Genomic DNA, 49,374 nt, shown 5'->3' with positions numbered 1-49,374 from the left:
TTTGTCAACACTTAAATTTAAACTTTCTAAAAAGATTCAATCTAAGTTTTACTTAACACCCTGAGTTGTTCGTGCCTCGCTATGCGTTGCTGTTTCCCGTCTCAGTGGGGTCGCATTATAGGGAGCGGCGGATTTTACGCAAGCGTTATTTGCATAAAACAGTAATTAAAATTAAGCCCCAAGCAAGCGCACACGATAGACACAAGTTACCCACAAAACCCTGTTGATAACTCTGTTTTTGAACTTTAAAACTAAACACTTTTATCCTGATGTGATAAGTTGCGGTCACTTTTTTTAACTCATGTATTTAGGCAGTATCCATGACAGACATAATAAATAGTATAAGTGCCCTTCTATGGGGGCAAGTTCTCGTCTACTTATTAATAGCAGCGGGCCTCTTCTTTACTTTTCGACTAGGCTTTATTCAATTTGTGCAATTCCCACATATGTTCAAAGTTATGTTTGGTTCTCGTAAATGTGCCGATAACGAAATTTCATCCTTTCAGGCTTTTTGTACTTCATTAGCAGCTCGTGTCGGTACTGGCAATATGGCAGGTGTTGCCGTCGCCTTATACCTAGGTGGCCCAGGTGCTATTTTCTGGATGTGGCTTATTGCATTAATAGGTATGGCTACAAGTTTTGCCGAGAGTACTCTAGCTCAGGCTTATAAAACAAAAGATGCAGATGGTAATTTTAGAGGTGGCCCTGCTTATTATATGCAAAACGGTCTAGGCAAACGTTGGATGGGAACTTTATTCTCGTTATGTTTAATTTTAGCCTTTGGTTTAGTATTTAACGCAGTACAGTCAAACTCTATTGCTGCAGCATTTGAAGTAGCGTTTGATGTACCTAAGTATATAGTAGGCATTTGCTTGGTTATTGGTTCTGGCATCATTATTTTTGGTGGCCTAAAAACAATTTCTCGCTTTGCTGAAATGGTTGTGCCATTTATGGCATTAGCTTACCTGCTGGTTGCACTTTATGTATGCGCCATTAACTTTACTGCACTACCAGATGTGCTAGTACTTATTATAAAAAGTGCTTTTGGTATTGAACAAGCTGGTGCTGGTGCTATTGGATACGGTGTCACACAAGCGATGATCCAAGGTATAAAGCGTGGTTTATTCTCAAACGAAGCTGGTATGGGTAGTGCAGCTAATGCCGCGGCTACTGCGACGCCTTACCCTCCTCACCCAGCATCACAAGGTTATGTGCAAATGTTAGGCGTATTTATTGATACTATTGTTATTTGTACAGCGACTGCTTCTCTTATTTTACTATCGCAGCAATTAGTACCTGAATCTGGTGTTATGGGGATTGAACTTACACAAGCAGCATTACAAGAACATGTCGGCAACTGGGGTACTTACTTTATTGCTATTGCTATATTGTTTTTTGCCTTTACTTCTATTGTGGCCAATTACTCTTACGCTGAAACAAATTTAATGTTTTTAGAACACAACTCTAATAAAGGTATGTTTATCTTTAGACTTGTTGTTTTAGGTATGGTGATGTTTGGTGCTGTTGGTGAGCTTGGTTTAATTTGGACGCTGGCAGATATATCAATGGGTTTAATGGCCATTGTAAACGTTATAGCGCTATTTATGCTTTCAGGTGTTGTTGTATGGCTTTCAAAAGACTATAACGAACAACGCAAAAAGGGCTTAATACCCACCTTTGACAAAAGTAAGCATCCTAAACTTGCTAAAGAGGTTGACCCAGAGGCCTGGGAATAGAAAATAATCAGCGAGCTACGGCTCGCTTTTTTAGTTCTAAAAATAACAAATACTACGCTTAATCATCTCATTGCTTATAAATAAAAAGTTATATTAATTTTAAAACTATTTTATATTTAATTACGTAGGACATATGAATTAAGTTATCTATAAAAAGGAGAGCCGATGGATGACATGACAAAAAAATACAGTATAGACACTACTGATTACCAAGTTGGGCAAGATAATGTACAAAAGTGGGGATTTGATATCCATAATCCAGTATTTGGTATAAGCGCCTTCTTAGTTGTTTTATTTGTAATACTTACCCTAGTTTTTGACCCTACCGTTACCCGTGATGCACTAACCTCGACTAAAGACCTAATAATTAATCAATTTGATAGTTACTTTATGTTACTAGCCAATGCCTTTGTGATCTTTTGCGTTATTTTAGCATTTTCTCCTTTAGGTAAAATTCGGTTGGGTGGCGTAAAAGCTCGTCCTGAACATGGTTACATGTCATGGCTTTCAATGCTCTTTGCAGCAGGAATGGGGATTGGCTTACTGTTTTGGGGAGTTGCTGAGCCAACTGCATATTATACTGGTTGGTATCATATGCCTATGGGCGTTGAGCCAAACTCACCGCAAGCACACTCTTTAGCTTTGGGTGCAACCATGTACCACTGGGGTTTACATGGATGGGCGATTTACGCTGTTGTTGGATTAAGCTTGGCTTTTTTTGCATTTAATAAAGGCCTTCCATTATCTATACGTTCGGTTTTTTATCCATTATTTGGTGATCGCGCCTGGGGATGGCTCGGTCATATCATAGATATACTCGCTGTACTGTCTACTTTATTTGGTTTAGCTACATCGCTAGGCCTTGGCGCTCAACAAGCTACCAGCGGGATAAATTATCTGTTAGGCACTGATTACGGGACTGCTTTTCAAATATCTGTTATTGGTTTAGTAACGTGCATTGCAATTTTCTCAGTTATTAGAGGTATTGAGGGGGGTGTTAAAGTACTGAGCAATGTTAATTTAATTTGTGCATTTATTTTATTATTAGCCGTTATTGCCCTTACTTTCTCTGATGCAATTACTGCTATTTGGTTTACCCTTGGGGCGTACGTAGAGCACTTTGTACCTTTAAGTAATCCTTTTAATAGACCCGATGAAGATTGGATGCACTCTTGGACTGTGTTTTATTGGGCATGGTGGATATCATGGTCGCCGTTTGTTGGGATGTTTATTGCCCGAGTTTCAAAGGGGCGCACTGTACGCGAGTTTTTACTCGTCGTCATTGGCCTACCAACGCTTCTTAGTTTGGTTTGGATGGGCGTATTCGGAAATATGGCAATTACACAAGTTATAGATAAAGTTGGCCCACTTGGACAAAATGGTTTAACTGATATCTCAGTGACTTTATTTCAAGTATACGAGCAGTTACCTCTTTCTAGTTTTATTTCTATTATTTCTATAGCACTCGTTTTGGTGTTTTTTATAACGTCGTCTGATTCAGGATCGCTTGTAATAGATGGTATAACTGCGGGCGGTAAAATAGATGCACCAGTGCCACAACGTATATTTTGGGCTACAGTCGAAGGCGTGATTGCAGCAGTATTGCTCTGGGTTGGTGGCTCGCAAGCATTGCAAGCGCTTCAGTCGGGCGTAGTTACTACAGCTTTGCCGTTTTCAATAGTACTTATTTTAATGTGTGTTGCGCTTATTCAAGGCTTGTTGAGCGAGTATCCAATTTACAAAGCTCAGAGTAAACTGCAATAACAATTTATCCTTTATAAGCGATCCTCAAGGGTCGCTTATAAAATCTTCGCAATTCGTATAACTAAGTGCTTAACGCATTCCCTATACTCCCACCTTAAATTTATTTTAGACACCGCACTTCTATTACATTCATTAATGCCACCCCTCGTTAAAACTTAGGTGCAGGAGTAATTGCCAAGAAAATTAAATAACCAGCGTTCTGATTTTTTGCTCTGTTATAAACAGGTGCTCTTATACCAATTCGCTTAATTAAGTGATCTATTTTGAGGATGGTGAAACTCTAAGATATTAAAAGGAAATAGATTTTAAAGGTAAGTAGGTATTAAAAATAAGATTAGAGAATTTAAGTAAGAATAATTTTTGAATTTTTTAAAATTAGAAGCAATTTAGAATTTAAGTGAATTTTATCTGAGGATTTTAGTAAAGATGGTGCCCGAGGCCGGACTTGAACCGGCACGACTTGTTAGTCGAGGGATTTTAAATCCCTTGTGTCTACCAATTCCACCACTCGGGCATCGAGTTTGCTAATTAAAGCGTGTGGAGTAAATTATATGGAGGCGGAACCCGGAGTCGAACCGGGGTAAACGGATTTGCAATCCGGTGCATGGCCACTCTGCCATTCCGCCTAAATGTTTCCAAATAATTTGGAGCGGTACACGAGGCTCGAACTCGTGACCTCGACCTTGGCAAGGTCGCGCTCTACCAACTGAGCTAGTACCGCAAAATACTATTTTATCAACTTCAAATTATCTTGGTTAAACAATTTAAAGTGGTGCCCGAGGCCGGACTTGAACCGGCACGACTTGTTAGTCGAGGGATTTTAAATCCCTTGTGTCTACCAATTCCACCACTCGGGCATCGAGTTTGCTATTTAAAGCAAGTGGATAAAACTAATATGGAGCGGTACACGAGGCTCGAACTCGTGACCTCGACCTTGGCAAGGTCGCGCTCTACCAACTGAGCTAGTACCGCATCATATTAATTCTAAATTAACCATTTTATAAATTACACTTGGTAATGCAATTAAACCACAAAGTGGTGCCCGAGGCCGGACTTGAACCGGCACGACTTGTTAGTCGAGGGATTTTAAATCCCTTGTGTCTACCAATTCCACCACTCGGGCATCGAGTTTGCTAACTAAAGCGTGTGGAGTGTTGAAATGGAGGCGGAACCCGGAGTCGAACCGAGGTAGACGGATTTGCAATCCGGTGCATGGCCACTCTGCCATTCCGCCCCAGTACGGGGTATTAACCTTAAGATAAACTTGGAGCGGTACACGAGGCTCGAACTCGTGACCTCGACCTTGGCAAGGTCGCGCTCTACCAACTGAGCTAGTACCGCATTTTATTTATCAGTTATTTGAATTAGCACATGATGATTTATGTGAACATTCAGGCAACTGATTAATTACCGTTTCGTTTATCTCGGGGGCTATGCCCTCTCAACACGGACGCATTCTACAGAGATTATTAAACGCGTCAATACAAAAAATGCTAGTTTTGAACTGTTTGCTTGTTTTTTATCTAAAACGGTGCGTTATTATACATTTAGAGTTAATTTTTAGTCAATTCACCCCATGCTGCACGTAAATATTGCATCATAGAACTCAAGGTTAAAAAGGTCGCAATGTACAGTAGTCCAAAACTTAAATAGTTCATCCATGTATCATATTGCCAAATCAAACCGATAATGGCTAACATTTGTGCAGCCGTCTTGATTTTACCCATGTTTGATACAGCGACATTACCACGCTTACCCTGCTCTGCCATCCATTCACGAAGTGCAGATATGATAATTTCACGGCTTATTATAATAAGAGCAGGTATGGTCATGTACATTGACTGGTACTGATCAGATAACGCTACAAGTGAGGCACATACCATTACTTTATCAGCAACAGGATCTAAAAAAGCACCAAAAGGGGTTGATTGCTCAAGCTTTCTTGCTAAATAACCGTCTAGTATATCGGTGATTGATGCAAGCCAAAAAATAAAGGCGGCAGCAAAAAAAGCCCAGCTATAAGGCAAATAAAATATCACCAAAAAAACGGGGATAAGAAAAAGTCTAAATGTTGTGAGTGTGTTTGGAATATTCCACATAACTACTTGGATATGTCTTTTTTGCTATATTCGCATGTAGGGCTAGCCCTTGTCATGCAAATGGTTAAATATCTTCTCAGCCATGTCAGGGCTGATCCCAGGAACTTTCTTTAACTGTTCTATATTAGCAGCTTTTACTCCCTGCATGCCCCCTAAATATTTTAATAATGTTTGCCGACGCTTGGAGCCGACTCCATTTATTTCTTCTAGTAGTGATTGCGTACGTTGTTTTTGGCGTTTATTACGATGCCCTGCAATTGCAAAACGATGAGATTCATCACGTATATGCTGTATTAAATGTAGCGCAGGTGCATCTGAATCCATAGGAATGGTTTTTCGACCACCGTCAATTAATAGTGTTTCAAGGCCAGGCTTACGGCTAGTACCTTTAGCGACACCTACTAATAAAGGCATTTTTGTATGTGGCCAGTTAGAAAAGTACTGCTCCGCGCGCCCAAGTTGCCCCTTACCACCATCAATAAAGATAACGTCTGGAATTTTGTCTTCATCTACTAATTTGTTGTAACGCTTATTAAGTGCAAACTCCATTGCAGCATAATCATCACCACCGGTTATACCCGTTACATTATAGCGCCTATACTCTTTCGTATTTGGGCCTTGTGAGTCAAATACAACACAACTTGCAACAGTGTTCTCACCCATGGTGTGGCTTATATCAAAACACTCCATTCGGGTAATATCATCAAGTCGCAGTGTTGCTTTTAATTGTGCATAACGTTTATTAATAGAGTCTTGGGTACTTTGCTTAACTGCAATACTGTTTAATGCATTTTTATTGGCCAGTTGTAAGTATTGAGCACGCTCACCACGGGTAACTACTTTAAGTGTTACTTTGCGCTCACTTATTTGTGTGAGTGCTTCACCGAGTGCCCCGCTCTCTTCTATTTCAAAAGGTAATATGATTTCTTTTGCAATACGCCCTGTTGCTCCTGGCGCTAAATAGTACTGTCCTAAAAATGAAGTCAATATTTCTTGCTCACTTGAATCTTTAGGTACTTTTGGAAAATACGTTTTACTACCCAATACTTTGTGATCGCGGATCATTAATAAATGAATACCATTTAAACCATTTAAATGAGCAAAACCAACTACGTCCATTTCAGCAAAATTACCTGATATAGACTGTTGCTCCTGCATTTTACGAAGTAGCATTATTTGGTCGCGAACTTTTGCCGCCAGTTCAAAGTTTAATTGTAGGCTGGCTGCTTCCATTTTCTTTATTAAATCAGCAATAACTTCGTGAGATTTACCCGTTAAAAACTTACGGACATAGTCAACTTGCTCGCTGTAATCATCATCCGTAACTTTATTCACACACGGAGCTGAACAACGCTTAAGCTGATATTGCAGACACGGGCGACTTCTTGCGCGGTAATAAGCATCTTCACATTGACGAACAGGAAATATTTTTTGCATTAAGCGCAAGCTTTCAGATACCGCTCCCGCGCTCGGAAAAGGCCCAAAGTACTCACCTTTAATTTTACGGCTGCCACGATGAAACGCTAAACGAGGGTGTTTATGGCTAGTTAATAAAATATAGGGATACGACTTATCGTCGCGTAATAATATGTTGTAGCGAGGCTGGTATTTTTTTATTAGATTATTTTCAAGCAGCAGCGCTTCTGTTTCAGTATTAGTGAGTGTGACTTCGATGTCACAAATATTACTCACTAAAACGCGTGTTTTGCTATCGGTAATGTTACTTCTAAAGTAACTGCTCACACGCTTTTTTAAATGCTTAGCTTTACCAACATAAATAACTTGGTTGTCACTATCAAGCATGCGGTATACACCCGGCTCACTTGATAGCGTTTTGAGAAAATGTACGTGATCAAATTCAGACATAAATTATAGTTAGTACGAAACGTCTATATCAATCATTTTATGACGAATTGCTAAATGGGTAAGCTCAACATCACCACCTACATTTAGCTTTTCAAACATACGATAGCGATAGCTATTTACTGTTTTTGAACTTAGGTTTAAACGCTCAGCTATATTTTGTGCTTTTTCACCTTTAGTGATCATAAGCATAATTTGCAGTTCGCGTTCAGATAAGCTCTGAAAAGGATTTTCGTCTGTGCGACCTGTCACTTGCGCAAGTGCTATTTGCTGTGCAATTTCAGGAGCAATATAACGCTGACCGGCATGAACACAACGAATGGCACGCACCATTTCGTCAGAGCCAGCACCTTTAGTTAAAAAGCCATGTGCACCAATTTGCATTACTTTACTCGGAAACGGGTCTTCACAGTTAACGGTAAGCACAATAATTTTTACATCAGGGCAGTAACGACAAATCTTTTTAGTCGCTTCTAATCCGCCCATGCCTGGCATATTCATATCCATTAATACTATGTTTGGCGCATGCTGACGACAAAACTGTACAGCCTCTTCGCCAGTTTTAGCTTCACCAATTACTTTAAACCCTCGTACATCATCAAGAATACGCTTTATTCCTGTTCGTACAAGTTCATGGTCATCAACTAAAAGTACATTAATCAATGGAACATCCTCACTTACCTAACAACATGCAATTTAATTAAATTAATTTGCCACAGTAACATACATAAAGCGAAACAATAACTAATATTATTGCCTCGCCCTGATAGTTTAAGATGACGATTTTTCGCTAAATCTGTCAACCCATAACGCAATGATACCATCACCCGTTACATTACACGCAGTACCAAAGCTATCTTGTGCCAAATAAAGTGCAATCATTAATGCAACCGCGCCTTCATTAAACCCAAGCATGCTTGTTAATAAACCAAGCGCCGACATAACTGCGCCACCTGGAGCACCTGGTGCTGCAATCATTACTACACCTAACATCATAATAAACGGTAGCATACCCATTAATGAAGGGACTTCCATGCTTGGCGATAAAAACATAACAGCCATTGCACAGGTTACTATAGTGATAGTTGAGCCAGATAAGTGAATAGTCGCGCAAAGTGGTACGGTAAAGTTTGCTACATCTTCTTTAACGTTATTTGCTTTACTTGATTGAAGCGATACTGGAATCGTTGCTGCACTTGACATAGTACCTAACGCTGTAAAGTAAGCTGGTAGCATATTTTTAACTAATTCGATTGGATTACGTTTTAATAGTACACCTGTCGCTATATATAAAACGCTTAACCATAACCAGTGCATAACAAGCGCTGCAATTAGTACTACGCCAAATGTTCGCAGTGTATCTACCACAGTACCCGCTACCGTCATTTCGGCAAATACACCTGCAATGTAAAATGGTAAAGCAGGGATAATTACTTTTGATAATAATCCGTCAATCACATCTCGGCCCTGATCAGACACCTTTTTAAGCGTATCAAGCTCTAATTGGCTCATGCCTATACCAAATACAAAAGCAGTTACTAATGCGGTCATTACCCCCATCAAAGGTGGAATTTCTAAATCAATAAAGCTGCCAATTTCTGTAGCAACTTCTGCCTCGAATGTAATACCACCGCTTAAAAAAGGGATAACAGCACTTACTAATAAAAATGCAAGCGTACCTGCAATAATTGTAGAGCTATAAGCAAACCCGACTGTTTTACCAAGTAAGTGACCAGACCCTTTTGGTAGGCCTGCAATGCCTGATGCAATAAAAAATAATATAATAAGTGGAATGGTAAAAGAGATAATTTGACCAATCAGCTCTTTTACTGTGAATAAAAGTTCAACACCAGTTATAGGTACATATAGTCCAACTAGGATACCGGCCACAATACCGGCAATTAATTTTAAGATTAATTTCATTGTGATTGCTTAATTGAATTTAGATACGTGTTTTTATCATGTTTTAGACGCATTGTGTGATAAAACTATTCAAGTTACATTCATATGCACAAATATTAAACAAACACAGCTTAATTCAATACTCTTTTGAACATTTTTTGACTAAACGAAGTTTTATTCTTTAAATTTTAAATTAAGCCCGCACCTATAATAACTAAAGCACCGCTAATAATTGATTTTTATTTCGACTGGTTATAAGCCCAATAGATATATGTTATAGCCAAACTTTACTTTAGTTTTTTTAAACTCACAGTAAAGTGTGTTTATATAGTTAGTAGCAAAGGCTATTAACACGTTGATCAGATTGCATCCAAAGGAACATTATGTCTACTATTTTTGAAGATAACTCACTAAGCATCGGTAATACACCGCTGGTAAAACTTAACCGTGTTACAGGTGGGAATGTATACGCTAAAGTTGAATCTCGTAATCCAAGCTTTAGTATCAAATGCCGCATTGGTGCATCGATGATTTGGGAAGCTGAAAAGTCAGGTCAGCTTGTTGAAGGTAAAGAACTTATTGAACCAACATCGGGGAACACCGGTATTGCACTTGCATTTGTTGCAGCAGCACGTGGTTACAAGTTAACGCTTACTATGCCAAACACCATGAGCCTAGAACGTCGCAAGCTATTAAAAGCATTAGGTGCAAATCTAGTACTTACCGACGGTGCAAAAGGTATGAATGGCGCAATTGAAAAAGCAAAAGAAATTCAAGCAACAGCACCTGATAAGTATATTTTATTACAACAATTCGAAAACCCTGCAAACCCAAAAATTCACTTTGAAACAACAGGCCCTGAAATTTATGATGCGCTTGATGGCAAAGTAGACTTTTTTGTAGCCGGTGTAGGTACTGGTGGTACTATTACAGGTGTTAGCCGTTACCTTAAAACAGAAAAAGGTCTAAACGTTAAGTCTATTGCTGTTGAGCCAACTAACTCTCCAGTTATTAGCCAAACGCTTGCCGGTGAAGAAATTAAACCAGGTCCTCATAAAATCCAAGGTATTGGTGCTGGCTTCATTCCTGGCAACTTAGATATGGACTTAATTGATGGCGCAGAGCTTGTATCTAACGAAGACGCAATTGCAATGGCGCATCAGTTAATGAAAAAAGAAGGTATTTTAGTAGGTATTTCGTCAGGTGCAGCGGTTGTTGCAGCTAAGCGAATTGCTGAAAAGCCTGAAAACGCAGATAAAAATATTGTTGTTATCCTACCTAGTGCAACTGAGCGCTACTTATCAAGCCCAATGTTTGATGAAGAGTTTAGTGAACAAGAACTAGTACAATAAGTAATTTTAAGATTTTTAGAAGGATGCTTTAGGCATCCTTTTTTATTATTTATTATCCAATTTTCTATTTATTGCCTGCCATACCTTTACATCTGCATAGATAAACCACACACTTTAAAAAAACTAATTAATAATAATTAATATGAAAAAAATCACGAGTTTATTAAGTTTGGTCATCTGTTTATTTTTATCAGCCTGTGGTGACGATACCAAAACACTTGGCGACACTCCTGGCGATACAGCAACCGCTTATTTTCATGCGCTTTATAACCAGCAAGACCTTCAAAAAGCCAGCACCATGGCAACCCCCAACCTTACACGTATAATGAAATCCTACGGCACCGCTAAACAGTTTTCCCGTAACTTAGTAAATATGCAATACGATGAAGTCACCATTGAAGTTGATATGACCAATATGAGCGTCCGTGAACAATACGGCGATAACGCTAAAATAAACCTTATTTTTACCGGCTATTTAAATGGTGATAAAATTGACGAAATGCGCAGTGTAAAAATGCTTCGTAAAAAGGGAAAATGGTACATAGATAAAATTGTTGCCGACCCTTACGCTCGTTAAAAATAAATGAATTAAACATAAAAAGGCCTTACATTCGTAAGGCCTTTTTATGTTTAGCAGGGCGTGTTGATCTTTGTGGATTGAAATTTGTTCAATCTAGGGGCGATTTAATCGCGGCGCGAGGTTTGTAACCTAGTGGGCTAAGTAAAAACCGAGCAACAAAGAGTTAATCGTCCCTAGAAAGAACCCAAAGGGCAGCGCATGTTTGGCATTTATGCTGCGTTATCGCCTATTTATGGGGAATAACCACACTACATAGGCTCTGCCTTGCCTAAAAACCAAACAGTCTGCTGCAAATTCAACCACGAAAGGTCAACACGCCCTAGTATTCAAAGTACTGCGCTACAGCTCACCAGGTTGAAAGTTATCAACTGCAATGGCTTTCTTACGTAGCTTATTAGCATGATGCATTGCATCAGCATCCGTTTGCTCTAACAACTTATTTTCAAGCGCATAATTTATAGCACCTTCAATATCAAGCGTTGCAGGCACACTGCCCTTACGCTGCCATTGTTTTAAGTCTTTAAACTGCGCTTGCATATCATGCATAGCTAAAAATGCGCTTTCCATGACCCCTGTACCTGCATTTTCATCTACATAACATAAATGCGTTAAGCGGTTTCTAAATACACCAGGTTGAGTCATACGCTCGCAAATACTTTGTGCTATTTCATCACTTGGTCTGTGGTAATGGTTTCCAAGCGGGAACACTATACGTTTAAGGATAAAATTCACAACCGGATTTGAAAAGTTTTTAAAGAAGCCATTAAACGCTTGGCCAATTTCAAATAATGAGTTCTCAATTGCATATTTTACAAATGGTAAATCAGCTTGTTGGCGCCCTTCATCTTCATAACGTTTTAAAACAGTTGATGCTAAGTACAAATGACTTAATACATCACCCAAACGCGCTGATATCATTTCTTTACGTTTAAGTTCACCGCCAAGCATTAACATTGCAACGTCTGTACAAATAGCTAAGCCTCGGCTCATTCTACTCAGTTGTTTATAATAAATAGCCGTTTCACCACCTACAGGCGCTTTAGCAAAATAACTACGTGTTAAGCCATGCACAAATGCCATACCTGCATTACTTGCTGCAAATATTATATGGTTCATTAATAAACCATCAAATTGTTCAAGTGCTGCGTCGTCATCTTCCATTGCAGCGGCTTCCATTTCTTTTAAAACAAATGGATGACAGCGTGTTGCACCTTGGCCAAATATCATTAAGTTACGCGTTAAAATATTCGCGCCTTCAACCGTAATTGATACTGGAATCCCCATATAGCCATGCGCTAAATAGTTATTAGGCCCTACTTGAATTCCTTTACCTGAATGAATATCCATTGCATCATTCATTACCGTACGACCCATTTCAGTCATATGGTATTTAGCAATCGCTGTTACAACCGACGGGCTTAATTTTAAATCAATCGCACCTGCGGTCATTAATCTGCACGACTCAAGTGTGTAAGTTAAACCACCAATACGTGCAAGTGCCTCTTGGACACCTTCAAACTGCCCTATAGATACACCAAACTGCTGGCGTACCATGGCGTATGCCGATGTCATTTTTGAAGCTAAATGTCCAGTTGCTGCACTTAATGCCGGTAGTGATATACCACGCCCTGCACTTAAACACTCAACAAGCATTCTCCAGCCACGCCCTGCACACTCTTGACCGCCAATGATCCAGTCCAGTGGTATAAATACATCTTTACCGTAAGTGGTACCATTCATAAAGGCCATATTAAGCGGATAATGACGCTCACCCGTTTCAACACCCGGATGATCGGTTGGTATTAGAGCACATGTAATGCCTAGCTCTTTCTTATCACCTAATAAAGTATCAGGGTCATACATTTTAAATGCTAAGCCGAGTACAGTAGCCACTGGTGCAAGTGTAATGTAACGCTTTGACCAATTTAAACGCAGGCCCATTACTTGCTCGCCATTGTGCTCACCCATACACACCACGCCCGAATCAGGAATGCTGCCAGCATCAGAGCCCGCCTCTGGTCCCGTTAATGCAAAACAAGGAACATCTGTACCATTAGCTAAACTTGGCAGCCAACGATCTTGCTGCTCTTTAGTGCCATAGTGAAGAAGTAACTCGCCCGGACCTAAGCTATTAGGCACCATAACAGTGACTGCGGCTGTTAAGCTTTTAGTCGAAATTTTTGACACTATCGTCGAATTAGCAATTGCTGAGAACTCACGACCGCCAAATTTTTCAGGAATGATCAGTGCAAAAAAACCTTCTGTTTTTAGGTAATCCCACACTTCTTTTGGTAAGTCTTTGTCTTTTTGTACAATTTGATAATCATCAAGCATCGCCAATAAGGTTTCTACTTGGTTAGCCATAAATGCGTTTTCTTTATCGCTAAGCTCTGGTTTTGGAAAGTGGTGCAGTTTTTGCCAGTCTGGGTTACCACTAAATAACTCACCATCCCACCAAACATCACCTGCTTCCATTGCCTCTCGCTCTGTTTGCGATAATGGCGGAAGCACCTTTTTGAACATTTTAAACGTAGGACGACTAATCAAGTTTAGGCGAATATCTTTAACCGCAAAAATAACCACCACCACGACCAGCAATATTATAAATATTAACATGCGCACATTCCTTACACATTGAATGAAAATAGTAACTTAATTATGACCCATCTTAATTTAAATACAATCATTGCACGACGAGTCGTGAGCCTTAACGCATTCATTTTATTGTTTTAAACATCACTGCTATTATCAACGTTTTAATAACAATAAATTAAAGGAATAGCATGACCCCTTTTCGATTTAAACTAAGTATGAGCGCCTTAATGGTAGCAAGTACTCTTGCTTTAACGGCCTGCGATGCGCAAGTATCTATCGACACTACCGATTCACCACACACTAAAAAAGCTGTAACAGCTAAAGATGCAAATACATTTATAACAAACACAGAAAAAGAACTAAGTGCACTTTATTTAGAATCGAGCCGTGCAGAGTGGATTTACGCAAACTTTATTACTCACGATACATCTGCTCTATCGGCTGAAGTTAACCGTAAAATGACCGAAACAGTCGTGCGTTTAGCAAATGAAGCTGCAAAATACGACGAACTAGAGCTTGATTACGATGCTCGCCGTAAGCTTGATAAACTAAAACTAGCACTTACACTTCCAGCCCCACAAGACGCTGATAAAACAGCGAAGCTTTCACAAATTGTTGCAGAGCTTGGCGGGCTATATGGTAAAGGTAAATACTGTAAAGAAGATGGCAGCTGTTTGAGCCTTGGCGACATGACCTCAAAAATGGCCACCAGCCGAGATTACAACGAACTACTTGATTTATGGCAAGGCTGGCGTGAAATATCAAAACCCATGCGCCCACTTTACGAGCAACAAGTAGCACTTACCAACGAAGGTGCGAAGGAGCTTGGTTATGCCGATACGGGCGCTATGTGGCGCAGTAAATACGATATGCCTGCTGATGACTTTACCACTGAGCTTGACCGTATTTGGGGCCAAGTTAAACCACTTTATAACTCGCTACATTGCCATGTTCGCGCAAAGTTAGGTGAAAAGTACGGCACCGACAAAGTACCTCAAGATCAGCCAATACCAGCACACTTACTCGGTAATATGTGGGCGCAAGCATGGGGTAATATTTACGATGTAGTTGCACCAGAAAACGCCGATCCGGGTTACGACGTAACCGAGTTATTAGCTCAAAATAATTACGACGAACTTAAAATGGTCAAAGGGGCTGAAAACTTTTTTACCTCAATGGGTTTTGATGCGCTACCAGAGACATTTTACGAGCGTTCATTGTTTGTAAAACCAAAAGACAGAGATGTGCAGTGTCATGCATCAGCATGGAATATCGATAGCAAAGACGATTTACGCATTAAAATGTGTATTCAGCGCACAGGCGAAGAGTTTTCAGTTATTCATCATGAATTAGGTCATAACTTTTATCAACGCGCTTATAATAAACAGCCTTTATTTTATCAAGAAAGTGCAAACGATGGTTTTCATGAAGCCATTGGAGACACCATTGCCTTATCGGTTACACCAGGTTACTTAAAAGAAATCGGCTTACTTGAACAAGTACCTGATGAATCTAAAGATATCGGTTTGTTGATGAAAATGGCACTTGATAAAGTAGCCTTTGTACCGTTTAGCTTAATGGTTGATCAGTGGCGTTGGCAGGTATTTTCAGGTGAAGTAACCCCAGAGAACTACAATAAAGCTTGGTGGGAATTACGTGAAAAATACCAAGGAGTGCAAGCTCCTATCGCACGTAGCGAAAACGACTTTGATCCGGGTGCTAAGTACCACGTTCCGGGTAACACGCCTTATACACGTTACTTTTTAGCGCATATTTTACAATTTGAGTTTCATCGCAGCTTATGTGAAATTGCCGGTAACGATAAAGCCATTCATCGCTGCTCTATTTATAATTCAAAAGAAGCAGGGGATAGGCTAAACGCTATGCTTGAAATGGGTTCATCTCGCCCTTGGCAAGAAGCGCTTGAAACTGTAACAGGTAAGCCGCAAATGGATGCAACAGCAATGCTCGATTACTTTGCACCATTACAAACATATTTAGATAAACAAAACGAAGGCCGCAACTGCGGCTGGTAAATAGCGCTGAATAAAAAGCCCGCTCAAATGAGCGGGCTTTTTATTCATATTCTAATTTTAGTTAAATTAGAACTGTAAGCTTAAATTTGCAAAGTAAGCATCATAATCAGAATCATCCCAGTTATTGCCGTAACCTGCTTCTAAACCAACATTGTTGTTGAAAAAGTGTTGAGCACCAAGAGTGTAATCATCATTTTTATTAACTGTAACAAAAACCGATGTTGCTTTGCTGAAATAGTAGTTAGATGCTAATTCCCAGTTACTTGAACCACCATCAACATCTTCAAATTTACCTTCAACAGTCAAGTAGTTACCTTGCTGTAAATCAGCAAAGTACTTAGCTGCTACTGCACGGTAATCAAACTCATCATCTGCTGTTACTGTGAAACCGATATAATCAGTGCTATTTAATTCGTGGTTATATGCTAGGTCAAACACAAACTGATTCTCAGCATCTTCTACATCAACAAACGTTGCTTTTAATAAAAGGTTTGGATTAAAGAAGTAACCTGCAGAAAGTTCAATTACATCCGTGCTTGAGCCAAAATCACTATCGAAATTATTGTACTGTGCACCTAATACAAAATCTTCTACAAAATACTCACCGCCAATGCTAGTAACATCTGCAAAATCATTATCACTGTATGCACCATAAACATTTGTTTGCTTATTGATGTACTCAAATTGATCGTAAGGACCTAACGTCGCTTTTGGAGAAAAATAATAAGTTGAGTCAACACTTAGTGTGTCATCACCATCTACATCCACGTATCCTACATGGCTGATTGATTGGTAAGTATCTGCGGCTATTGCAGTGGTTGCAGCGCTTGATAATAAAATGCTCGAAATGATAACGGCTAATTTTTTCATTTTAAATTCCCTATAAATATTACTTTTATGCCTCAGCTGTCTAGCCAAAGTCGGGGCGCATCCTAACGCCAAAAAAATGAACAAAAACTGAATAAGAGGTTAGATTAAAACCACTTGAAATGTAAGTAATTACGAGCGAATGTAAATAATAAGTATCAACAAAATCTGCGTAACAATAGTCTGTCATCATTTAAACTTTAAAAGTAACAAATAAGGTACAAGTTGCCGCCAAATTGAGCACAACTTAATTATTCGATAAACCTCATTAATATAACCTCCCCTCACTAAATTTTTCTAATTTCTCAAAATAATGACTATATTTAATTCACTATTTCTGTATTTATAATGAAAAATAGGTTTGTATCAGTGCATATTTTTATCTGTTTTTTCCCAATAACCATTGTTTACTAGCAAAAACAACTCCAATACTTACTATTTTATAGCTATTATCATCGACTGCATTTAATGACTTTAATAACAATTTAGCCATTCATGGCGACTCTATTTATAATTTAAAAGAAGTATTTAGATGAGCAAAATAAAGGGCGTAATTGCGACTGGTAATAATTTACAGTTAAAAACTCAAACGTTTAAAAACGACAAAGCCCGCTAAATTTAGCGGGCTTTTGATATTACTTTTGTATTAACTAAGTACGGGACTTAATTAAAACTGAAAACGCATGTTAGCAAAGTACGCATCGTTATCAGAATCATCAGCGTTGTTTTCGTAACCCACCTTTACACCAATATTTTTATTGATAAAGTGTTGAGCACCAAAGCTGTAAGTGTCTTGCTTGTTGTAGTTAGCAAATACAGATGTTGCTTTTGAGAAGTAGTAATTAGTTTCTGCTACCCATTGGTTTTCTGCGTCATCAATGCTTTCGTATTTACCTTCAAAAGTTAGGTAGTTACCTTGCTGTAAATCAATAAAGTATTTAGCAGCAACTGCACGGTAATCAAAATCGTCGTCTGATGTAAGTGTAACACCTACGTAATCTGTGCTGTTTAGCATGTAGTTGTAAGCTAAATCAAATAATGCGTAATCGTCGCCGTCTTTGTTTTCAACTAGTGTTACTTTTGCAAGTAAATCAGGGTTGAAAAAGTAACCACCCGTCAGTTTATAAAGCTCACTGTTAGAACCTGAATCTGGGTCTAGGTTTTCGTAAGATGCGCCAACAACAAATTCATTAATGAAGTACTCACCACCAACTGATGTTAAATCGCCAAAGTCGTCATCAGCATAGCCACCATATACGTTAGTTTGTTTATTGATGTATTCAAACTGATCGTACGGACCTAAAGTTTTTTTAGGAGATAAGTAGTAAATAGAATCTACAGCAACGGTGTCGTTGTTATCGCTATTTTTGTAGCTTAGGTTACTAATTGAATTATAGCTGTCTGCAGCAGCCGCAGTGCTAGATAATAAAATGCTCGAAATAATAACTGCTAATTTTTTCATTGTAAGACTTCCCTATGTACATTGCTTTTTGTGCTCTAGCTGTATTGCTAAAGTCGAGGCACATGCTAACGTTAGGAAACTGAATGAAAACTTAACTAACCAGTTGTATTTATTAAGTTAATTGTAAGGAAGTGTTGTAAACTGTAAAATTAAAGTAGTTGCAACATCTAGTCAACAACTACTTAAAACATGTACTGTATTAAAGCGCGTGTTGGCTAATAATTCGGTAAACATCGTTAATATTATCGCCAGACTTAAACTCTTTACAAATTGGTGTTGGATCTGAGCCAACCCATATTTTTAGCTCGGCATCTAAGTCAAAATGGCCTGCACTTTCTTTACTAAACTTGGTAATTTTAGAGTAAGCAATACTCACCATTTCCATTTTAGAACCGGTCATACCTTGCTTATCAATTAAGATTAAGCGCTTATTAGTAAAAATAAACATATCACGTACTACTTTATATGCTTTTTCTACTTGCTCGCCGTCAATTAATGTATTGGCGAGGATTTTTTCTAAATCAGAATCGTCAACTTCGCTTGCATTACCCATAAGTCCGCTAAGTAAACCCATTATACTTTCTCCTGTTTAAATATTTGATTCTCTAATGTATGACCATTAACTAACTGCCGGTACTGCCAGTGTTGTTGATGACAAAAATTCAGTAGTGCAATATCAAGTGGATCGCTCGTTGGCTGATACTCAACTACATATTCTTTATGTTGGCTCATATACACACGACTCACACCTGCAATTGCTTGAAGCTGTTGCTCAACATTTTGATAAGCCTCGCTTAGCATTAATGTATAAAAGTGTTTATCGGTATTATTAGTTTTTGTTTGATGCTCGCTTAGTACGCCTTTATCTAAATGAAGTACCTGTGAGCATAGTCGCTCAAGCTCAGTTAAATCGTGAGAGCTTAAAATAAATGTAGCCTGTTCACTTAATTCTGATACCAGCTCACGTACTTCTCTGGCATGAATCGGATCAAGCCCTGCGGTTGCTTCATCAAGCATTACAATTTGTGGTGCGCCAATAAGTGCTTGCGCTATCGTAACGCGCTTGCGCATACCGTGCGATAAATCCCCCGCACGCTGCTTTGCAATTTCTTTTAAGCCAACTAAATCAAGTACACGTAGCGCCTCAGTTTGACTTTGCTTAGCACCCATACCTTGCAGCTTTGCATAAAAGGCGAGTTGCTTATCTATATTAAAACGAGGGTCAAGTTGCGCGTCTTGCGGTAATGCACTTACTTTATTAAATAAAGCAGCACTACCAGGTTTATGCCCTAATATTTCAAGGCTGCCTTTACTTGGCGCAATATAGCCGCACAACAAACTAAATAAGGTAGTTTTACCCGCACCATTTGGCCCAACAAGTGCCACTGGCGCGCCTTTGTTAATTTCAAAGTCCACATTATTAAGCGCAAGTTTTGCACCATACGATTTACTCAAACCGCTAGCTGTAATTAATGGTCTCATAGTGAGCTCCTTGCAAAAATACGTTGAGCAACGCTTAGTAATACCGCAGTTTGCACAAGGGGAATAGCCACAGTGCTCAATAATGGTAAATTTTGCCCCGCTAATAGCTCTATTTGCACACCCGGAAATAAATAATCAAGCAAGCCTAATGCGGGTATTTGCCATTGCAATATACCAACTACAATACCGCCTGCTGCAAAATATAAAATTGCCAATACAATAGATAAACGCGATGAGCGAGCAAAGGTATTAATTAACGTCATTAGTGCTACAAATGGGCACAAAGTAATCACTAATATTAAAAATATAGAAAGCGCACGGGCAAAACCACCAGCCAGTAAACTTGGATCTCTAAAACCCAATACCGCGAGTGTAGCCACAAGCGTTATACCCACCAAACATGCTAATACTCCTAGCTGCCCTAAAAAACGGCCAAACAGTATTTCGAAGCGAGTGGAGCGCAGTGATAAAAACCTTAGTGTGCCGCGCTCTCTATCGCCTACCGTTTGGTCGCTACAAATAAATAAACCAAAAACGGGAAAGCTATAAAGGGCTATTAACCAGTACATAGCAAATTCGGCCTCAGGCCAATCCAATAATTTACTTAAACCAATAGAACCTGATATATCACGGGCTATTTGCTCAAAATCAGGCGCACTTACAATGCCTACTGCCTGCCCTATTGGGTAGCGCAGTATTATTAGCCACACCAATGCAAAGGCAGCTAATGCAATAAGTCCACGTTTAGTTAAAAACATACGTACAAGCTCAAATCCCGCTATTTGCGTTAATCGCCCTACGTTTATCGGTAATGGTGTTGCCATTGACTATCCTTAATGACTTTTTATTTTCTGTGTATTTATCCACACTAAGTGTAAACACCTTGAATTACCAGCAAAAAAAAGCCCACCTATGGTGAGCTTTGTAACAATACATTTAAATGTAACAACATAAATTGCGATATAAATTATAAATACTGCTTATAAACCTCAAGTGCTTGGCTTAAATCGCTAATTAAATCTTCTACATCTTCAAGGCCTATGTGCAGGCGAATAACCGGCCCTAAATCCCAGCCTGTATTTGAGCGCAGCCCTTTCATAGTTAAATTAGCCGTTACTAAGCTTTCAAAACCGCCCCACGAAAAGCCCATTTTGATATGCTCAAGGCTATCTAAAAATGCATCAATCGCTTTTTGATTGCCGGTTTTCATCACAAATGAAAACAACCCATTACTGCCATCAAAGTCACGTTTAAAGAACTCATGCCCTGGGCAGCTTTCAAATGCAGGGTGTCGAATATGATCAACAAGCTCATGTTGCTCAAGCCATTTAGCTACTTCTATTGCTGCTTTTTCATGTTGATTTAAACGCACACCCATTGTACGCAGGCCTCTAAGTGCTAAATACGCATCATCGGCACTGGTACATTGCCCTAGTAAGTATGAGTTTTCGCGCAAGGTTGGCCAGTACTTTTTATTAGCAACAGCCACCCCCATCATCACGTCTGAATGGCCAACAATATACTTTGTTGCAGCTTGAATACTAATATCAACACCGTGCTCTAACGGGCGATAATGTAAGCCGTTACCGTAGGTATTATCAAGCATGGTCATTACGTTGTGCTCATTGGCTACTTTTACCATAGCGGGCACATCTTGCACTTCCATCGTAATAGAACCTGGAGATTCTAAAAACAACACTTTAGTATTTGGCTGAATATAATCTTTAATACCTGCGCCAATGGTTGGCGGGTAATAGGTTGTTGTAATGCCCAGCCCCACTAAAATTTTATCGCAAAAATCGCGAGTTGGTTCGTACACGTTATCAACCATTAAAATATGATCACCGGTTTTTAAAAACGATAAAAATACTTGGCTGATCGCCGCAGCGCCACAAGGGTACAATGCACACCCTTCGCCGCCTTCAAGTTCTGTAATCGCTTCTTGTAGCGCAAAGTGTGTTGTTGTTCCTCGGCGCCCATAAAATAACGTTTTATCGCCACGGGTTTTAGCTGCTTCTTTTAAATCGGCTACAGTATCAAATACAATGGTAGATGCACGCTGTACAACGGGATTTACTACGCCATGTGTATAGGCTTTTTTTCGCCCTGATGATACCAGCTGAGTGTTTTTATTACTTTTACTCGACATTGTTAATCCTTAAGGGTTTGTGCGCCAATGCTCAATTAAATAACGAGAGATAGAGTCGGTTCTAGGCAGCTTTAAATGCTCACCTTCTTCGTGCCAATTACCAAATTGTGCTAGGTCTTCACGGCTAAACCATTTTGCATCGTCTAGCTCTTCTTTATCTACGTTAATTTCCTCAGATGTCGCCTCTGCAAAAAAACCAAGCATAATTGACGATGGGAACGGCCATGGCTGAGATGCTACATAACGTACGTTATCAACTTCTATGCCTGCCTCTTCTTTAACTTCACGCGCAACAGCTTGTTCTAGTGTCTCCCCTGGGTCTACAAATCCAGCAAGCGATGAATACATACCAGTGGGCCACGCAGCTTGGCGACCTAATAAACAGCGTTCTACTCCGTCAGCAAAGACTTTAGTTACGACCATAATTACCGCAGGATCGGTACGCGGGAATGTAGGATGCTTACAGTTTTCGTTTTCACATACACGAGAATGCCCGGCTTCCACTGAACGGTTTTTACTACCGCAGCGCCCACAAAAACGATGCGTGGCATGCCAATAACATAACCCTCTCGCAAGGGCGGCTATTGAGGCATATTTAATGGTTACTTGAGGCCCATATTGGCGAATATCAAAAAACTGAGCGCCCTCTATTAAAGGCGAAAGTACGCTTTCATCCAGATCAGAAACATCCAATGCAAACACACCATGTTTAGCATTGTTTAAACCAACAAAAATAGCACTCGTTAAATCTAAATGTGCCACTTGTTGATACGTTAAATAGCTTACTTTAGGGGTATCTTTAATAAATAGGGTTTGATTATTTTTAACTAAAACCCATTTACTTTGCGCCGACATTTGCGCTTTAAGCCAAGATGGGTCTTTACGAAAATTTGAGCCTCTATCTAGTGGCATGTTGCTGTAATGAAGCATGTAAGTCCTTGGTAACTCGTTATGCTTTAAAATTACCATAATCATTTAGCAAACCCAATTGATTACAGTAATAAAAAAAGCCTATATAAGGCTTAATTCATCTATTACGGCTTTGTATTAAAATCTCTCATGTTGCAGGCACTTAGCTTGCACTTTTTTAACTATTTTTTGCTGTTAAAGTAGCAAAGTATTATCAATTAAATGAAATTGCTCTGCGCTTTGTTTTAATACCTCAGCAGTTAACCGGTCAGCACCGTATACATCGCACGGTACATTATATTGATTTTTTAAATGCCCAAGTAACAAAGCAAAGTCACCATCGCCAGAGAGCAAAATAACTTTATCAAGGTTTTTACCCTGCTCTAACATGTCTATTGTTATGCCTACATCCCAATCGCCTTTAGCACTGCCATCACGGCGTTGAATAAATGGCTTTAGCTTTACCTCAAAACCAATCGCACGCAAAATATTTTGAAACTGATTTTGCTTTTCATCTCCTCGATAAATAGCATACGCAAAAGCACACTCAATATTGTATTGCGCCTCCATCATTCGCCAAAACGCATTGTAGTCAAAATTTTTCCCGTAACTCTCACGGCACGTGTAATAAATATTTTGCACATCAACAAAAATACCGACCCGTGGTTTCGTGCTTTGCTGCTCGTTTTGTAAAGTCATTTAGTGTCCTAGTGAGGATTAATAGCAATAAAAGTAATGTTATAAAATAAGTGTACCTTGCAATTTATATTTAAGTAACCTAAATTAGTTACATACCCTTATGTAACCAATATTGGTTACATATTAAAAAGTAACCATTTTGAGATTTTTATGATTGGTGTGATCAGCGGCGATATTATTAAATCGCAAACAATCCCTAAGCAGCAATACGATGCCATGCTTTATCAACTAGAGCAAAGTTTGCGAAACATTTCGGGGGAGCAAACACTTTGGAATATATACCGAGGCGATGCCTTTCAGTTACAAGTTAATAATCCTCAGCTCCTTTTTAAAAATGCCATACTTGTATATTTACACCTTAAATCGTCAGGTTATGAACTACGACAAAGCTTGGCACTTGGGCAAATAGATAACCCACGCAGCGATATAAAAACAGCAACCGGTTCTGCTTTTACTCTTTCGGGGCAAGGCCTTGATAAAATAGGCAATCAACGCTTTGTTTTTAATATTAACGAGCAGCAGCTCGATGAAAGCTTAAATCTTAATTTAGCCTTTGCCGACGTATTGCTCACTAAAATCACACAAAAACAAGCAAATGCCCTGTATGTCTATTTAACATCACCAGACAACAGCCACGCGGCACTGGCTAAAGAGCTTAAAACAAGTCGCGAAAACGTAACCAAACTACTAAATTTAGCGCACTACCAACTTATAGAACGCTTTATTAAACACACACAACACGTTATAAAAAATATAATTAAAGGAGGTGAATAATGGCGTTTTCACTTTTACTGGTCGCGCTTATTATTGGCCACTTACTCGCTGATTTTTACTGGCAACCTATGAGTTGGGTAAACGACAGAAATACCCGTCACTATAAAGCCAGCAAGCTTTATTTTCATGTACTAGTGCATGGTGTAACAAGTGCACTCATTATTACCGTGTGGGAATACATATTCGGGTGGCAGCAACTAAGCAGTGTTTTAATTGCCACGGCGAGCATTATGTTGAGCCATTACTTTATTGATATAGCTAAATCGTATTCTAATAAAGGCGTGGTGCCTTTTTTACTAGATCAAATAGCGCACATACTCGTTATTATTGCGCTCAGTATTTGGTTAACAGATAACAGTAGCTTTATGGCTGCAATTAAAAATATGCTCACTGATCCCAAAATACTGTGGGTGGTATGCGGTTATTTAATTATTTTAAGCCCCTGCGCCGTATTTATAAGAATGATGTTAGAGCGTTTAACAAGTAACTTTTCAAGTACTGGTAGCTTACCACTTGCAGGGCAAAGCATAGGTATGCTTGAGCGCGTACTTATGCTGAGCTTTATATTGCTTGACCAATTTGCAGGGCTTGGCTTTTTACTTGCGGCAAAGTCGGTATTTAGGTTTGGTGATTTAAGTGCAAGCAAAGATAAAAAACTTACCGAGTACGTCATGCTAGGCACATTACTTAGCGTAAGTGTTACTTTATTTGTCGGCTTGGGTATTAACTATTTAATCAGGCAGGCAATACAGTAAGTACAAATTACAGACAATAAAAAACGCGCTGCTTCTATTTAATTAAAGAAGGGAGCGCGTTTTTTGTATCAGCATTTAACTAAATTCTAAATTAATTAAACGCTAGTGCAATCACTAATAATGATTAATCGTTATTTGTGCGACGACGGCGTTGGCCATTACCGCCAACAGATTCACGCTTTTCCCATGGGTTTTGCGCGCTGTCATCTGTTTTAGCTGCTGGCTTTTTAGAACCACCACGGCGTGGGCCGGTACCATTTCCACCATTGTTCGGCTTTTTACTGTTAGGCTTGCTGCCATCAGATTTAGGCTTATTAAAAGGCTGCTTTTTCTTAGGCTTTTTAGCCGGCAGTGGGCGAGCATCTAATGCGCGTTCAGCTACTGGGTTAATAGGCTCAAAACCGTCTTCTTCAGCACGTGGAATAAGCTCACCAATAAAGCGTTCAATACCGTATAAATCAACAGCATCATCAACCGTTACAAACGAAATCGCATGACCCGACGCACCAGCACGGCCTGTACGGCCAATACGATGAACATAATCTTCATATACGTTTGGTAAGTCGTAGTTAACAACATGCGGTAATTCAACAATGTCTAAACCACGTGCAACAATGTCTGTTGCTACTAATACGCGTACTTCACCACTTTTAAAACCATCAAGTGCTTTAACACGTGCGCCTTGTGATTTATTACCATGGATAGCCGCGCCTACAATGTCATCGCGTTCAAGTTGTTTAACTAAGCGGTTAGCACCGTGCTTTGTACGGCTAAACACTAATACTTGTTGCCAATCGTTAGTGCGAATCAAGTGGCTTAGCAATGCTGTTTTACGTGTTTTATCTACCGCGTAAACGCACTGAGTAACACTTTTTGCAGTGGTATTTTTTGCTGCAACTGAAATTTCAACTGGGTCATTAATTAACCCTTTTGCTAATGCACGAATTTCATCTGAAAATGTAGCCGAAAACATCAAGTTTTGACGTTTAGCAGGCATTTTAGCAATTAAGCGTTTAATGTCGTGAATAAAGCCCATGTCTAACATGCGGTCAGCTTCATCCAGTACAAGCACTTCAACGCTATCAAATTTAACTGCATTTTGATTATGTAAGTCGATTAAACGACCCGGCGTTGCTACTAAAATATCAACACCTTTACGAAGACGCTGCATTTGAGGGTTAATTTTAACGCCACCGTAAACTACAAATGAGCTCACATCAGAATGCTTAGCGTACTCTTCAACGTTTTCACTTACTTGCAAAGCAAGTTCACGTGTAGGCGTTAAAATAAGCGCACGTACGTGATTACTTTTAGCTTTAGGACCCGACGACAAGCGCTCAATAAGTGGTAATGTAAAACCTGCTGTTTTACCTGTACCTGTTTGCGCTGCTGCCATAACATCACGGCGTTCAATAATTGCAGGAATTGCTTGAGCCTGAATCGGCGTTGGCGTTTCATAGCCCTTTTCTAAAACCGCATTAACCAAAGACTGTGATAAACCTAAACCTTCAAAACTCATATAAACTCTCTTTTAAATAAGGCTACATTAGCCAGTTGCGCGCATTATACCTGTAGTAGCTAAGAATGCATGCCATTATTTACGTTGCAGGCAATTGAGCATAGTTTATTAAAGTTAAACCTGTGATTAAGTTGCTTAAAAATGCAAAAAACGGCCATAGGCCGTTTTTTGTTTATACTTAATTACTCTAAGTATTAGAGTTACTTAACACCTAACTCACGCAAACGTTCTTGCAAGTAGCTATCTGCAGTGTAGCGCTCTGAAAGCACAACATCTGGATGCGGGTGTAAAAATAACGGTAATGAAATACGCGATTTAGTAGATGCTTTACCCGTTGGGTTAATTACACGGTGAATTGTCGATGGGAAATACCCGCCCGACGCTTCTTGTAGCATGTCGCCGATATTAATAATTAAGCTGCCAAAATCACATGGCACGTCTAACCAACCGCCATCTGTTTTTTGAACTTGTAAACCAGGCTCATTAGAAGCTGGTAATACAGTTAATAAATTAATATCGCCATGGGCTGCTGCGCGAATAGCACCAGGCTCTTCATCACCCGTCATTGGTGGATAATGTAGGATACGTAACAATGTTTGCTCAGAATCGGCAATCATGTCTTTTAAATCAATTGAAAACTTAGCACGCACATCAGCTGGTGCTTCAGCCTGAACCCAGCTTAATAATGTGCCAGCAAATTCACTTGCTAAACGGTAGTATTCACGTACATCAGCTTCAAGCTGGGCAGGAACGCGACCTTTAGGGTACACATGAAAGTACTCTTTAATGTCTTTTATTGTAAAGCCTTTCGCTACTTCTGATACTGAAGGCGGAAAGTAACCGTCTTGAGTTTCTTTAGAGAATAAAAAGTCGTGCTTTTGCTCTGAGTTAAAAAAGTCTTGCCAATTTTTGTAAATAGACTCAACTAAAGACTGTGGGATTGGGTGGTTTTTTAAAACGCCAAATCCAGTATTTCTTAACGATTCAACAAATTGTGCAGCCGCATCGGGAGCTTTATAATCAACAGTAGGTAATTGCATTGTACGTTCCAGTGAATAGGTTGTGTGAAGTGAGTTGCTTTTAATAGTGCTAAATTACTTATATAAAGTAGCAAAGCCTTCATTATAGCGCTATGCGAGGATAGACAAATGACCTCAAAAACATAAGGACATATGTCCGCAAGGCATAGTCACTGTCACTTTGCTTGATCAAGATCAACTGATAAAAAAACGTTGAATTTGCAAGGTTTAGTAACTATCTCTGGTTTATTATTAGAATATATTTTATTTGTGTAAATAAGGCTCCCCATGCGACAAAAAGTATCTTTTAAAAGCGGCGATTTAGAACTTGCCGGCCAACTTGAACTTCCCTCTGGTGACGTTAAGTTTTACGCGCTATTTGCACACTGCTTTACATGCGGTAAAGACATTGCAGCAGCTACACGGATTAGTCGTGCACTCACACAGCAAGGTATCGCCGTACTGCGTTTCGACTTTACCGGTTTAGGTAATAGTGATGGCGACTTTGCTAACAGTAACTTTTCATCAAACATTCAAGATTTAGTATCTGCGGCAAATCATTTACGTGAGCATTTTGCTCCGCCGCAACTACTCATTGGCCACAGTTTAGGCGGGGCAGCCGTTCTTGCTGCTGCTGAGCATATTCCTGAAGTATCGGCTATTACAACCATTGGAGCACCGTCAGATGCGCAGCACGTAGCGCATAACTTTGAAGCACACCTTGATGAAATTAACGCAGAAGGTGAAGCTAAAGTTAACTTAGCTGGTCGTGAATTTACCATTAAAAAGCAATTTATTGACGATATAGCCAAGTACGATAAAAGCCACATAAGTAAACTTAAGCGCGCATTATTAGTAATGCACTCCCCTATTGATGCGACTGTAAATATTAGTGAAGCTGAAAAAATTTATGCATCAGCTAAGCATCCTAAAAGTTTTATTAGCCTAGATAACGCCGATCACTTACTTACTAATAAAAACGATGCCGACTACGCTGCAGAAATTATTGCAACGTGGGCTAATCGCTACGTTAAATATGACAAAACAAAATACGCCGCAAGCCTAACGGGTGGCAATGTACTTGTTGAAGAAAAAGATCATGTATTTACTCAGCACGTAAGCACCAAAGATCATACTTGGCTTGCCGATGAGCCAATAAAGGTAGGCGGTAAAAACTTAGGCCCCGATCCGTATCATCACTTATTAGCGGGGCTTGGTGCCTGTACGGCCATGACACTACGTATGTACGCTACACGTAAAAACTTACCACTGGAGCATGTTAAAGTAGAACTTGATCACACTCGCGATTACAACAAAGATTGCGACGATTGTGAGCAAACCGGTAACCTTGAAGCCATTACCCGTAAAATCACCTTACGTGGCGACTTAACAGAGCCTGAGCGTCAGCGTTTACTCGAAATAGCCGACAAATGCCCAGTGCATAAAACACTACACAATAACCCAGTTATTGTAAGTGAACTGGTAGAATAACTGCCGTGAAATTAATATAGCGCAGGTAACACTGCGCTGTGATTTAACTTTTATAAACCTAATTTTTACTATCTAAAAATCCCTCTACTTCTTTACTCATTCTATCCACCAGCCATTTTGGCCCGCCATCGTACATATCGTTATGACGCGATTTTTCTATCATTATTTGCGTAACAGGAAACTTATTCAGCTCTGAATCGTTTAACAGCACATTCGCATCAGCTGGGTAATCACTACCGCGTAGAGTAAGTACGTGAATGTTTTTATTGCGCGGGATCAACATGCGGCGATGATCGAGCGTAATAATAGTGCTAACTTCGTTTGGATAAATAGAGCCATATAATGCGGAAATATCCCCGCCGTTTGAGTGCCCAAATAAGGTGAGTTTTGTAAAGTCGTACGCTGGGTATTTACTCGATAGCTCATTAACTAAAAACTTAAGCGTTACTACGCCACGGTGCCAGTTTTCCATGCGAGTGGTTAAGTAAGGTTGCTCACGATTAAGGTAAGGGTCACTTTTTAATTCATGTGCAACGGCTACTGTTAAGTATCCGCGCTGATTAAACGCATTACTAACAAACGTATATTCATTATGGCTAATACCGTAGCCCGCATTAATAAACGCCACAGGGCATTTTGCTTGCGCTGTACACTTAGCATTATTAGCTGGCAATGTAATATTGATAGGAATATCGCGATTACGGCTTTTATCAGTTATAACGTTCTCATTTGCATAGCTTGCTGTGCTCATAACTAATGTGCTTAGAGCTAGTGCGCTTAATATAAAAAGCTTTTTAAGTGTTTTTTGCATATTTAAATTTATATAAATTATTGTTTTTAATTAAAAATAACTTTTACTTTATAGCTTTGCATTCTCTATTGTCAAACTATGCGATAATAGCCGCCATTGTTTAAATATATTTAGTAAAAGATCCAATAAATGAAATCATACAATAGCATTCAAGAACGTATAGAAATTTTAGAAGACAAACTAACTGCAATACATGACGAAATCGAAACACTAAAAACCCCTGCTAAAAACAACAATGAACGTATTATTTTTAAGTTTATTGAAACAGGCAGCACAGGTAAAACGAAGGATTTTGTTCGTGAGTTAGGTATTAAATCACCACGTGACGGTCTGTTTTCGTCAGGTGATGTTACAAAACTAATTAAAGATGGCGCTGAAGATATTTCACCTGCGTTATTAGAAATCGCAAGACAGCTTGCCAGTGCACGTAATAAAAATGGCCCTAGCCGTTAATTACGCAGTTACGCAGTATCTAGAAGCCCAGCCAAGCTGTCGCTTCTAGTTAGTAATCATATTAAACTAAATTAATCACAAAGCTCTATATTAAGGCTGGTAAGTAAATTAAGTGCTTCGAAGCGATCAAACTTAGCATTCGCTAAAATATTATTATTCAAATCTATATTAAACGCTGTCGCACCTACAAAATCACATTTTGTTAAGTTAGTTTGAAAAAACTCACTATCGCGAAAATCTGTTCCTGTAAATTCACTACCGCTTAAATCAGCATGTCTAAAATCAACATTTTTGGCAAAGCAGTGTGTTAGTTTGAGGGCTTTGAGGGTTAATTCAAAAAAAGAACTATTACTGAGCTCGCAATAATTAAAGCTCACCGGTGCGTTAATACTAAGCGCTGGCCAATCCACGTCAGTCCATTGCAGACTATTTAATTTACAGTGGCTAAAACTTACATCTTCAAGCGAGCTGTAGTTCCATTTTAGTGACGATAAATTACAGTTTTTAAAGTTGCACTGTATAAATCGGCAATTTTTAAACTGCCCGCCTGAAAAGTCGCAATCGGTAAATGTGCACTCTTCAAACTCAGAATTTTCAGTTAGTTGCTCTTCGTGCTGCAAAGCATTAAATTGCTCGTCGAAGTAGTGATTATTATTTGAAATTGACACTATTAACCTAGTTTTTATTGGGCGTAGACGTTATTTTTAGGTAAATCTTTTTTAAGCGCAAGCACTGCAATAAAAATCAAAGCAAATAGTGGAAATAGCGCTAAACAGCCACCCACAAAAGCTAAAACTCCAGGCATAGTACTTTTACGCTTACCTATTTTGTAGCTAATTACAGCAAAAATAGGAATACTCAGCACAATAAAAAAAACTAAAAATTCACCAAGTAAGGTGGCATTGATCGACATAATAATTCCTTTTTCGTCTATTCGATTAAAATACATGTTGCTGTAAATTTAACCACAAAAAAACCCTTAAGCATATAACTTAAGGGTTTTTAAATTTAGCTCAATAAGCTAAACAAAAATTACTCTTCGCTAGGTATCGCTTTTTCAACAACACTGATTGCAAGCTCAGCTAACGAATCCATATTAGGCTTACTAGGCGCGTTAGTTAATAAACACGACGCTTGTGTTGTTTTAGGGAAAGCAATAACGTCACGAATGTTATCGGTACCACATAAAAGCATTGCTAAACGGTCAAGACCAAATGCTAAACCAGCATGTGGTGGTGTGCCGTATTTAAGTGCATCAAGTAAAAAGCCAAACTTGTCTTGTTGCTCTTGCTCGTTAATACCTAAAATTCTAAATGCAGTTTCTTGCATATCTGCATTATGAATACGTACCGAACCGCCACCCACTTCGTAGCCGTTTAATACCATGTCGTAGGCATCTGAAATAGCCGCAGCTGGATTTGCTTCAAGCTCACTTGCAGTAACATCTTTTGGTGCAGTGAATGGATGATGCACAGCATGTAATGTGCCTTCGTCATCTTCTTCAAACATTGGGAAGTCTACAACCCAAAGTGGTGCCCAACTATTAAGGTTAGTGATTTCTAAGTCAACACCAATCTTAACGCGCAGTGCGCCCATTGCTTCATTTACCGTATTGCGCTTATCGGCACCGAATAAAATAATATCGCCAGACTGTGCATTAGTACGCTCAAGTAATTTTGTGATTACGTCTTCGCTTAAAAACTTAGCCACTGGTGATTGAACACCCTCAGCGCCTGCAGTGTGGTCATTTACTTTCATCCACGCCATGCCTTTAGCGCCGTAAATACCAATAAACTTAGTGTAATCGTCAAGCTGTTTACGAGAAAGCTTAGCGCCACCCGGTACAGTTAATACAGCAACACGACCTTTTTCGTCGTTAGCTGGACCTGAGAAAACATTAAACTCTACATCTTTAACTAAATCTGCAACATCAACTAACTTCATTGGGTTACGTAAATCAGGCTTATCAGAACCGTAAAGGCTCATTGCCTCGCTGTAAGGCATGATTGGAAAATCGCCTAAATCAACGTTTAACAATGTTTGCCACATCTCGCGGATCATTTTTTCAGTCATACCACGTACTTGATCAGAACTCATGAACGAGGTTTCTATATCTATTTGGGTAAATTCTGGTTGACGATCGGCACGTAAATCTTCATCACGGAAACATTTAACAATTTGGTAGTAACGGTCAAAACCCGACATCATCAACAATTGCTTAAATAACTGTGGAGACTGTGGTAAAGCGTAAAAACTACCTTTATGAACGCGGCTTGGCACTAAGTAATCGCGTGCGCCTTCTGGCGTTGCTTTAGTAAGTACAGGTGTTTCGATGTCTAAAAAGCCGTTTTCATCTAAAAAGCGACGAACAAAGCTGCTTGCTTTAGCACGTAATTTAATACGGTCACTCATTTCTAGACGACGTAGGTCTAAGTAACGGTATTTTAAACGACGCTCTTCTGAGTTTACTTGGTTAAAATCAAGTGGAAGCGGTTCAGAGCGGTTAATAATTGTAAGCTCAGTACCTAAAACTTCAATTTCACCTGTTGCCATATCTTTATTTACTTGGCTATCAGGGCGTGCACGTACAGTACCTTTTAGCTGAACACAAAATTCTTGGCGAAGTGTGTTAGCTGAACTCATTAACTCTTCAATGTCAGAGTCGAATACAACTTGTACTAAACCTTCTCTATCGCGTAAATCGACAAAGATAAGTCCACCAAGGTCACGTCGTTTGTTGATCCAGCCACATAGTTCAACTTCTTGATCTACGTGAGTTTTATTTAGCTGTCCGCAATATATAGAGCGCATAGTTTTCCTGTCAGATAAAAGGCTTAAACGGTTATATTTATTTGTTTTAAGGCGTGTGATTTAAAAAACAGGTCACCACAATACAAATAAAGCCGCTAGCAATCTAAAAATAATCAAATTAAGCCCTGCATTATACTCAACTAACATTAAGATGCTAGGGCGTGTGCCGCTTTTGCCCCTGAATTTACAGCAGCTCGTTTTGTTATTTGCTACACTATCGCCACTTTATAATAAGGCGCTAGTTTGTATGTTATATATTGGATGCCCGCAGTGGTCGAGCAATGCATGGAAAGGCAATTTATTTTCAAGCCAATGTAAAAACGCCGATATGCTTAGCCAATACGCACAACATTTTAATTCTGTTGAAGGCAATACCAGCTTTTACGCCGATCCATCGCCAAGCACCGTATTGCGCTGGGCAAATAGCGTACCTGACGATTTTAAATTTACTTTTAAGTTTAATCGTCGCTTTAGCCACGAGCTGCACCTAACTAATGTTCAAACCGAGCTTACTGATTGGCTTAACTTGTTCTCCCCTATTTTAGAAAAAACTGGGCAAATCATGCTGCAATTACCTAAAGCATTTGGCCCTGGTGACTTACCCAAACTCGCACAATTTATTAGCCTATTACCAAAAGAGGTTAATTACGGTGTAGAGGTACGTCATACTGCGTTTTTTCAAAAGGGTGAAGCCGAAATAGCGCTTAACCAATTATTAATGGCAAACAACCTAAATCGTATATCGATGGATACTCGCGCCCTATTTGCGGTAAAACCAACAACCGAAGCGCTAATAGATGCACAGCAAAAAAAGCCCCATTTACCGGTACATGCAATAGCTACTGGCTCAGAGCCTATGGCGCGCTTTGTAATAGCCGATTTACAAAACGACTATAAACCCTTTTATAAACCGTGGCTGAGTAAAGTAAAACAATGGCTTGATGAAGGAAAAACGCCTTATGTGTTTTTTCATACGGCAGATAACCGAGAAGCGCCATTATTAGCAAGGCAGTTTTGCAAAGACCTTGGTTATGATCACAAAGCATTAAACCCATTTACTGGCGAAAAAGAAGCCCACCAGCCAGCACTTTTTTAAAAGTAAAACGACAGAGAAATAATAATGAGTGAATACGCACGTTACTTTACCGGCTACCCAGCTAACATTGTTGAGCAAGTATTAAGCCTTATAGATAACAACAAGGTATGTGACTACTTACTTAAAAAGTATCCGCTAGCACATACCATTACTAGCGATAAACTACTTTACAACTACGCAACCGAGCTTAAAAAACAATATTTAAAAAATGCACCACCGTTTGGTCGCGCTGCTTTTAAAAAGCAAGGCGACATGGTCACCAATGCACTTGGTACACATACGTATCGAATGCAAGGTAAAACCCGTAAACACGATTTAGCGATAAACAGCGACTTGCTGCGCGCTCCCGAGCCATTATTAAAAGCGTTAGTGGTACATGAGCTCGCCCACTTTAAAGAAAAAGATCACAACAAAGGCTTTTATCAGCTTTGCTGCCATATGGAACCGAGTTATCACCAGCTAGAGTTAGATTTAAGAATTTTTTGTGTGGTAGTCGCAATGGGTGAAAATCCTTATTTAAAATAAGGATTTTAGCGTTATTTAACTGAGTGAAAATAAAGCCCATGCTTAAGTTAATGTTTCCTTCCATACCCAGTCTTTTATCCCCGTAAGCAGCTCACAACTTAACGACAGCCCTTAATAAAAAAAGTTTAAAACTACATAATTGCCCTACATTTGAGAACTACACTCTTAAAAGTTAATTTAATCTTTGGAGTTTTTAAATGATGAAAAATACCCATGCCTTTTTACTCAGTGCACTGTGCTGCTTAACCTTAAGTGCCTGCAACGAGCAAAACAGCCAATCACTTGAACAATCAAACCTCAATGATTTTACTCTAACCAGCTCAAAAGTAAGTGATGGCGGTAATTTGCCTATTACTTATACGTGCGATGGGCAAAGCATTAGCCCCCCACTTAACTGGAGTGGTGCACCTAAGGCAACCAAATATTATGCATTAATTATGGATCATAAAGCGCCAGAGGGAATGCATTGGTATTGGACCATGTACAACATTTCCGCCGATAAAACACAAATTAAAGCGGGCGAAACCCTCGGTGAAGTAGGCTCTAATAGCGTAAACGATTTAAACCAATACGCGCCGCCTTGCTCTAAAGGCCCAGGTGAAAAAAGCTATACTTATACTGTATACGCGTTATCTGCACCGGTTACCTTTAATAGCGATACAAAAGTAGATCGCTCAGCATTACTCGCTGCTGTAAAAGATATTACGCTCGATACTGCAAGTATGACGGTTAAATACTCGCGAAGCGCCAGTAGCGCCGAACACAAACCTAATACAAGACCAAAACCAAATGAGCAACCAAAGCCTGATAAATCATATTTAACCGCTAACGTAAAATCACCTCGTTGCGATGCTATTACACAATCAGTAAGTAATGCAGGGTTTGATCAAAGCGTATCTGTTACGTGCGATGAACAATATGCTTATATTGCCTCATCTACTTATCCTGATCATGAAGTAATGACTGGTATTACAGGTACTAACGAGCAAATACCTGTTCCAGCTAAAGACTACGTAGCACCTATAAAGCTAAATCCTAAAAAAGCAAAAACAATAACAACAATTGATGCAGCCGTAGGTGTTGCCGTTAATGGCGTACCAATATACGACTATTCTTCGCAAGGTGAGTTGGACGTAAATAGCTACGATGAAAAACACGACACGTTAGCACTCGGACAGTTAGATATATGTGGCGGACACGCAGGACGAGGTGATGACTACCATTATCATGTATCGCCAACGTGTATGATTGACACAATGAAAAACCAAACAAGCGATGCCATTATTGGTTGGGCTTACGATGGTTACCCGCTGTATGGCAGTAAAAACCCAGACGGCAGTGCAATTGCCAAAGGTGACCTTGATGTATGTAACGGACAAACCGACGACACATTTGGCTATCGCTACCAAACATCAGCTACGCCGCCGTATATTATTCAGTGCTTAGTTGGTGAAGTAGATACCGCAAAATTACCAAGAGTGTCACCACTGAGTGGCGATACTCAAGGTATAAGAGCCGACTTACGCCCGCCACAAGGAGGCGTTAAAAACCTAACGCACACAATCTCTGAAAACGGCAGCCGTACAATGAGCTACTCATACAAAGGCGAAAACTACTTTACTACCTACAGCCCTGCATCACAGGGAAAAGACTGCTATAGCTTTAAACAAAAAACCATCAGTAATAGTGGCAAAGTTCAAACAGGTACATTTTGTAGAGGTCCGCAACCAAATCACCTTACTCCAACAGTCACTAAGCAAAATACAAATCCTGCCATTACAGACAAGCATAACTTAAAACTAGAAGCATGGGCTGATAACTGGTTTACAGCCTACATAGGCGAGCAGTTACTTGTTGAAGATTCTGTACCAATAACCACAGAGCGCTCATTTAATGCCGAAAGTATTACGTTTTCTGCAAACTACCCTATTGAGCTTAATTTAATAATTAAAGACTTTAAGCAAAACGACACTGGGCTTGAATACATCGGTGCTAAAAATCAGCAAATGGGTGATGGCGGTTTTATTATGCAACTTACCGACACCGATACAAATAAAGTAATTGCGGTAAGCAATAAAAGCTTTAAATGCGAAATACTTCACAAAGCGCCGCTTAACAAATTATGCGAAAGCGAATCAAACCCTGTAGCGGGCGAAGGCGCTTGTACGTTTATGTCAAAAGAAGCACCAACTGACTGGCTGCAAAGTAACTTTGACGATACGAATTGGGCTAATGCAGTAGAGCACAACTTTGCCGATGTAGGACCAAAAGACGGTTACGACGATATTAACTGGGATGAAAACGCAAAATTCATATGGGGCGAAGACTTAGAAACCGACAACACCCTTATTTGTAAAGTAACTATTGAGCAACCTCAATAAACAAAAAGGTCTCCGCTTCAATAAAAGGTAGTAATTATGTATTTTTTTAAAAAATTAAAATGGCTAATGCTAGCGTGTATTTTAACAAGTATGTGCGCTCAAGTGAGCGCACATGTATTAAAAAACACAACAGCCCAAGTAATTTTAAGAGATGGGCAAGTTGAAGTAAAAGTATTAACTAATGCTGAGCATTTAATCTCAGCGCTGCAAAGCGAGCAAGCATGGCTTATGGGCGATATTGATAAGCTTATGCCTACAAAATTAAGTGCAGAGCAACAAGAAGAGTTTGTAAAAAATGCACTTAAACAAAAAACGAGCTTACGTGTAAATCAGCAAGTTATCGTGTTTGAACGCGTCGTTTTTACCACCAGCAACAACGAAGCGCACGACCTAGAAATTGTTTTTCAAGCGAAGCACTCATTTGCAACAGTAGATGAGCTTGCCATATCGTTTCCTAAAAGTTTAGGTGCAGTACACGCAAGCTTTGTAAAACCACAATATAAGTTACTGGGTGCTGGCGATACCGCAAAAATAAAGTTCTAGCCCAAGAATCAACATACCTAAAAGCTTACTTAAAAAGGATTTTAGTAAGCAACTCCCTAAATACGCTAATTGTAGGCACATAATCAATATGCAATACTGCTTGGTACGTTAACACATGATTTTTACTATTTGCCAATCAGTGAAATTAATACATAAATTCTTTTTAGCTTTTTTTATCACTAATATCGCCCTTGTTGGGCTTATGTTTGTGTTTATATATATGACCTTTTCGTCAGGTTTTAACGACTTTGTTGAACAAGAAGAAACAAAACATGTAGCAATGGTTAAGCATCAACTTATTGAGTTTTATAGCGGATTAGGCAGTTGGCAACCCATTACACAAAGCACGCAATTATGGCGCTCTATTGTAGAGCCACAAAAAAAGCCAGGCGAGCCTAAAACGAATAAACACACAAGCACCCCACCCAAACCAAATAGCAGCAATGCAACGCCCTCTTTATTGTGGGTACACTTACCTGCAGGTTCCCTTAAAACAGGGCAACGTATAAGTTTGTATGATCAAAATAAAAAGGTTGTTGTTGGTAGAGCTAATTTAAACGACAACCCACATATAGAGCCTATTTTATTAAACAATAACGTTATAGGCTGGATAGGTTTAGTCCCTTCAAAACTTGTACAAAGTAGCCCGGCAGAAGCCTTTTTAGCAGCGCAATTTCATAACTATTTTATGATCACGTTACTCGTTATTATGCTCGCATTTATTATGGCTATTGTGTTATCTCGCCATTTAATAAAACCAATAAAGCAAATAGTGACTGGCACCGATGAGTTAATAAAAGGAAATTTTGCCAGCAGAATAATTCCCTCTAGTAAAGATGAGCTAGGTACCCTATCCAACAACTTTAATGCCTTAGCCCACACGCTTGAGCAAAACCAACAAATGCGATTTCAATGGGTGTCAGACACATCCCACGAATTAAGAACCCCACTTACCGTACTACGCTCGCATTTACTAGCCGTTCAAGATGGCGTATTTACAGCCGACACAAAGCGCATTAATTTACTCATAAACCAAGTAGATAACTTAAGCCACATTGTTGACGACCTAGCCCAACTAGCACAAACAGATAGCGTTAATTTAACCTATAACAATGCGCGCATTGATTTAATCACTATTTTTGAGCAATCAATTGAAAACTACACCGCTCGCTTTAAAGAGCATGAATTAAATGTAGATAGCAAAAGCTTAACCAAAGCCGGAAAATGTATAATAAATGGTGATAAAGAACGCCTTATACAATTATTTTCAAACCTGTTAGAAAATACCTGCAGATACACGCATAAAGGTGGGCAAGTAATAATACTTGCCCACAAAAGACCCAATAACATTGAGCTTATTTTACAAGATTCAGCCCCAAGTGTTTTACCAAACGACTTACAAAAATTGTTTGAGCGTTTTTATCGCGTTGAAAAATCTCGAAGCCGAGAGCACGGCGGCTCGGGCTTAGGGCTTGCACTTTGCAAACAAATAGTAGAGGCACATGGCGGTCAAATATCGTTGCACAACTCACCACTCGGTGGGCTAGAGGTAAAAATAACGCTGACACTTTTAGGTTAAAATAATGGCATCACAAAAAATACTTATCGTTGAAGACGAAGAAAACATTGCCGAGGTACTTATTGCCTACGCTAAGCAACAAAATTACGAAACTGAGCACTTTAATAGTGGCAAAGGTGTAGTTAGTTTTGTAAAACAAAACGCAGTAGATTTAATACTTCTTGATTTAATGCTGCCAGATGTTGATGGCATAGAGCTATGTAAGCAAATAAGAGCCTTTTCAAGTCTGCCTATTATTATGCTTACCGCAAAAAGTGAGGAAATAGACCGCTTGCAGGGTTTAGAGATCGGCGCCGATGACTACATATGCAAACCCTTCAGCCCCAATGAAGTTGTAGCACGCATAAAAGCCGTACTAAGAAGGACCAGCCAGCCTAAAACCAACATCATTAATCATAATAATTTCCAATTACACAAAGACGATTACGAAGCACGCCTAAACGACAAAAGTATTGGCTTTACCGCCGTCGAGTTTAAAATATTTTTATTATTTATAAGCCACGTAGGGCGTGTTTTTACCCGCGAAGATATTATTAATAACGTATACAGCGACACAACCGACATATCCGATCGCAACATAGATACACATATTAAAAATATACGAAAAAAGATTAACGACATTCAAGCAGGGCTAAACCCAATAGCAGCGGTTTATAGTGTGGGCTATAAATTTAAAGAGTAGGTTTACTTATTCAAATAAAGCTAACATGACGCAAAAGCGCGATATAAATCGCGCTTTTATTTTAATCACTAACCTGAACACTCATAACTAAAGATTAATAGCTGAGCAGTCGTTGGGTTTCGTTTCTCTCAACCCAACCTACGTAAATAGACTTAAAGCCCTAGGCCTGCCATAAAATCATCATCGCCATCATCTTGTTCTACTGCTTTAGATGATTTTTCTTTGTCCGCTTTTTTTCGTGCTTCGTTTTCAATTATGTCGTCTGGGTCGAGTGCTTCTGCAATATCAAAGTCGTGTAATTTAATGAACTCTGTTTTATCCATCGCTAATTCCAAGTAAAAAATATTTTGCTTACTTGTCGTGAATGTTACGCGGCGGGCTTGCGGGCGATCCATCGTGGTATCTACCGATATTTGCACTTGCTTGTTTATTGCCATCATTTTTGGCTGGTTTTGCGTAATAGACGTATGTAATTGCTCACGCACTTTAGACGTAAAGTCGCCAACAATTTGATTCATCAACTCGCCTAGTACGTTTGATACGTCGTCTGATAAATGGCTATGCGCTATTTCATCTTCTGGCATTCCCATATTGCGCATGTAATCGCCATAAATTTCCATCGCCGCTTGCGAAGTAAAGTTGGTAATTACGAGCCCTGTAAAACCGCCGTCAAATAAAACAAAGCAACCAATATCTGGTCGCATACATGTACGTGTTATTTTTTGCACCATGGCTGAGTAGCTAATACCATTACCGCTGGCTGATGTGAGTACACCTGTCACTGAATGACAAAGGGTTGCTAATATATCGTCTGTGCTGATGACCTTACTTTTGCTCATTTAATCTTCTCTTTTGTACTTATTATTCATAATTCTAGTCAAGCTACTGAATTTATCACTGACTATCCAGTATAAAATGTTAAAATAGCGCCATTATTTACAAAGAGACTGCCTTCGTGACCATAAAAGACAGTATTTATGCCTCTGAGCAACAAGTAAAAGATTTTAGCTTTGACCAAAATGTAGTCGAAGTTTTTCCAGATATGATCCAGCGCTCTGTACCTGGGTATGCCACCATTGTAAGCACTATGGGTAAACTTGCGGGTGAGTACGCACAAAGTAACTCAAATCTTTATGATTTAGGCTGCTCACTGGGCGCAGTCACGCTTAGCATGCGCCGTAACATTCGCACCGATAACTGCCATATAATAGCGGTAGATAACTCTCAAGCTATGGTTGAGCGTTGTAAGGTGCACTTACAAGGTTTTAAATCGGATGTGCCGGTTACTGTTACTTTGGGCGATATTAACGAGCTTGAGATTCAAAACGCCTCAGTAGTAGCAATGAACTTTACACTGCAATTTATTCCACATGCGCAGCGCCAAGCCGTGCTTGAAAAAATATACGCTAATTTAAAGCCTGGTGGTGTATTGCTGCTAAGCGAAAAAATTAAAGCCGAAAACGAGCAATGCGATAACCTATTAATTGATTTGCACCACGACTTTAAACGTCACAATGGCTACTCAGAGCTTGAAATAAGCCAAAAACGTACCGCCATCGAAAACGTTATGCGCCCAGATACACTAAGCGCTCACTTTACTCGCTTACAAGATATTGGTTTTAGCCAAACTCAAGTGTGGTATCAATGTTTTAATTTTTGCTCAATGGTAGCAATTAAATAAAGAGAGTCATCCATGTCTCAATGGTTTAACCAATTTTACGCATCTATCGCACAAAGCCCACTTAGTCACTGGCTAGAAACCCTCCCTGCTCAATTAAAACATTGGCAAAACGAGGCTAGCCATGGTGATTTGCCTAAATGGCAAAAAGTACTTAAAAACTTGCCTGAGGTGGCAACTTCCCATGTTGATATTTCTACTAAGGTAGAAATTGGCGCCCCAGGAGAGATGAGTGATGGCGAGCAAAAGCAAGCCATGCATTTATTAAAACGCATGATGCCATGGCGCAAAGGCCCATTTAGTGTGCACGGTATTGAAATAGATACAGAGTGGCGCAGTGATTGGAAGTGGGACCGCCTGCTTCCTCATATTGAGCCATTAAAAGGCCGCACTGTTTTAGATATTGGTTGTGGCTCAGGGTATCATTTATGGCGTATGCGCGGTGAAGGCGCAGAGTTTGTCGTGGGTATTGATCCATCTGATTTATTTTTATGTCAGTTTCAGGCAATTAAACACTACAACCCAGATGAAAACGTACATTTACTGCCACTAGGCGTAGAAGCATTACCCGAGCTTAAAGCGTTTGATACTGTTTTTTCTATGGGTGTACTTTATCATCGTCGCTCACCTATCGACTTTTTAGCGCAGTTAAAAGCGCAGCTTCGCCCAGGCGGCGAACTCGTACTTGAAACCCTAGTAATTGAAGGCGACGAAAACACGGTATTAGTCCCAACCGACCGCTACGCTAAAATGCGCAACGTTTGGTTTATTCCAAGTACTGCAGCATTAAAGCTGTGGATGGAGCGCGTTGGCTTTAAAGATGTGCAAATAAAAGATTGCGCTATTACCACGCTTGAAGAGCAACGTAAAACCGACTGGATGGAAAACGAATCGTTAATCGATTTTTTAGATCCAAACGATACAAGTAAAACAATTGAAGGCTACCCCGCTCCACTTCGAGCCATATTAACCGCAAAAGCATAGCTGTTAATTTAACGCCTTTAATACTAAAAAAACGCCTACGGGCGTTTTTTTGTTTATTTAAACAACAAACAGCGGACAAGTGTCCTTGTTAATTATTTCAAAATTACATTTACGCTAGCCGCGACCTTGCAATTGTTGTAAAATACGCGCGTTTCTAAGCAACCCAAAACAACTATTTTGAGGAAAACCTGTGAGCGAACAAAAACAGTCTCTAAGCTATAAAGACGCGGGCGTAGATATCGACGCTGGTAATGCACTTGTTGAGCGTATTAAAGGCGTAGTTAAAAAAACTCGTCGTCCTGAAGTAATGGGCGGAATTGGTGGTTTTGGCGCACTTTGCGAAATTCCTGAAGGCTACAAGCAACCAGTATTAGTTGCAGGCACAGATGGTGTTGGTACTAAACTACGTTTAGCAATCGACTTAAAAAAACACGATACTGTTGGTATTGATTTAGTTGCAATGTGTGTAAACGACTTAATTGTTCAAGGTGCTGAACCCCTGTTTTTCCTAGATTACTATGCAACTGGTAAGCTAGATGTAGACACAGCAGCTGACGTAGTTACAGGTATTGGCAAAGGTTGTGAAATTTCAGGTTGTGCCCTAATTGGTGGCGAAACAGCTGAAATGCCAGGTATGTATGATGGTGAAGACTACGACATGGCAGGCTTTTGTACAGGCGTTGTAGAAAAATCAAAAATTATTGATGGCACAAAAGTAGCGGCAGGCGATCAGCTTATTGCACTTGCTTCAAGCGGTCCTCATTCAAATGGCTTCTCTTTAATTCGTAAAGTACTTGAAGTGTCAAACGCTGATACAAGCGCTGACTTTGAAGGTAAAACATTAGGCGAAACCTTACTTGAGCCTACGCGTATTTACGTAAAACCTTTACTTGAGTTATTCAAAAACGTTGACGTACATGCGCTTTCGCATATTACTGGCGGCGGTTTTTGGGAAAACATTCCACGCGTATTACCCGCTTCAGCAAAAGCTGTAGTTAAAGGTGATAGCTGGCAGTGGCCACCTATTTTTAACTGGTTACAAGAAAACGGTAATATTACTACACACGAAATGTACCGTACATTTAACTGTGGTGTAGGTATGGTTTTAGTAGTCCCTGCAGACAAACTTGAGCAAAGCTTAACAATGCTAAAAGACTTGGGCGAAAATGCATGGCACCTTGGTGAAATTCAAGATGCAGCAGCTGGCGAAGAGCAAGTTGAAATTGTAGGTGGTGCTAAGTAATGGCACCGACTCGTCTGGTAGTTTTAATCTCAGGTAGTGGCTCTAATTTACAAGCCATCATAGATGCCTGCGAACGTGGCGAGATAAACGGACATATAGCGGCTGTTATTAGTAATAAAGCTGACGCTTATGGCCTAGAGCGTGCAAAACAAGCAGGTATTGCTACAAAAGTGCTCAGTCATAAAGATTTTGACTCGCGCGAAGCGTACGATGCGCAATTAATGAACGTTATCGACTCTTTTATGCCAAATCTAGTTGTATTAGCTGGGTTTATGCGTATTCTTACTCCTGGCTTAGTGCAAAAATATGTTGGAAAAATGTTGAACATTCATCCATCTTTGTTGCCTAAGTATCAGGGGCTGAATACCCACCAAAGAGCAATTGATGCAAAAGACGATGTTCATGGCGTAAGTGTTCACTTTGTTACTGAAGAATTAGACGGCGGTCCCGTTATTCTTCAGGCGCAAATACCTGTACTCAAGGATGATACAGCAGAAACATTAGCAAAACGCGTGCATGAGCAAGAGCATATAATTTATCCTTTGGTGGTCAAGTGGTTCAGTGAACACAGACTTACTATGGAAGCAGATTATGCAGTTCTTGACAAAAAACAACTTCCTGCACACGGCGCGCACTACCCACAATAAAAAAATAAGTGCCCTGTTGTTATGTGCGGGCGCTTTACTTCCAACTAGCCTAATTGCAGGCGAATTGACCCAGTATCAAGCTAATTACGATATTTTACGCAAAGGTAAAAATCATGGTGAGGCTGTTCGTGAGCTCAAAAAAACGGGCGACGATACTTATGAACTTACATACCACAGCAATATTGAGTGGATGATTTTCTCTGACTCTCGTGAAGAAACATCAAAGTTTACCTTTAAAGATGGCAAGGTTACCCCGCATCATTACAACATGATTCGTACAGGGACAGGCCCAGATAAAGATTACAAAATTGATTTTGATACAACAAACAAAGTAGTGACTAGCAGCGCTAGTGAATACCCACTTAAATGCGAATGGACTGATGAATTTCAGGATGCTATTTCGTACCAAGTGCAAGTGCGCGAAGGATTGAAAAAAGGCGAAACAAGCTTTTCATTCCCCCTTATAGATAAAAAAGGTAACCGCCGCGACTACAACTTTGAAGTATCTGGCACCGAGATGATTTCGTTGCCTATTGGTAATGTAGAAGCCATTAAAGTAAAACGTTTATACGATAACGATAAACGCCAAGCGATTGCGTGGTTTGCGCCAGAAATGGATTACATGCTGGTACGTATGTGGAAAGGCGAAAAAGGTATGGAGCAGTTTGAAGTTCAAATGAATTCATTTACTGTTACTGCACCTACAGCTGTTGCGCCTGCTACAGCACAACGACCTCAAGAAGCTAACTAGCTTTTAAATAAATCAGTAATAAAATAGGTGGGCTAAATTAGCTCACCCATCTTAAACAATGCAAATTCTCCCGGCTCCATTTTTTGCCAGCGCTCATCATTCGTCAAAGGCCTTGTAGCTATAACTGTTACTACATCGTTTGGTGTGGTCTCTTGTTGAAAATCAACCACCATGTCGGCATCAATCAACGTTGCTTTACCAAATGGCGCACGGCGCGTTATGTAGTGTAAGTTATTAGTGCAATACGCTAAAACAAACACCCCATCGGTCAATAACATATTAAACACGCCTTTTTCACGCAACGTATGCGAAAGCTTAGCCGCATATCTAAAAACCGACGCCATATTACTTGGACGCTTTGGGTATTTTTCGCGAATTTTATCAAGTAACCAACAAAAAGCGAGTTCACTATCGGTGTTACCCACTGGGCGATAGTACTCTGTTTTTAAATCATGATAATTAGATAACTGCCCGTTATGAGCGTAAGTGATTTCACGCCCCCATAACTCTCGCGTAAAAGGATGAGTATTTTCAAGACATACTCGCCCGCGGTTACCTTGGCGAATATGGCTAATAACCGAGACACTTTTAATTGGGTATGCTTTAACGAGCTTTGCAATTTCAGATTGATAACTCGGCTCAGGATCTTTAAAGGTTCTACAACCTTTACCTTCGTAAAACGTAATGCCCCACCCGTCTTTATGTGGTCCCGTGTTTCCGCCACGCTCTAAAAGGCCTGAAAAACTAAAACAAATATCGGTAGGCACATTGGCTGACATGCCAAGTAATTCACACATTAATAAAATAACCCTTAAAAACCATACATTAAAATAAATAGCGTTATATTTGTGTATTAAGCGTACACTAATTTGCAGCCCGCTATAACGGCTATACTTACTTAAAAAATGTCATTTTGCTATTAGATTTATTTATTTTTACGTTAACACTACTTACGGTTAATGCTTTGACTATACGATAGTTATTGTGCGTTCCTCTGTCGGGTAATTAAATATCGTATTTAAGTTACTTTCTACTACAATTTAACATCGTTATGTACTTGAAAATTACTGTTACTAGCGCTACTCTAAGTGAGGTGGTCTGACCTCTATTAAGGAATAAAAATGACACTCATATTTACACTGGTTCTAATCGCGTTGCTTTGCACTGCGGTTTACCACAGAGCAAGTTGGAACACAGCACTTGGTGTTTCGGCTATAACTTTATTAATTGGTACCTTTGCGGGTGCTTTTGGTTTAATTAGCTGGTTGATCTTTTTGATCATCGCGGTTCCTCTTTCTGTTACTGGCCTTCGTCAGCAATATATCATCAAGCCTATTTTTGCTACGTTTAAAAAAGTAACGCCAAGCATGTCTGATACTGAAAAATCAGCTATTGATGCCGGTACGACGTGGTGGGAAGCTGACTTATTTTGCGGTAACCCAGATTGGAAAAAACTTCACCAATACCCAGTTCCTAAACTTACTATTGAAGAGCAAGCCTTTGTTGATGGCCCTGTTGAAGTAGTATGTAGCATGTTGGACGATTGGGAAGCAACGCACGAACTAACCGACCTTCCTCAAGATGTATGGCAATATCTAAAAGATAATAAATTCTTTGCCATGATTATCAAAAAAGAATACGGCGGTTTAGAGTTTTCTGCATTTGCACAGTCTTGTGTACTTCAAAAACTAACGAGTAAATCAACATTACTTTCGTCAATTGTTGGTGTACCAAACTCTTTAGGCCCAGGTGAATTATTACAACACTATGGTACAAAAGAGCAAAAAGATCATTACTTACCGCGCCTAGCGAGCGGTCAAGAAATTCCATGTTTTGCATTAACTTCGCCAGAAGCGGGTTCTGATGCAAGCTCAATTCCAGACTACGGTGTGGTATGTAAAGGGCAATGGAATGGTGAGGAAGTTGTGGGTGTTAGTTTAACGTGGAATAAGCGTTACATTACACTTGCCCCAGTGGCTACCGTACTTGGTCTTGCGTTTAAATTACAAGATCCAGATGGCCTAATTGGCGACAATAAAGAGCCAGGTATCACTTGTGCACTTATTCCAACGAATACTCCTGGGGTTGAAATTGGTCGTCGACATTTCCCGCTTAACGTACCATTTCAAAATGGTCCTACTCGCGGTAAAGATATTTTCGTACCACTTGATTATATTATTGGTGGTCCAGATATGGCTGGTCAAGGCTGGCGCATGTTGGTTGAATGTTTATCGGTTGGTCGTGCAATTACATTGCCGTCAAACTCTGCCGGCGGCATTAAAATGATTGCCGTTGCAACGGGTGCGTATAGCCGCATTCGTCGTCAGTTCCGTTTACCTATTGGTAAAATGGAAGGTGTTGAAGAGTCACTAGCAAAACTTGCTGGTTACGCTTACAGCTCTGATGCTGCGGTTAGTATGTCTACGGGTGCGGTTGATTTAGGCGAAAAGCCATCGGTAGTTTCTGCCATTATTAAATACCACCTGACAGAGCAAATGCGTGATGCAACTATTCATGCAATGGATGTACTTGGCGGTAAGGGCATCATGCTTGGGCCAAATAACTATTTAGGTCGTGGCTACCAAGGTGCACCTATTGCCATTACCGTTGAAGGTGCAAACATCTTGACCCGTAATATGATTATTTATGGTCAAGGTGCAATTCGCTGTCATCCATTTGTACTTACCGAACTAGGTGCGTGCGAAATTGAAGACCGCGAAGAAGCGCTTAACGTATTTGATAAAGCGCTAATGGGTCATATTGGTTTTACTATGTCGAACCTTGTACGTACTAAGTGGCTTGCACTTACCGGCGCACGTTTTACAAGTGTGCCGTACAACGACGAAACTGCTGAATTTTACCGTATAGCGTCACGCTTTAGTGCATCACTTGCTCTTATGTCAGACATTAGCATGGCAGTATTTGGTGGCTCACTAAAACGTAAAGAACGTATTTCAGCACGTTTAGGTGACTTACTTAGTTACTTATACTTAGTGTCTGCAACGCTCAAGCGTTACAACGACGAAGGCCGTAAAAAAGAAGATTTTGCTCTAGTAAAATGGAGTTGCCAAGATCACCTTTATCATTGCCAACGCGCACTTGCTGATTTAATTAATAACATGCCTTCGGCTCCACTACGTGCCGTGTTAAAAGTATTGTTATTCCCGTTTGGTCGCCCGGTTCGTAAACCAACTGACCAACTTGAGCATAAACTTGCGCAACTACTACAAGTACCTAGTGAAACGCGTAACCGTTTAGCAAGCTACGTATACTTAAAAAATGAGCCGCTTAACCTTGTGGGTCGTCAAGAGCAAACGCTTAAAGACATCCTAGACGTTGAGCCATTATTTGAAAGAGTATGTAAAGAGAAAGGCCTTAAACTGCCATTCTTCCAGCTTGATAAAGTAGCGCAAATGGGACTTGAAGCAGGCATTTTAAGCCAAGCAGAGGCTGATAAACTAGCTGCTGTTGAGCAATCTCGTTTAGATGTTATTAACGTTGATGACTTCGACCCTGCTGACTTACTTGCAGGAAAAGCCGCACGTAATAGCGTTAAAAAAGAAGCTGATGCTGCTTAACTAAGCTAAGCATTTACAGACCAAAAGCCAGCATATAACGTGCTGGCTTTTTTGTGCACAATAAAAAGTTTTAACAACGTGATGGAGTAGTTTAATTCGTTAGATTGTTTAAATAATTATACAGCTTGGTATCACAGGCAGCTCTAACATCTAACCAACCCTAAAAGCTCTGTATTGATTAAATACCCCTAATTCACCTCTATACTCCTGTAAAAACTTAAACCCTCTCAAGAGCTCTACAAGTACAACACTATAAAGTTAATGACTATACCAATTAGCAATAATACTTAGAGCCTGCCTAGCAGTGTTAAAAATCTCTGATATACGACTGCATAGATGCAGGAGATAGATCAATGCAGGATCATTTGCCGAAAACAACTAAATAACGAATTATTCCTTATTATCGACATGCTTTTCTTACATCAAAATAGATTACCTTTTTCTAAAAACTTAAATTGGTTATTAAGGGAAGTACGAATTTCGTTGAAGTACTTGCTATCAACACCTTCTTTTTTAATTAAATCGATGTACTGCATAATAGTCGCAACTATTTCGTCAC

General features: G+C 39.7%; 42 protein-coding genes and 8 tRNA genes. 21 read left to right on the top strand and 29 right to left on the bottom strand.

Annotated features, from left to right (window positions below):
• Positions 1-320 precede the first annotated feature (320 nt).
• Positions 321-1,736, top strand: coding sequence for a sodium:alanine symporter family protein (locus H5117_RS17785; protein ID WP_024603385.1), 1,416 nt, complete (start codon positions 321-323; stop codon positions 1,734-1,736).
• A gap of 165 nt (positions 1,737-1,901) precedes the next feature.
• Positions 1,902-3,500, top strand: a complete 1,599-nt coding sequence (locus tag H5117_RS17780) for a BCCT family transporter (RefSeq protein ID WP_182738804.1) — start codon at positions 1,902-1,904, stop codon at positions 3,498-3,500.
• Between the two features lie 427 nt (positions 3,501-3,927).
• On the opposite strand, the gene H5117_RS17775 is transcribed toward H5117_RS17780, so the two are convergent.
• From H5117_RS17775 to H5117_RS17720, 12 genes are all read right to left on the bottom strand, one after another.
• A tRNA-Leu gene (locus H5117_RS17775) sits at positions 3,928-4,014 on the bottom strand.
• A 38-nt stretch (positions 4,015-4,052) separates the two neighbouring features.
• Positions 4,053-4,126, bottom strand: a tRNA-Cys gene (locus H5117_RS17770).
• Between the two features lie 19 nt (positions 4,127-4,145).
• A tRNA-Gly gene (locus H5117_RS17765) sits at positions 4,146-4,221 on the bottom strand.
• 49 nt (positions 4,222-4,270) lie between these two features.
• Positions 4,271-4,357, bottom strand: a tRNA-Leu gene (locus H5117_RS17760).
• 39 nt (positions 4,358-4,396) lie between these two features.
• Positions 4,397-4,472 (bottom strand) — tRNA-Gly (locus H5117_RS17755).
• 64 nt (positions 4,473-4,536) lie between these two features.
• Positions 4,537-4,623 (bottom strand) — tRNA-Leu (locus tag H5117_RS17750).
• 37 nt (positions 4,624-4,660) lie between these two features.
• Positions 4,661-4,734, bottom strand: a tRNA-Cys gene (locus H5117_RS17745).
• 31 nt (positions 4,735-4,765) lie between these two features.
• A tRNA-Gly gene (locus tag H5117_RS17740) sits at positions 4,766-4,841 on the bottom strand.
• Positions 4,842-5,053: 212 nt separating this feature from the next.
• On the bottom strand, positions 5,054-5,599 hold the full coding sequence (gene pgsA / locus H5117_RS17735) for a CDP-diacylglycerol--glycerol-3-phosphate 3-phosphatidyltransferase (RefSeq protein ID WP_182738803.1): 546 nt from the start codon (positions 5,597-5,599) through the stop codon (positions 5,054-5,056).
• Positions 5,600-5,641: 42 nt separating this feature from the next.
• The gene (uvrC, locus tag H5117_RS17730; RefSeq protein ID WP_039488521.1) at positions 5,642-7,465 is read right to left on the bottom strand and encodes an excinuclease ABC subunit UvrC; all 1,824 of its coding nucleotides are present in this window, start codon (positions 7,463-7,465) and stop codon (positions 5,642-5,644) included.
• A 9-nt stretch (positions 7,466-7,474) separates the two neighbouring features.
• Positions 7,475-8,125: a UvrY/SirA/GacA family response regulator transcription factor gene (gene uvrY, locus H5117_RS17725; protein WP_002963136.1), complete on the bottom strand. Its 651-nt coding sequence runs from the start codon at positions 8,123-8,125 to the stop codon at positions 7,475-7,477.
• A gap of 108 nt (positions 8,126-8,233) precedes the next feature.
• Positions 8,234-9,385, bottom strand: a complete 1,152-nt coding sequence (locus tag H5117_RS17720; protein WP_182696260.1) for a dicarboxylate/amino acid:cation symporter — start codon at positions 9,383-9,385, stop codon at positions 8,234-8,236.
• Positions 9,386-9,747: 362 nt separating this feature from the next.
• On the opposite strand from H5117_RS17720, the gene cysK reads away from it, so the two are divergent.
• Together cysK and H5117_RS17710 are read left to right on the top strand one after the other, a co-directional pair.
• Positions 9,748-10,716, top strand: a complete 969-nt coding sequence (gene cysK / locus H5117_RS17715; protein WP_002963138.1) for a cysteine synthase A — start codon at positions 9,748-9,750, stop codon at positions 10,714-10,716.
• Between the two features lie 142 nt (positions 10,717-10,858).
• Positions 10,859-11,293 (top strand): hypothetical protein, encoded by a 435-nt coding sequence (locus tag H5117_RS17710; RefSeq protein WP_182738802.1) that lies wholly within the window; start codon positions 10,859-10,861, stop codon positions 11,291-11,293.
• A 342-nt stretch (positions 11,294-11,635) separates the two neighbouring features.
• On the opposite strand, the gene H5117_RS17705 is transcribed toward H5117_RS17710, so the two are convergent.
• The gene (locus H5117_RS17705) at positions 11,636-13,912 is read right to left on the bottom strand and encodes an acyl-CoA dehydrogenase (RefSeq protein ID WP_182738801.1); all 2,277 of its coding nucleotides are present in this window, start codon (positions 13,910-13,912) and stop codon (positions 11,636-11,638) included.
• 167 nt (positions 13,913-14,079) lie between these two features.
• Between H5117_RS17705 and H5117_RS17700 the strand changes: the two genes are divergently transcribed.
• A complete protein-coding gene (locus H5117_RS17700) occupies positions 14,080-15,927 on the top strand; it encodes a M2 family metallopeptidase (RefSeq protein ID WP_182738800.1) in 1,848 nt (615 codons plus the stop codon).
• 66 nt (positions 15,928-15,993) lie between these two features.
• Here H5117_RS17700 and H5117_RS17695 read toward each other — a convergent pair whose 3' ends face one another.
• From H5117_RS17695 to H5117_RS17660, 8 genes are all read right to left on the bottom strand, one after another.
• The gene (locus H5117_RS17695; RefSeq protein ID WP_182738799.1) at positions 15,994-16,797 is read right to left on the bottom strand and encodes a putative porin; all 804 of its coding nucleotides are present in this window, start codon (positions 16,795-16,797) and stop codon (positions 15,994-15,996) included.
• Positions 16,798-17,461: 664 nt separating this feature from the next.
• Positions 17,462-18,256: a putative porin gene (locus H5117_RS17690; RefSeq protein ID WP_002962833.1), complete on the bottom strand. Its 795-nt coding sequence runs from the start codon at positions 18,254-18,256 to the stop codon at positions 17,462-17,464.
• Between the two features lie 199 nt (positions 18,257-18,455).
• The gene (locus H5117_RS17685) at positions 18,456-18,830 is read right to left on the bottom strand and encodes a PH domain-containing protein (protein WP_182738798.1); all 375 of its coding nucleotides are present in this window, start codon (positions 18,828-18,830) and stop codon (positions 18,456-18,458) included.
• Positions 18,830-19,738 carry an ABC transporter ATP-binding protein gene (locus tag H5117_RS17680; protein WP_007377980.1) on the bottom strand — a complete coding sequence of 303 codons (909 nt, stop codon included), beginning with the start codon at positions 19,736-19,738 and terminating at the stop codon, positions 18,830-18,832. The genes H5117_RS17685 and H5117_RS17680 overlap by 1 nt, the downstream gene beginning before the upstream one ends.
• The gene (locus H5117_RS17675; RefSeq protein WP_182738797.1) at positions 19,735-20,562 is read right to left on the bottom strand and encodes an ABC transporter permease; all 828 of its coding nucleotides are present in this window, start codon (positions 20,560-20,562) and stop codon (positions 19,735-19,737) included. The genes H5117_RS17680 and H5117_RS17675 overlap by 4 nt, the downstream gene beginning before the upstream one ends.
• Before the next feature lie 143 nt (positions 20,563-20,705).
• A complete protein-coding gene (locus H5117_RS17670; RefSeq protein ID WP_008139073.1) occupies positions 20,706-21,887 on the bottom strand; it encodes a cystathionine beta-lyase in 1,182 nt (393 codons plus the stop codon).
• Between the two features lie 9 nt (positions 21,888-21,896).
• On the bottom strand, positions 21,897-22,817 hold the full coding sequence (gene nudC, locus H5117_RS17665) for an NAD(+) diphosphatase (protein ID WP_182738806.1): 921 nt from the start codon (positions 22,815-22,817) through the stop codon (positions 21,897-21,899).
• 174 nt (positions 22,818-22,991) lie between these two features.
• Positions 22,992-23,495 (bottom strand): NYN domain-containing protein, encoded by a 504-nt coding sequence (locus tag H5117_RS17660; protein ID WP_002962844.1) that lies wholly within the window; start codon positions 23,493-23,495, stop codon positions 22,992-22,994.
• A gap of 150 nt (positions 23,496-23,645) precedes the next feature.
• Here H5117_RS17660 and H5117_RS17655 point away from each other — a divergent pair, with 150 nt between their 5' ends.
• Positions 23,646-24,269, top strand: coding sequence for a hypothetical protein (locus tag H5117_RS17655; protein WP_149602927.1), 624 nt, complete (start codon positions 23,646-23,648; stop codon positions 24,267-24,269).
• Complete coding sequence (locus tag H5117_RS17650; protein WP_182738796.1) at positions 24,269-25,024, top strand: DUF3307 domain-containing protein; 756 nt, start codon at positions 24,269-24,271, stop codon at positions 25,022-25,024. Before H5117_RS17655 ends, H5117_RS17650 begins: the two co-directional genes overlap by 1 nt.
• Before the next feature lie 124 nt (positions 25,025-25,148).
• Here H5117_RS17650 and H5117_RS17645 read toward each other — a convergent pair whose 3' ends face one another.
• Both H5117_RS17645 and H5117_RS17640 read right to left on the bottom strand, forming a co-directional pair.
• Positions 25,149-26,543: a DEAD/DEAH box helicase gene (locus H5117_RS17645; protein WP_182738795.1), complete on the bottom strand. Its 1,395-nt coding sequence runs from the start codon at positions 26,541-26,543 to the stop codon at positions 25,149-25,151.
• Between the two features lie 200 nt (positions 26,544-26,743).
• Positions 26,744-27,583 (bottom strand): isopenicillin N synthase family oxygenase, encoded by an 840-nt coding sequence (locus H5117_RS17640; RefSeq protein ID WP_008172584.1) that lies wholly within the window; start codon positions 27,581-27,583, stop codon positions 26,744-26,746.
• A 267-nt stretch (positions 27,584-27,850) separates the two neighbouring features.
• On the opposite strand from H5117_RS17640, the gene H5117_RS17635 reads away from it, so the two are divergent.
• A complete protein-coding gene (locus tag H5117_RS17635) occupies positions 27,851-29,053 on the top strand; it encodes a bifunctional alpha/beta hydrolase/OsmC family protein (protein ID WP_182738794.1) in 1,203 nt (400 codons plus the stop codon).
• A 58-nt stretch (positions 29,054-29,111) separates the two neighbouring features.
• Here the strand turns inward: H5117_RS17635 and H5117_RS17630 are convergent, their stop codons facing one another.
• Entirely contained in the window at positions 29,112-29,864 is a 753-nt protein-coding gene (locus tag H5117_RS17630) for an alpha/beta hydrolase (protein WP_182738793.1), read from the bottom strand.
• Between the two features lie 129 nt (positions 29,865-29,993).
• Here H5117_RS17630 and H5117_RS17625 point away from each other — a divergent pair, with 129 nt between their 5' ends.
• Entirely contained in the window at positions 29,994-30,317 is a 324-nt protein-coding gene (locus H5117_RS17625; RefSeq protein ID WP_002959968.1) for a hypothetical protein, read from the top strand.
• A 71-nt stretch (positions 30,318-30,388) separates the two neighbouring features.
• Here the strand turns inward: H5117_RS17625 and H5117_RS17620 are convergent, their stop codons facing one another.
• The 3 genes from H5117_RS17620 to aspS form a co-directional block, all read right to left on the bottom strand.
• Positions 30,389-30,985 (bottom strand): pentapeptide repeat-containing protein, encoded by a 597-nt coding sequence (locus H5117_RS17620; protein WP_182738792.1) that lies wholly within the window; start codon positions 30,983-30,985, stop codon positions 30,389-30,391.
• Between the two features lie 14 nt (positions 30,986-30,999).
• Positions 31,000-31,230: a hypothetical protein gene (locus H5117_RS17615; RefSeq protein WP_182682283.1), complete on the bottom strand. Its 231-nt coding sequence runs from the start codon at positions 31,228-31,230 to the stop codon at positions 31,000-31,002.
• Positions 31,231-31,349: 119 nt separating this feature from the next.
• Positions 31,350-33,128, bottom strand: coding sequence for an aspartate--tRNA ligase (gene aspS / locus H5117_RS17610; protein ID WP_182738791.1), 1,779 nt, complete (start codon positions 33,126-33,128; stop codon positions 31,350-31,352).
• 247 nt (positions 33,129-33,375) lie between these two features.
• Here aspS and H5117_RS17605 point away from each other — a divergent pair, with 247 nt between their 5' ends.
• From H5117_RS17605 to H5117_RS17580, 6 genes are all read left to right on the top strand, one after another.
• The gene (locus H5117_RS17605) at positions 33,376-34,224 is read left to right on the top strand and encodes a DUF72 domain-containing protein (protein WP_182738790.1); all 849 of its coding nucleotides are present in this window, start codon (positions 33,376-33,378) and stop codon (positions 34,222-34,224) included.
• Positions 34,225-34,248: 24 nt separating this feature from the next.
• Positions 34,249-34,749 (top strand): M48 family metallopeptidase, encoded by a 501-nt coding sequence (locus tag H5117_RS17600; RefSeq protein WP_182738789.1) that lies wholly within the window; start codon positions 34,249-34,251, stop codon positions 34,747-34,749.
• Positions 34,750-34,946: 197 nt separating this feature from the next.
• The gene (locus H5117_RS17595) at positions 34,947-37,130 is read left to right on the top strand and encodes a YHYH protein (RefSeq protein WP_182738788.1); all 2,184 of its coding nucleotides are present in this window, start codon (positions 34,947-34,949) and stop codon (positions 37,128-37,130) included.
• Between the two features lie 36 nt (positions 37,131-37,166).
• A complete protein-coding gene (locus tag H5117_RS17590) occupies positions 37,167-37,673 on the top strand; it encodes a hypothetical protein (RefSeq protein WP_182738787.1) in 507 nt (168 codons plus the stop codon).
• Between the two features lie 220 nt (positions 37,674-37,893).
• Positions 37,894-39,252: an ATP-binding protein gene (locus H5117_RS17585; RefSeq protein WP_259404550.1), complete on the top strand. Its 1,359-nt coding sequence runs from the start codon at positions 37,894-37,896 to the stop codon at positions 39,250-39,252.
• Between the two features lie 4 nt (positions 39,253-39,256).
• Positions 39,257-39,934, top strand: coding sequence for a response regulator (locus H5117_RS17580; protein WP_182738785.1), 678 nt, complete (start codon positions 39,257-39,259; stop codon positions 39,932-39,934).
• 152 nt (positions 39,935-40,086) lie between these two features.
• On the opposite strand, the gene H5117_RS17575 is transcribed toward H5117_RS17580, so the two are convergent.
• Complete coding sequence (locus tag H5117_RS17575) at positions 40,087-40,773, bottom strand: DUF3334 family protein (RefSeq protein ID WP_002959987.1); 687 nt, start codon at positions 40,771-40,773, stop codon at positions 40,087-40,089.
• A gap of 116 nt (positions 40,774-40,889) precedes the next feature.
• On the opposite strand from H5117_RS17575, the gene cmoA reads away from it, so the two are divergent.
• From cmoA to H5117_RS17550, 5 genes are all read left to right on the top strand, one after another.
• The gene (gene cmoA / locus H5117_RS17570) at positions 40,890-41,615 is read left to right on the top strand and encodes a carboxy-S-adenosyl-L-methionine synthase CmoA (protein WP_007378000.1); all 726 of its coding nucleotides are present in this window, start codon (positions 40,890-40,892) and stop codon (positions 41,613-41,615) included.
• A gap of 12 nt (positions 41,616-41,627) precedes the next feature.
• Entirely contained in the window at positions 41,628-42,596 is a 969-nt protein-coding gene (gene cmoB, locus H5117_RS17565; protein WP_138488804.1) for a tRNA 5-methoxyuridine(34)/uridine 5-oxyacetic acid(34) synthase CmoB, read from the top strand.
• 190 nt (positions 42,597-42,786) lie between these two features.
• On the top strand, positions 42,787-43,839 hold the full coding sequence (gene purM / locus H5117_RS17560) for a phosphoribosylformylglycinamidine cyclo-ligase (RefSeq protein WP_010555340.1): 1,053 nt from the start codon (positions 42,787-42,789) through the stop codon (positions 43,837-43,839).
• Positions 43,839-44,486, top strand: coding sequence for a phosphoribosylglycinamide formyltransferase (purN, locus tag H5117_RS17555; RefSeq protein WP_002959994.1), 648 nt, complete (start codon positions 43,839-43,841; stop codon positions 44,484-44,486). The genes purM and purN overlap by 1 nt, the downstream gene beginning before the upstream one ends.
• Before the next feature lie 16 nt (positions 44,487-44,502).
• Positions 44,503-45,237, top strand: coding sequence for a DUF3108 domain-containing protein (locus H5117_RS17550; RefSeq protein WP_182738805.1), 735 nt, complete (start codon positions 44,503-44,505; stop codon positions 45,235-45,237).
• Positions 45,238-45,269: 32 nt separating this feature from the next.
• Here H5117_RS17550 and H5117_RS17545 read toward each other — a convergent pair whose 3' ends face one another.
• On the bottom strand, positions 45,270-46,034 hold the full coding sequence (locus H5117_RS17545) for a class II glutamine amidotransferase (protein ID WP_182738784.1): 765 nt from the start codon (positions 46,032-46,034) through the stop codon (positions 45,270-45,272).
• 324 nt (positions 46,035-46,358) lie between these two features.
• Between H5117_RS17545 and fadE the strand changes: the two genes are divergently transcribed.
• A complete protein-coding gene (gene fadE, locus H5117_RS17540) occupies positions 46,359-48,815 on the top strand; it encodes an acyl-CoA dehydrogenase FadE (RefSeq protein WP_182738783.1) in 2,457 nt (818 codons plus the stop codon).
• Positions 48,816-49,374 lie beyond the last annotated feature (559 nt).

Origin of the sequence: Pseudoalteromonas sp. SG45-1 (assembly GCF_014164135.1) — a bacterium.
GTDB lineage: Bacteria > Pseudomonadota > Gammaproteobacteria > Enterobacterales > Alteromonadaceae > Pseudoalteromonas > Pseudoalteromonas distincta.
Note: the sequence above shows the minus strand (reverse complement) of the source record. Positions and strands in the feature narration are given on the sequence as shown.

Bases quoted from the DNA above. Each gene is read 5' to 3' on its own strand.
- H5117_RS17785 (WP_024603385.1), top strand. From the start codon at position 321: ATGACAGACATAATAAATAGTATAAGTGCCCTTCTATGGGGGCAAGTT.
- H5117_RS17780 (WP_182738804.1), top strand. From the start codon at position 1,902: ATGGATGACATGACAAAAAAATACAGTATAGACACTACTGATTACCAA.
- pgsA (WP_182738803.1), bottom strand. From the start codon at position 5,599: ATGTGGAATATTCCAAACACACTCACAACATTTAGACTTTTTCTTATC.
- uvrC (WP_039488521.1), bottom strand. From the start codon at position 7,465: ATGTCTGAATTTGATCACGTACATTTTCTCAAAACGCTATCAAGTGAG.
- H5117_RS17720 (WP_182696260.1), bottom strand. From the start codon at position 9,385: ATGAAATTAATCTTAAAATTAATTGCCGGTATTGTGGCCGGTATCCTA.
- cysK (WP_002963138.1), top strand. From the start codon at position 9,748: ATGTCTACTATTTTTGAAGATAACTCACTAAGCATCGGTAATACACCG.
- H5117_RS17710 (WP_182738802.1), top strand. From the start codon at position 10,859: ATGAAAAAAATCACGAGTTTATTAAGTTTGGTCATCTGTTTATTTTTA.
- H5117_RS17705 (WP_182738801.1), bottom strand. From the start codon at position 13,912: ATGTTAATATTTATAATATTGCTGGTCGTGGTGGTGGTTATTTTTGCG.
- H5117_RS17700 (WP_182738800.1), top strand. From the start codon at position 14,080: ATGACCCCTTTTCGATTTAAACTAAGTATGAGCGCCTTAATGGTAGCA.
- H5117_RS17695 (WP_182738799.1), bottom strand. From the start codon at position 16,797: ATGAAAAAATTAGCCGTTATCATTTCGAGCATTTTATTATCAAGCGCT.
- H5117_RS17690 (WP_002962833.1), bottom strand. From the start codon at position 18,256: ATGAAAAAATTAGCAGTTATTATTTCGAGCATTTTATTATCTAGCACT.
- H5117_RS17685 (WP_182738798.1), bottom strand. From the start codon at position 18,830: ATGGGTTTACTTAGCGGACTTATGGGTAATGCAAGCGAAGTTGACGAT.
- H5117_RS17680 (WP_007377980.1), bottom strand. From the start codon at position 19,738: ATGAGACCATTAATTACAGCTAGCGGTTTGAGTAAATCGTATGGTGCA.
- H5117_RS17675 (WP_182738797.1), bottom strand. From the start codon at position 20,562: ATGGCAACACCATTACCGATAAACGTAGGGCGATTAACGCAAATAGCG.
- H5117_RS17670 (WP_008139073.1), bottom strand. From the start codon at position 21,887: ATGTCGAGTAAAAGTAATAAAAACACTCAGCTGGTATCATCAGGGCGA.
- nudC (WP_182738806.1), bottom strand. From the start codon at position 22,817: ATGCTTCATTACAGCAACATGCCACTAGATAGAGGCTCAAATTTTCGT.
- H5117_RS17660 (WP_002962844.1), bottom strand. From the start codon at position 23,495: ATGACTTTACAAAACGAGCAGCAAAGCACGAAACCACGGGTCGGTATT.
- H5117_RS17655 (WP_149602927.1), top strand. From the start codon at position 23,646: ATGATTGGTGTGATCAGCGGCGATATTATTAAATCGCAAACAATCCCT.
- H5117_RS17650 (WP_182738796.1), top strand. From the start codon at position 24,269: ATGGCGTTTTCACTTTTACTGGTCGCGCTTATTATTGGCCACTTACTC.
- H5117_RS17645 (WP_182738795.1), bottom strand. From the start codon at position 26,543: ATGAGTTTTGAAGGTTTAGGTTTATCACAGTCTTTGGTTAATGCGGTT.
- H5117_RS17640 (WP_008172584.1), bottom strand. From the start codon at position 27,583: ATGCAATTACCTACTGTTGATTATAAAGCTCCCGATGCGGCTGCACAA.
- H5117_RS17635 (WP_182738794.1), top strand. From the start codon at position 27,851: ATGCGACAAAAAGTATCTTTTAAAAGCGGCGATTTAGAACTTGCCGGC.
- H5117_RS17630 (WP_182738793.1), bottom strand. From the start codon at position 29,864: ATGCAAAAAACACTTAAAAAGCTTTTTATATTAAGCGCACTAGCTCTA.
- H5117_RS17625 (WP_002959968.1), top strand. From the start codon at position 29,994: ATGAAATCATACAATAGCATTCAAGAACGTATAGAAATTTTAGAAGAC.
- H5117_RS17615 (WP_182682283.1), bottom strand. From the start codon at position 31,230: ATGTCGATCAATGCCACCTTACTTGGTGAATTTTTAGTTTTTTTTATT.
- aspS (WP_182738791.1), bottom strand. From the start codon at position 33,128: ATGCGCTCTATATATTGCGGACAGCTAAATAAAACTCACGTAGATCAA.
- H5117_RS17605 (WP_182738790.1), top strand. From the start codon at position 33,376: ATGTTATATATTGGATGCCCGCAGTGGTCGAGCAATGCATGGAAAGGC.
- H5117_RS17600 (WP_182738789.1), top strand. From the start codon at position 34,249: ATGAGTGAATACGCACGTTACTTTACCGGCTACCCAGCTAACATTGTT.
- H5117_RS17595 (WP_182738788.1), top strand. From the start codon at position 34,947: ATGATGAAAAATACCCATGCCTTTTTACTCAGTGCACTGTGCTGCTTA.
- H5117_RS17590 (WP_182738787.1), top strand. From the start codon at position 37,167: ATGTATTTTTTTAAAAAATTAAAATGGCTAATGCTAGCGTGTATTTTA.
- H5117_RS17585 (WP_259404550.1), top strand. From the start codon at position 37,894: ATGACCTTTTCGTCAGGTTTTAACGACTTTGTTGAACAAGAAGAAACA.
- H5117_RS17580 (WP_182738785.1), top strand. From the start codon at position 39,257: ATGGCATCACAAAAAATACTTATCGTTGAAGACGAAGAAAACATTGCC.
- H5117_RS17575 (WP_002959987.1), bottom strand. From the start codon at position 40,773: ATGAGCAAAAGTAAGGTCATCAGCACAGACGATATATTAGCAACCCTT.
- cmoB (WP_138488804.1), top strand. From the start codon at position 41,628: ATGTCTCAATGGTTTAACCAATTTTACGCATCTATCGCACAAAGCCCA.
- purN (WP_002959994.1), top strand. From the start codon at position 43,839: ATGGCACCGACTCGTCTGGTAGTTTTAATCTCAGGTAGTGGCTCTAAT.
- H5117_RS17545 (WP_182738784.1), bottom strand. From the start codon at position 46,034: ATGTGTGAATTACTTGGCATGTCAGCCAATGTGCCTACCGATATTTGT.
- fadE (WP_182738783.1), top strand. From the start codon at position 46,359: ATGACACTCATATTTACACTGGTTCTAATCGCGTTGCTTTGCACTGCG.